The sequence below is a fragment of the Sorangium sp. So ce375 genome (assembly GCF_051473855.1).
Classification (GTDB): Bacteria; Myxococcota_A; Polyangia; order Polyangiales; family Polyangiaceae; genus Sorangium.
Genome location: NZ_CP150335.1, coordinates 3,460,699 through 3,518,369, shown reverse-complemented (window position 1 = coordinate 3,518,369; position 57,671 = coordinate 3,460,699). Strand labels below are relative to the sequence as shown.

Below are 57,671 nucleotides of genomic sequence, written 5' to 3'. Positions count from 1 at the left end.
CACCACCGACATGTAGAGGTTCTCGCCGGGCGGAGAGTGCCATGAGCGCCCGCCGCGCCCTCGACCCTGGGTCTGCGCGTCGGCCAGGAACGCAGCCCCGTGCGGCGCGCCGGCGGCGGCCGCGCTCCGCGCGTCGTCGTTCGTCGACGCGGTCTCGGCCACCACCGTGAGCGGCCTCCCGAACGACGCGCCGAGCCGCGAGAGCTCCCGCTCGATCGCCTCGGCGTCGAGCCGCCTCACAGCGAGAGATCCAGCGCGATGTCGGCCGCGCGCGCCGAGTGCGTCAGCGCCCCGACGCTGATGACGTCGATGCCCGCCGCGACGAGCTCGGGGATGCGCTCCAGGGTGATGCCGCCGGAGACCTCGAGGAGAGGCCGGCCGGGCGCCGACCGCGCCCGCGCGGACGCGACCTTGACGTCGGCCAGCGTGAAGTTGTCGAGCATGATGATGTCGGCGCCGGCGGCCAGCGCCTGATCGAGCTCGTCCAGCGAGGCGACCTCGACCTCGATCTTTGTCGTGTGGGGGGCGCGCGCACGCGCGCGAGCGATGGCCGTCGCGATGCCGCCCGCCGCGACGATGTGGTTGTCCTTGATGAGCACCGCGCTCCCTAGGCTGTCGCGGTGGTTGTGCGCGCCGCCCACGCGCACCGCGTAGCGCTCCAGAGAGCGGAGACCAGGCGTCGTCTTGCGGGTATCGGTGATGCGCACGCCCGACCCGGCCGGGATCGCCTCGGCGTAGCGGCGCGCCTCGGAGGCGACGCCGCTCATGCGCTGCGTGAGGTTGAGCGCCGTTCGCTCCGCACTGAGGAGCGAGCGCGCAGGGCCACGCACCGTCCACAGCACAGCGCCGACGCCGACGGCGGTGCCGTCCGCGACGAGCACCTCGCCCTCGACCTCCCGATCCAGGCGCTGAAAGACGCGCAGGAACACGGCGCCCCCACACGCGACGAGCGGCTTGCGCGCGACCGCGTTCGCGGTCGCGCGCGCGGAAGCCTCGACACAGGCCTCGGTGGTGAGATCGCCTCCCGCGAGATCTTCCTCCAGAGAGCGATCGATCAGGGCATCGAGCAACGGCGCAGCCAGCACAGGCATCTCCTCGGCGCCGCTCCAGGCGGCGCTCCCAGGTATACTCGGTCCCGCACGCGCGCAATCAGCGCCGTCGCCGACACATCGAGCACGACAACGCATCGCGTCATGGCGCTTCTTGCGGTGGCTGGCGCATGGTAGAGCGTGCGACCTCGACCGCGTGGGTGCCGTGGACGGGAGGCGGGCGAGAATGGCTGGGGCTGGCTGCGCCGAAAAGCGGGGCGGATCGCGATCCTCGCGACGCTGTGTCGCACAAATGGGGCTGACGTTCGTCTACTAGCCTGTGAGACTCTCCGAGCAACTCCAGCGCCCTCAACGGAGCGAGCAACTCCAGCGCCCTCAACGGAGATCGATGCGTCCGCAGGCAGGCCAGGTCATCAACAACAAGTACCGACTCGTGCGCCTCATCGGCGATGGCGGCATGGGGAGCGTCTACGAAGCCCGCCACGAGGTGCTGGGGACGACGGTCGCCCTCAAGTTTCTCCACCCCGAGCTGTCCCGCCGCTCCGGCCTGGTGCAGCGCTTCCTGCAGGAGGCGCGCGTCTCCGCGCAGATCCAGAGCGCGCACGTGGTCCGCGTGAGCGACGTCGACCAGACGGCATCCGGCCTGGCCTTCATCGTGATGGAGTACCTGGAGGGGAAGACGCTCCAGACCCTCTACGAGGAGCTCTACCGGGCAGGCGTCCGCCTCGGGTACCCCGACGCGCTCGAGTACGCGATGCAGATGCTCGAGGGCGTCGAGGCCGCCCATCGCGCGGGCGTCGTCCACCGGGACCTCAAGCCAGACAACGTGATCATCACGAAGACGGCCAAGGGAGAGCCGCTCATCAAGCTGCTCGACTTCGGCATCGCCAAGCTGAAGGTCACGGGCGAGCTCGATCGCGGGCTGACGCGCCCCGGCGTGATCATGGGCACGCCGGAGTACATGGCCCCCGAGCAGGCCTACTCCGCGGACTCCGTCGACGCGCGCGCCGACATCTTCTCGCTGGGCGTCATCATCTTCGAGATGCTCGCCGGCCGCCGGCCGGTAGGGGGCGATGAGCCCCAGCAGATCGCGGGCGCCTACCTGTCGGGCCAGATCTCGCGGCTCTCGGACCTGGCGCCGGAGCTCGCGCCCGGACTCTGCGCCGCCGTCCACCGCGCCATGGCGGCCTCGCCGCCGGATCGCTTCGCGACCACCGCCGAGTTCCGCAGCGCTCTGGAGCCGTTCGCCCGGGCCGCCCGAGCCCCGTCGGCGCTCACCCCCGCGCCGTCCGAGGTCAGCCTGGCACGATCGTCCGGGGCCGCCCTGCCGGCAGCCCTCGCGGCGCCCGCGATGCTCGCGCATTCCGCGGCGGCGCCCGGGACCAACGCGATGAGCGACGGTCGCACCAGCTCCGTTCCCAAGACGATTCCACCGGAGGACGGCAGCGCACAGCACGCGTCGAGCGGCCCCCCGGGCGCCCTCGGGCCCTCGACCCCCATGGGCGGCTTTTCGTCCGATGCCCGAGGTCCCTCGGCTTCCGGTCCAGGGTTCACGCCGAGACCAGAGCCCTCCTCGGGCCCGTACTTCGCCCAAGGGGGCTATCCCCAGATCGCGGAGCCGGCGACCGTGAGCGCCGCGCCCTACATGCCCCCACAAGGGGTGCCCGCCACGAGCCACGAGCCAGGGCCGTTCGATCTGTCGCCGCGCCCGGGTGGGACGGCGGTCGGGAGCGCTCCGTTCATGGCCCGAGGCTCGGCGCAGGCCGGCGGATTCAACGGTGGCCCAGCGCCCGGGTATGGCGGCGCCTATGGCGGCGGTGCGCCGGGGTACATCCCTGGGACGGCGCCGATGGATCCGCTGCCGAGGATCTCGCAGAGCACCTCGGCGCACGGCGCGCAGCGGCCCGCGCGAGGCGGGACTTCGCTCTTCGCCATCCTGCTGCTCGCCACGGGGATCACGGGAGCCGTGGTGGGCGGCCTGTACCTCGCCAACGAGCTCAGCCGGAAGGAACAGGCCGACGTGCCGCAAGCCATGCCGACGCTCCAGCCGGCCAACACGGTGCCGTCGGATCCCACCCCGCCCGCGACGACGCCGCCCGTCGTGACGCCACCTCACGTCGAGCAGCCGCCCGTGGTCGCCAAGCCTCCGCCCAGGCCGACCTCGACGGCGAAGCCCTCGCCGACACCGAGCACGACGGGGACGCCGCCGACCACGACGGCACCGACGACGTCCCCCAGCGCGCCGACGATCATCCCCCAGCTTCCCTGGGTCATCCCGTCGACGATCCCGTTCCCTTTCCCTCCGCCGACCAGCGCACAGCCGCCAACCAGCCCCCAGCCCAGCACCACGACGAGCCCGCCGACGACGAACCCGACGACGAGCCCACCCACCACGCCGTCGGAGAGGCCTCGACGACGCGTGATCATCGTACCCAACAACTGACGCGCGCGGCGCGCACGGTAGGATGCGATCTCGATGAGCAACCAGAATAGCGGTCCGCCGCCGGGATGGCCTGCGCCCCCGAGCGGCATGTACGGCCCAGGCAAGACCGTGCCCGGCGAGCCTCCGCTCGCAGGGCTCAACTCGCCGCAGGGCGCCTTTCCCGTGCCGCCCGGCACCGCGCCGCACGATCCAAACGCCGCTGGCGCAGCCGTCCCGCGGACCCTCGTCGAAGGCGGGACCAACAGCGCGCCCCCCGGCACGCCTGGCCCGTACGGCGCTCCCGCTGGCGCTTATGGCGCGCCGCCGCCAGGCGGCGCCTACGGCGCGGCGCCCCCTGGCACACCCGGCCCCTACGGCCCCGGTGCAACAGCGAATTACGGCGGTCCCCCCGGAGCAGGGGGCGCCTACGGGCAGCCGCCCCAGCCTCCCGCCAGCCCGTACGGCGGCTCGCCGTTCGGGGCCCCAGGTGGACCAGGAGCCGCCGGTGCGCTGTACCCGGCGCCGATCGCCGCGCGGCCTCGCCCGAAGAGCTCCGGCGCGACGCTGGCGCTGATCGGGCTCGGCGCGTTCGTGGTCATCGGAGGCCTGACGACCGCCTTCTTCGTGATGCGCAGCCGAGGCTCATCCGAAGACGCGACGGCGCTGACACCGATCGAGGCTCCCCCGGCGCCAGCGTCGGTCGCCGGCGATCCGGCGCCTCCCCCGCCGACGGCCGCCACCCCCGCGGCCACCGCACCGGAGCCCCCCGCGCCGGAGCCGGCTCCGGTGGCCGCCCCGAAGCCGACGCAAGCACAACCCAAGCCGCCAGCGCCCAGCCCGAGCCCCACCACGCATACGTCGCCGACGATAACGGTACCGACGACCACTGCTCCGGCGACTCAGACGGCTCCCACCGTCGCGACCCCTGCGCCCACGCCAAACCCCACCACGACGACCCCTGCGCCCACCCCTTCCACGTCCTCGACGGGACGGCGAAGGATCATCCTGCCTGGCAGCCACTGAGCCGTTCTGCGCCGCTCGCTGCGCCGCCGAATACCGCGGCGCAGCGGGCTTCGTGGCAAGGCTCCCCGTCGAGCCTGCTTGACAGGGCGGTCACGGTGATCACGTTCCGTTGCCATGAGCAAATCCGGGATCGCCGCTGTGCTTTCTTTCCTTATTCCGGGAGTTGGGCAGCTCTACAACGGCGCATTCCTGCGCGCTATTTTCTGGCTGATCGTCACCCCCGGCCTGTGGATCGGATCGGGCGGCTGGCTCGGCTGGATCTGCCACCTGATCTCGGCCTACACCGCGTACCAGTACGCGAAGCGCGCCGACGCCTGATCTCGCTCTCCGAGGCGGCGCGCCGGTTCGAGGCGGCGCGCCCGCTCAGGTAGCTTTCGCAAAAATCCGCTTCAGCACCTCGCCCGTCGCCGTCGGCTGACGCGCCACCTCGCGCGGGGTGCCCTCCGCCACGATGCGCCCCCCGCCGGCGCCGCCCTCCGGGCCGAGCTCCACGACGTGATCCGCGCACGCGATGACCGCCGGGTGGTGCTCGATGATCACCAGCGTGTCGCCGCGCTCGACGAGGCGATCGAGCACGCGGACCAGGCGCGTCACGTCCGCCAGGTGCAAGCCCGTCGTGGGCTCGTCGAGCACGTACAGCGTGGGCTTCGGCCGGGCGCCGGCCGTCAGCTCCGCCGCGAGCTTGAGCCGCTGGGCTTCGCCGCCCGAGAGCGTGTGTGAACCCTGGCCGATGTGGAGGTAGCCCACGCCGAGATCGCACATCGTCGAGAGCGGAGCGCGGATCCGCGGGTGTGCCGCGAAGACCTCGACCGCCTCCTCGGCGGTGAGGTCCAGGAGCTCGCCGACGGACAGGCCGAGGTAGCGCACGTCGAGCGTCGCCGGCTCGAAGCGGGCGCCGCCGCACGCCTCGCAGGGCGTGGTCACGTCGGGCAAGAACGACATCTCGTGCGCGATGACGCCCTGCCCCTCGCACGCGGGGCACCGCCCGCCGGAGGCCGTGTTGAAGGAGAACCGCGCAGGGCCGTAGCCGCGCACCTGCGCGTCGGGGCAGGCAGCGTAGAGCTTGCGGACCTCGTCCCAGACGCCCAGGAACGTCGCGGGGATCGAGCGCGGCGTCCGCCCGATGGGCGACTGATCGACGGCCACCGCCCGCAGGATGCTCTTCGGCAGCCGCAGCGCCTTGTGCGGGCCCGGCTCGGGCGCCTCCAGCTTCAGCGCGCGGCGCGCAGCAGGGTAGAGCACCTTCTGGATCAGCGTGCTCTTCCCCGAGCCGGACACGCCGGCGACCACCGTCATCCGGCCCGCGGGGATCCGGAGCGTGTCCCCCTGGAGGTTGTGCGCGCGAGCGCCGAGGAGCTCGATGTGCTCGCGCACGGCAGGGCGCGCCGGGCGCGCGCTGAGCAGCGCGTCCTCGCCGGCGAGCGCGCGGGCGGTCGGCGAGTCGGGGTTCGCGAGCACCGCGCGCGACGGCCCCGCCGCGACGATCCGGCCGCCTTTGCGTCCACCCGAGGGGCCGAGGTCGATCAGGTGATCCGCCGCGCGGATCGTGTCGGCGTCGTGCTCCACCATGAGCACGGTGCTCCCCATCCCGGCGAGCCTCCGGAGGTTGCCGAGCAGCCGGTCGGTGTCGCGCGGATGGAGGCCGATGGTCGGCTCGTCGAGGACGTACAGCGCGCCCGTGAGGCCGCTGCCGAGCTGCGCCGCGAGCCGCAGGCGCTGCATCTCGCCGCCCGAGAGGGTGGCCGCGCGCCGATCGAGCGTGAGGTAGCCGAGGCCCACCTCGCAGACGAAGTCGAGCCGGCGGCAGAGCTCCTTGTGCGGCGCCTCGGCGATCAGCGCGCGGTCGCCCGTGAAGCGCAGCCCCCTCGCCCACGCGGCGGCGGCCGCGACCGACCGGCCCGATGCCTGGTGGTAACGCTCGCCGGCGAGCCGGACCGCCCGCGGGATCGGCGCGAGCCGCGAGCCGCCGCAGGCCTCGCACGGGTCCGGCGTGGCGAGCGCGTCGTCGTCGAAATCCGAGGCGCCCGTCCCTTCGCACGACGCACAGCGGCCCTGCTTCGTGTTGAAGGAGAACCAGCGGGGATCGAGCTCCGGGACGCCGACGCCGCAGCGCGGGCAGGTGCGCGTCGTGGAGAGCAGCTGCTCCCCGCCGCGGCCGCCGGCGAGCTTGACCGCGCCACGCCCGAACGCGAGGGCGCGATCGAAGAGGGCGCGATCGAGGCCGTCCATGCGCCCCTCGTACATCACGAGATCGATCGAGTGCTCGCGGCGCTTGTCGAGGCGGGGGGGGCTGTCGGTCGCGCACGGCTCGCCGTCGGCGAGCGCGCGGGTGATGCCGGCCCGGGCGGCGGCGGTGAAGACGTCGAGGTACGTCCCCTTGCGCGCCACGACGGCGGGGGCGAGGAGCGTCCGCGAGCCGCGCGTGGAGATGAGCGAGCGGTAGACCTCGTCCGGCGAGCGCGCCTCGATGGGCACGTCGCAGTCGGGGCAGTGAGCCTCGCCGACCTTGGCGTAGAGCAGCCTCAGGTAGTGCGCGATCTCGGTCACGGTCGCGACGGTCGAGTTGGCGCCCGAGCGCGTGGTCCGCTGCTCGAGCGCGATCGACGGGGGCACGCCGGTGACGCGATCGACGTCTGGCCGCGGCAGCGTGGGGAGGAACTGGCGCGCGTAGGGGGTCAGCGTCTCGAGGAAGCGCCGCTGGCCCTCCGCGAAGACCACGTCGAACGCGAGCGTGCTCTTGCCAGAGCCGCTCGGGCCGGTGACGACGACGATCTCGCCGTGCGGGATCACGGTCGATACCTCGGCGAGGTTGTGCTCGCGGGCGCCCTCGACCTCGATCTGCCCCCGGTCGAGCGACGCGCGCGCGGCGACGCCGCCGCCGCGCTTGCCGGGCTTCGAGGGAGCAAGCGCCGCTGTCGCCCCGCGGCGCGGGCGCCGCGCGCCGCCGTCGCCCCGCTGCGCGAACCACTCGGCCAGCGAGACGCCGGTCCGCGTCGCCGTCCGGGCCACGTCCTCGGGCGTCCCCTCCGCGACGACGCACCCGCCCTCGCTGCCCGCGCCCGGCCCGAGATCGACGACCCAGTCCGCCGCCGCGATGACGTCGAGATCATGATCGACGACGATCACGGAAGCGCCCTCGGCCACGAGCACGGAGAGCGCGGCGTTGAGGTGCGTCACCTCCGCGGGGTGCAGGCCGGCGCTCGGCTCGTCGAGGAGGAAGAGCGCGCCCGCGCAGGGCTCGCCGAGCGCGCGCGCGATCTTCAGCCGCTGCGCTTCACCGCCGGAGAGCGTCGAGAGCGGCTGGCCGAGCGTGAGGTAGCCGAGGCCGAGCTGCTTGAGCGGCGCCAGCGCCCGCCGGACCGCGGGCTGCCCCTCGAAGGCCTCGAACGCCTCGTCGATCGAGAGCTCGAGCACGTCGGCGACCGAGCGGCCGTCGAGCTTCACCTCGAGCACCTCGTCGCGGAACCGCTTGCCCTTGCAGGTGGGGCAGGTCAGCGAAACGTCGGCCAGGAATTGCATCTCGATCGTCTCGCTCCCCTCGCCCGCGCACGCCTCGCAGCGCCCGAGCGCGACGTTGAACGAGAAGTGGCCGGGCCCGAGCTCCCGCGCCGCCGCCTCGGGCTGCTCGGCGAAGAGCGCGCGGATGCGGTTCCATGCGCCCGTGTAGGTCGCGGGGTTGCCCCGCGAGGTGCGCCCCAGCGGCGCCTGGTCGACGAGCGTGACGGTGCGGATCTCGGCGGTGCCCTCGATACGCCTGTACAGCCCGGGCGCCTCGACGTCCTTGTAGCCGCGCGCCCTCGCGACGTGGCGGTAGAGCACGTCGTTCACAAGCGTGCTCTTGCCCGAGCCGCTCGGCCCCGTGATCGCCACGACGACGCCGAGCGGTACGTCGACCGTGACGTCCCGGAGGTTGTTCTCGCGCGCGCCGTGGATCGTGATCTTTCCGCTCGGCGCTCGGCGCTCGGCGCTCGCTGACGCGAGCGGGGCGCGCGCGGCGAGCCCATCGGGCGGGCCGTCGAAGGTGACGCGCCCGCCCTGCCTGCCCGCACCGGGGCCCAGCTCGACGACGCGATCGCTCGCCCGGATGACGAGGGGCTCGTGCTCGATGACGAGCACGGCGTTGCGGCGGTCGGCGAGCTCGCGCATGGCCGCGATGAGCGGCGGGATGTCCGTCGGGTGCAGACCGACCGTCGGCTCGTCGAGCACGAAGAGCGCGCCCGTCAACGACGTCCCGAGCGCCGCGGTGAGCGCGACGCGTTGCGCCTCGCCGCCCGAGAGCGTGCGCGCTTGCCGGGCGAGCGAGAGGTAGCCCAGCCCGACCCGCTCGAGGTAGCCGAGCCGCGCGATGAGCTCGCGACGCGCCATCTCGCCCTGTCCCGTCTGGGGGCGCTCGGCCTCGAGGCGCGCGCGGGCGTCGCGCAGCTCGAGCTCGTGCCACGCGGCGAGATCGAGGCCGCCGACGCGGTAGAGGAGCGACTCGGGGGAGAGCCGCTTGCCGTTGCATGCGCCGCACACGTCGTAGGTGCGGTAGCGCGCGAGCAGCACGCGGACGTGCATCTTGTAGGTGCGCGTCTCGAGCCAGCGGAACCAGGCCTTCACGCCGGGGTACTTCCCCTGGGTCCACGAGCCCTCTCCCTCGAGCACGAGCGCGCGCTGCGCGTCGGAGAGGTCGCGCCACGGCCGGTCGGTGCGGATCCCTTTCCGCTCGCAGAACGCGCGGAGGAGCTTCCGCTCCCACGTCGTCGAGCGGCCGTTCCAGGGCCGGATCGCGCCGCCCGCGATCGACTTCGAGGGGTCGGGGATCACCTTGTCGTAATCGATGCCCAGGGTGCGGCCGAAGCCGCGGCACGAGGGGCACGCGCCGGTCGGGGACTGGTACGAGAACAGCCCGGGGCGCGGCGGATCGAAGGCGCGCGCGCACGAGGGGCACGCGAGCCCGCGCACGAGCCGGAGCCGCGTGGCCCCCGCCCCCTCGCCGCCCTGCTCGTCGGCCTTGCGCTGTAGGTGGAGCGAGGCGTCGCCCCCGCTGCCCTTCCAGGCCTCCTCAATGGCGGCGCCGAGGCGCCGGCGCTCCCGGGGGGCGACCCGGACGCGGTCGACGATGACCTCGACTTTGTCGCCGCCGCTCGTCGCCTCGGACGGCGCCACGCTGTCGATGTCACGCGCCTCCCCGCGGACGAGGAGGCGCCGGTAGCCTGCAGCGAGCAGCGACTCGCGCACGTCGAGGAACCGCTCGGTTCCAGCGACCGCGATCGGGTACGTGACGAGCGCGGTCGCCCCCTCGTGCGCGCTCGCGGCGAGGTCGGCCGCGCGCGCTGGGTCGGTCCGCTCGGCCGGCACCTCGCAGGACGGACAGACAGGCACCGCCTCGCGCGCGAAGAGCGCGCAGAAATACGGCTCGAGGTCCGCCATCGTGGCGACCGTCGACCGCGAGCTCTTGACCGGCGCGCGTCGATCGACGGCGACGCCGGCCGCCACCGGCTCGAGCGCGTCGATCGGCGGCCGCTCCAGCCGCTCGAGGAACTGGCGAGCGTACGGGCTGAAGCTCTCGACGAACCGGCGCTGTCCCTCCGAGTAGAGCGTGTCGAGCGCGAGCGACGATTTGCCGGCACCCGAGACGCCGGCGATGGCCACGAGCTCGCCGGGCCGGAAGTCGAGGTCGATGCCCTGAAGGTTGTGCGTGCGGGCGCCGCGAAGACAGATGGAGTGCATAGGAGACGCGGAAGGGTGAGCCCGCGGGGACGCCGTCCGGGTTGGACAGACCCGCGTGAAACCGCGAGTGTTTAGCCCTCTTTCAGCCCATCGTCGCGGACGATCGTACGTGACGGGCGGGCCGACCCAGCGCGTCGCGGCATTGCGTTCTGCGCCGTGGAATTCTCATGGGCGGTGCGAGAGGGCGCGAGCGCGGGGCGCGCGTGAAGCTAGGGCGCTCCGGTCTGCCGGGCGCGGCCAGCGCGCCCGGCAGGCGCCGCGGCTAGCCGTTGACGAGGAGGATCGAGAGGTAGCCGTAGTCGTTGTTGATCCAGTTCGGGCTGAAGGTCTGGCCGCACATCCCGATGTTGTAGGTGCCCTCAGCGAGGCCCGTGATGACGGCGCTGAGCCCGAAGGGGACGCGCGTGTTCGCAGGGACCTGGCCTCCGTTCATGCCGAGTCCGACAGCCTGCATCGTGTCGAGCACCGGGCCGGAGGGGCCAGAGCGAACGCGCTGATAGCACATGAACAGGTTGAGCGAGGCCGCCGGCGAGTCGGCCGCCCCCAGGTACCGATGCGCGGTCGCGTAGATCCGCTGGTTCGTGGATGAGATTGCCACCGAAGCTGTCGGTCCGAAAAAGTCGACTCTCCCAACCGGCAGCGTGGGGTTCGGACCGACGCCGTGGACCATCAACGCCAGGATCACCCCCTGGGGCCCGGTCGGACCAACGGGGCCGGTAGCTCCACGAGACCCCTGCGGACCGGTGGGGCCTACGGGACCGGTGGGGCCTACGGGACCGGTCGCGCCATCGAGCCCGGGGGGCCCCTCTGGCCCCATGAGGCCGATCGGCCCCTCTGGCCCCATCGGGCCCATCGGGCCCTCTGGCCCTGTGAGACCCATCGGCCCCTGCGGTCCCATCGGGCCCATCGGACCTTCTGGCCCTGTGACACCGATCGGCCCCTCTGGCCCCATCGGACCTTCTGGGCCTGTGAGGCCAATCGGCCCCTGCGGTCCCATCGGACCTTCTGGCCCTGTGACGCCGATCGGACCCTGCGGTCCCATCGGACCTTCCGGCCCTGTGGCACCGATCGGCCCCTGCGGTCCCATCGGACCTTCCGGCCCTGTGGCACCGATCAGCCCCTGCGGCCCCATCGGTCCCATCGGACCTTCCGGCCCTGTGACGCCGATCGGACCCTGCGGTCCCATCGGACCTTCTGGCCCTGTGACGCCGATCGGACCCGGCGGCCCCATCGGACCTTCTGGTCCCGTCGGCCCTGCTGGACCTGGAGGCCCAACTGCGCCATCCGGCCCTCTAGGTCCGACCGCACCTTCCAGCCCCATGGGCCCGGTTGGGCCGGCGGCGCCCGTCGGGCCGATCGGTCCGGCCGGCCCCGTCGGTCCAGCAGCGCCCGCGGGGCCGGTCGCACCGACCGTCCCTTGTGGGCCCGTCGGCCCGGCGGGGCCCGTCGGTCCAGCCGGACCCGCTGGACCGGCCGGTCCAGGCAGCCCCTCCGGGCCCTGAAGCCCCGCCGGCGAGCCGACCCACTCGCCGTTCTCGTCGATCACAAGGACGCCGTTCACGAGGATCCCGCGCTCGTTGAGCAGCAGCGTGTTGCCGTTCGCGGTGTTCACCGTGACCGAGGTCGGCGTGATGTCGCCGTTCACGTTGCCGGCGAGCAGCGCGTACGGCACGCTCCCGACCGTCGCGCGCGGCTTCAGCTCGTCATCGTCGCCGACGGTGATGCCGAGGTACCGCTCGCCACCGTCGAAGATCGCTTCCTGGAACGGCACGATCGAGCCGAGGCGCACCGAGAAGAAGCCGTCCTCGAACGTGATCGAGTGGACCTCGCTCCAGAGGGGCGTCGACGCGTCGCGCTCGTCGTAGAGGGCGAACACGACGTCGAACGTCGCGCTGATGGGCGCGTCGCGCTCGTCGTAGAGCCGGCCTTGATGGGTGATGGTCGTCGGGACCGCGGCTGCAGCGGTCCCAGAGACCACGACCGCGCCCGCCGCCAGGGCGGAGGCCGCCATCCACCGCGCGATCATCGATGTCCTCATCGCCAGCTCCTCGTCATGGCAAGCTCCCGTTGGCTCCGATGAGCCCTCCTCGCATCCGGACCTTGGGCGAGGTCGACGTCCCCTGGTTCTGCGTCGGCTGGCCGAGCGTGAACACCATCCGGTAACGCGAGCTCCTCGCGACCTCGCCAGCGGTCACCGTCTCGGTGGCCCCGGCCCGCCTGGGAGCCTGCGCTCCCCCGCCCTGCCCGGCGCCGCCTCCCCCGTCGCCGCTGCCCGAGCTCGTGGCCGCGCCCTGTCCGCCAGCGCCGCTCCCCTCGTCGCCGCCCGCAGCGGTGGGATCCGCGACGGCCGGATCGGCGCCGCAGCTGCAGCTGCACCCCGGCATCAGCGCAGAGCTCACCACGATCGCCCCGAACCAGGCGGATAAGCGCAGTCCGCGATTCACTGAGTCCTCCAGGCCGACGGCAGGTCGTGCGAAAGAGCCATTGGAGGAGCGGCGGCGATCGGCGTCAAGCGATGGCTCCGCGACCGCGGCACCGACGCCGCGCGCGGCGTCGGTGCCGGTGCCGGCGTGGGCGCCGCCCGGCGAAGCGGTGTGGACAGGCGGCGGCGCGCGCGCTATGCGGCCGCGTGAGCCGCGCTGGCAAAGAGAAGGAACGAGAGGGAGAGAAGCTCATCGTGCGCAACAAGCGCGCGACGTTCGACTACACCCTCGACGATCGGTTCGAGGCAGGGTTGGTGCTGCTCGGCAGCGAGGTGAAGATGCTCCGCGAAGGCGCGGCCGAGCTCACCGACAGCTGGTGCGCCATCGAGCACGGCGAGGTCTTCCTGAAAGGGGTCAACATCCCCGTGATGCCCGGCGCGGCCTTCGGCCACGAGGCGAAGCGCCCGCGCAAGCTGCTGCTGCACGAGAGCGAGATCGAGACGATCCGCAAAGGCGTGGAGCGGGAGGGCATGACCGTGATCGCGACCCGCCTCTACTTCAAGAACGGCCGCGTGAAGGCCGAGATCGCCCTGGCCAAGGGCAAGAAGACCGTCGACAAGCGCGAGAGCCTGAAAGAGAAGGACGCCGCCCGTGAGGCCCGCGCGGCGATCGAGCGGGCTCGCGGCGGCTCCATACGCGGACGCAGCGCCGCGCACGGCGAGGAGCGCCCCCGCCCGCGGAGGCCGGAATGACATCGCACCTCACATGGTCCAGGGGCGGCGAGGCAGAGCTCGTCGAGATCGACGGCGACCGCGTGCGGCTCCTCTCGACCGCGTCCTCGGCGCCCGGCGCGCGCGTGGAGGGATCGCTCCAGCCGACGGGAACGATGATCCGGGTGAAGGTCGCCCGGTGCCGCCTGCGCACACCCACCGAGGCCAACAACGCAGCGCCCGGTGAGCGCACGTACGAGCTCGAAGGCCGGCTCATCGACGCGACGCGAGAGGTCCGCGCCGAGCTGGCGCGGCTCGTCGGCGGCGAGCGCACGGGCTGATCCACGACGATCCGTCCAACAACGAACTCCCTGGCTGCTCTGCAGCGCGGTGCGGCTCGTCCGGCGGCGGGTGTTGCGATGGCTCATCACGACACCTACGCTGGCTTTCTATGAAAATTACGTCGCGCCCTCGTGTAATTCTGCGCCGCTGCTCGACGTATGACGTGGAGAAGATCCGCAGCATCGTCCGCGGCGGTCTCGAAGAGCTCTCGCTTCGCCCGCACGGCCGGACGCTCATCAAGCCCAACGTCGTGGCCTCGGGCGCGCACTTTCCACACGCCTACACGCGACCCGAGTTCATCGAGGGGGTGATCGGCGCGCTCAAGGATCGCGACGACGGGCGCGTGAGAGAGCTCGCCGTCGGCGAGCGGTGCGGCATCACGCTGCCGACCCGCATGACGTACGAGAGCGCCGGCTACTACCCGATGTTCCGCCGGACCGGGGTCAAGCACTACCACTTCGAGGAAGAGCAGCAGGTCGAGATCCCGCTCACGCACGAGGGCCGGCTGCGCGACTACGTGTTCACGCCGGAGCCCGTCGCGAAGGCCGACTTCTTCGTGAACTGCCCCAAGTTCAAGTCGCACCCCTGGACGACCGTGACCTTCTCGATGAAGAACTACATCGGTATCCAGGACGATCGGCACCGGCTCATCGATCACGACCACCGGCTGAACGAGAAGGTCGCCGACCTCCAGTACATCGTGCAGCCGCAGTTCATCGCGATCGACGCCATCACCGCCGGCGAAGGGCGGATGCTCACGCCGTCGCCGTTCGACCTGGGCCTCATCATCATGGGGAACAACCAGGTCGCGTTCGACTCGGTCTGCTGCCAGATCATCGGCGTCGATCCGAGGAGCGTCGAGCACATCCGCCTGGCCTCGGAGCGCGGCTTCGGCCCGATGGACCTCGGCGAGATCGAGATCACGGGGGACGTGACGCTCGAGGAGGCGAAGCACAGGGCCAAGGGGTTCAAGGTCGGCCTCGTCCGCGTCGAGAAGTACTTCGAGGGCACGAACATCACGGCCTACGCGGGCTCGCCGCCCGAGCCCGAGCGCACCGACTACTGCTGGGGCGGCTGTCCGGGCGCCATCGAGGAGGCGATCGAGATCCTGCGCGAGTACGACAAGGAATGCGACGCGAAGATGCCGCGGATGCACGTCGTGTTCGGCGCCTACGAGGGCCCCATCGACGCGAAGCCGGGCGAGAAGGTGGTCTTCATCGGCGACTGCGCGACGTACAAAGGCAAGATCGGCGAGCAGCTGGTCAGCATCGAGAGCCTGTACCGGGAGCGGAGCGCGCGGGACCCCTACACCGCGAAGCACGATGACGTCCTCGCGAAGATGGTGAAGGTAACGACCAAGCTCGCGATGGCCCGGAACGAGACCACCCTCCGGCTCGAGGGCTGCCCCGTGAGCGTGGCCGAGCAGGTGCTCACGCTGGTCACGCTGGGCAAGACGAAGAACCCGTACTTCGCCCCCGATCAGCTGCTCGACTTCAACAAGGCGTACGTCGCCTGGCGCGGGGCTTCGCTCGCGAAGCGGCTCGCCGGCAAGCCCTACCAGGTCCACGGCGCCTGCCCGCGCGGCGAGGCGGCGCCCGAGCTCCCGTCCGAGCCGCCTAGCCCGCCGGACGCAGAGTGAGATCGAAGAGGACGTCGAGCTCGTCCCGCACCTTGAAGGCGCCGAGCGGCCCCTTGACCTCGCGCACGCCGAGCGCAGCCAGCGAGAGCTGACAGGCGCCCCTCACCCCGATCGCGCCTCCGCCGAGATCGCGCGAGGAGAGCCGCGCCGCCAGCGCGGCGCTCCCCGAGGCGACCTGGACGCGCACGTCGGCTCGGTCACGCGTGGCCCCGGAGGCGCGGACCTCCACGATCTCGGTCCCACGGAGCACCTCGCCGTGCATGCGCCGCTCGATGTCGAGCCGATCCGCCGCAGAGAGCGCCTCCGGGTCGAGGCGCTCGCCGCGCAGGACCCCCGCGACGCCGAGCTTGGCCACGCGGACCTCGAGCTCGGCCGTCCATGACTCGCCGTCGAGCCGCGCCCGCCCGCGCAGCTCGGACGCGGTGATCTCGAGGTCGTGCGCCAGGCGCGCGAGCATCCCGACGGCGCGGGTGTGGATCGTCAGGCGGGACGCGGTCGGGTCGAGGTGCAGCTCGCTCATGGGATGAAGCTCCTTTCATCATGCAGGGGCGCCCCATCCTCACGCAGGGCGCCCCGCTCAGCGGCGCTTGGAGCGGCGGGGACCATCGGGCACGAGCACGTAGCGGCTCGACGACGGCTCGGGCTGCCGGAGGAGCTCTGCTCGGAGCAGCGCCTCCGCGAGCCGCGCCTCGATGACCTCGTCCGTGACGCCTGGCTCGAGGGTCACCACCGCAGCCTGGATGTCGCGCGCCAGGGCGTCAAACTCCGCGCTGTCGAAGGCGTAGATGTCGTCGGGGAACAAGAGCGCGAGCGGCTTCCGCTCCACGGCCGTGTTCGTCAGCGCAGCGAGGTCGCTCTCGACGATGAGCATGACGCGAGCCCGCAGGCACATCCCCCTGCAGCGCGCCGCGAGCGCCTCGGACGAGCCGACGAGCAGGACCGATCGAGGCGCGTTGACCGCCTTGGTGGCCTCGTCGTCCCCGTGCTCGTGAGTCATTCCTCGAAGAGTACGTGAACGAGCGGATGAAGCCATCCCTCTTGCGCCGCTCACGCGCCCGCGATGAGCGTCAAGCAGCCGGCCGGGGCAAGGTGAGCCGAGAATCCCACCGCGGCGGCCGCGCTACTCCCTGCAGCGCGCCGCCGCGGCGAGCGCGAGGGCGAGGGCGCTCGCCGCGAGCAGACCGGCGCTCGCCGGCTGCCCGAGCCCGAGCGGCGAAGAGCCGCCGAGGAGGTTGGCGGCGTTTCCCCGGGGCAACAATGCGCCGATCACCCCGGTCGAGCCACCGAGCAGGAGATCGGCGGCGAGCGGCACGAAGCGGCCGCGGCCGCGCCGGAAGAAGGTCGCGCCGAGCGAGAACCAGCCAGCGTAGGCGGCCCCGGTGAGCGCGCCGATCCACCCACTGATGAGCACGTCTCGGACGATGGGTGCGGCACCGGGACCGTGGGCGAACACAACAACGACAACGGCGAGCAGCGCTCCCACGAGGGCGGAAGCGAGCGCCGTGGCCAGGGCGATGCCCAGCGCGACATGGTGGGACGCGGCGCCGAAGCGAGCCGCCGGCCAGGCCGCGTCGCGCAGCGCGGTCCGATCGGCGGCGTCGGCCGCGAGGGAGAAGATCGTGAGCGGCGTGGCGAGGCGGAACGTGGCGAGCAGCGCCCGGTCCACGGCCCCGGACGACCCGAACGCGACCTCGATGACCGCGGCGGCGACCGCGAGCGCGACGCCGAGCCCGAACGCCAGCAGAGGACGCCGCGCGCGGAGGCGGCTCAGGGTCATCTCCATCCCGAGGCGGACGCCCGTCAGCGCGGGTCCGCCCCGCTCGGCGCCCCCCTCCACGGGGAGCGGCGGCTGCGCCGCGGCGCTCCGTGCGCTCTCACCCACCATCGTGGCGTCCTGTCTCCGTCGCGCGCGGCGCGAGCGGCGAACCGTCGGCCCCCGGCGGGTCGGCGCCGAGCCGCCCGCCAGCGGCGGCGTCGCCGGGCGCCGACGGACCGCGCGACGGCGGGCCGAGCGGCGCCGGTGCGTCGAACGCCGCCACGGCGACCGGCCCCTGTGGCGCGCCCGACAGAGGCGCGGCGCCGTCGATCGCAGGCGCGCCGAAGGGCCGGTGCGGGCGAACGGCAGCCAGGTGCAACGCCGTCGCGGCCCGCACGTCGCGCAGCGACGGGGCCGGCGAGGAGATCGCTATCAGCGTGACGTCCTCCCTCGCGGCCGCGTCCAGGATCGCGAGCGCCGCCGCCTCCCTGTCCGCAGCCCGGATCCGCAGCGTCGAGACCGCCTCCGCCGGCCCTCGCTCCCACGCGCCCGCGCGCACGGCGGGGGCGCTCGCGAGCGCCGCGGCCAGCGCGCGGGCGCCCGGCGCGTCGGGCGCCCGCTCGTGGACGAGCACGTGGAGCTCGACCTCGAGCTGCCCCGCGCCCGGCGAGGCCGCGCCCGGGGAGGCGGCGAGGCGCTCGCCGGCGCCGGGCTCGGTTCGCACGATGACGCCGCGATCGAGCACGTGGACGCGGTCGGCGAGGGCGCTCGCGTCGACGGTCGACGACGTGAGCAGCACGACGCAGGCGCCGGCCGCGGCGAGGGCGCGCACGCGCTCTCGGACCGGCTCCGCAGACGGCACGGCGACCTCGGCGAACGGCTCGACGAGGCAGAGCAGGAGCGGCCGCGGCACCGCGAGGGCGAGCGACAGCTCGACCGCCCGGGCCTCGGAGAAGCTCAACGAGGCCCTGCGGCGGGCGAGGAGCGGCGCGACGCCGAGCGGCTCGAGGAGCGCCGCGGCGCCGCTCGCTGGCGCGCCGCGGGCCCGGAGCGCGACCGACATGCAGGACGCCACAGACGCGCCCTCGGGGAGCTCCGGGGTGACGGCAAGGACGCCGATCCGCGCCCGCGTCGCCGCGCTCCGGAGCGGGTCCCGCCCCGCCACGAGGACGCGGCCTGCGAGGGGTGCGGCGCGCCCTGCGAGCACCTCCGCGAGGGCCAGCGTCCCGTCCTCCGGAGCGCCGAGCACCGCGTGCACGCCCGCGCCGAGCGCGACCGACAGGCCCGAGAGGCCCCCGCGAGCGCGCCCCTCCTCGCCGGCGGCGTCGCGCGCGCGCACGCCCTCGAGCACCACGACGGCCTCGCCCGGGCTCATCCGACAGGGCCCCCCGCCGAGCGGGCCGCGAAGGAGAGGAACGCGCCGAGCGCGCCCGGGATCGACCACCTCGAGTCGCCCGCGAGATCGGCGAGGGCCCAGGGGACGAGGGTCAGCGCAAGGAACAGCGCGCGCCCTCGCGCCCCGGCGACCCGGCCGCTCGCCGCGGCGAGGCCGCCGAGCGTCACGCCGGAGACGACGCCGAAGAGGGCGAGCGCGGCGCCATAAGCGAGGTGCTGGGAGGCGAGCAGCAACGAGCCGGAGAGGAGCGCCGCCAGCGCCGAGAGCGCGGCCAGCGGGAGCGCGACGACGCGCGCGATCTCCATCATCGCGGCGAGGCTGCGCGCGCCGTGGAGCGAGGCCCGCGAGATGCCCCGCGCAGCGGCGAGCGCCTCGATGCCGTCGCGGCGGTCGGACGCCGGGCGATCGTGCGCCGCGGCGAGGGCGATGGGGCCAGCGGCCGCCCACGCGAGCCCGCGCGCCGCGGACCCGAGCAGCCCCTCCAGCGAGATCGTCCCGTCGTCGAGCTGGAGCACGAGCGCCATGACGCCGTACCCCAGCGAGATGAGCGCGGCCATGGCGATGCCGAGCCGCCCGCCTCGCGCTGCGCGGAGCCGCGCACAGCCGAGCGAGACGGCCGCGCGCAGCGAGCGCCGCGCGGCCGCCCGCCGCCGCACGGGATCGTCCGGGCGCTTGCTCGGCGCATCGCGCGGTTCGGGGTCGTGCGGGCGGATCATCGGAGGGAGCGTGCGGACGGCGCGGCGGCGACGCGCTGCTAGCGCTGCCCTTCCAGGCGCGCGGGCGCAAGGCCAATGTGCCACGGTCCGGAGCGCGTCGCCGGAATGTGGCGCCGCCGCGCGCCAGCGCCACCCCGCTGCGACGCGCGGGCGGCCGTGGCTTTGTTGTCCTCGGGGCTCGGCGCCCACCCCCAGCGTCCGCTCCGCGGAGCTAGTCGTAGGAGAGCCCGCGACGGCCCGCGTGCTTGCGCTTGCGCTCCTTGTCCGCGACGCCGATCTTCCCCCACTCGTAGGTGATCCGACGGCGAAAGGCGCCCAGCGCGTCCCCTCCGTAGAGCAGGAGCTCGCGCGGCGAGTCCGTCTCGCCGATCGTGGGCTCCCAGAGATCCGACGGGACGAACGCGAGCAGCGCCGGCGCGCTCATGCGCATCCGGCCGATGAGGAGCCCGCACGTCGTCCCGTCGCCGGGGCGCGCCCGCTTCGCGCGCTTGGCGCGACCGCGCCGCTCCCCGTTCACCCTGTCCGGCCGCGCGCAGCCTCCGCCGAGCACGAGCTCTTCGTTGCCCCGGGGGTGCCAGGTCCACATGCGCTCCACGCTGAACGCCCCCGCGGTCGACCCGTCCCTGGACGCGGCGCGCGCCTCCTCCGGCGCGAGCTGCGCGAGCTGCGCCGCCGCGCGCGGGTCGACGAGCGGCTCCAGCCGGAGCGGGCGATCTCGGGTCACGTCGAGCACCACCTCGAAGCTGTTCACCTCGCCGGCGCAGCAGCGCACGCCGACCTCGGGGCGGCGCGTGTCCGGCTTGGCGCCGCGCCCGTGGGCGCATCGCCCCACGAGCTCGCCCGCCGGCCCGTTGCCTCCGCGCAGCGTGACGAGCCCTGGCTTGCCGCTGTCCCGCTGCCACTGGCTCGAGGTCCAGGTCCAGATGCCGCCATGAAGATCGTGCACCCCGAACGCGCTCACGCACCCCGCGTTCACCCCGTTCGGCGTCAGGACCCGGCTCTGCCCCGTCGCGCAGACCGCCGCCTTGTACGTGTCGCCGTACTCGTAGGTGGTGTTCTCCGGCCCCTTGCACGCCCGCTCGATCTCGAGCTCCGTGCAGAGCCGCTTGCCCTGCGCCTCGCACAGCGCGCGCGCCTCGTCCTGCGCGATGTTCGTGGTCGGGATCGCGCCGACCTCGTTGGGATACGAGAAGACGTCGATGTAGAAGCCGTGCATCACGACCTGCGCGCCCGCCATCTCCTCGTCGGCGATGCGCGGCAGCCGGTCCGGCGGCGTGCCCGCGATGAGCACGCCCTTCGGGATCCACGCCATGCCGGGGCGCGGCTCCGGCTCGGCCTGGCTCACGTCCCAGGGCGGCGCGGCGTCGAGATCGGCGTCCGCGCCCGGCGGGGCGCCGCCGCGATCGCAGCCGGGAGAGGCCGCGAGGAGGCCGGCGACCGACACGGCGGCGGCGAGGGCCTTCCCCCCCGGCGCACGGACGGAGCGCTGCTCGCCGACGCCCACGGGCTCACTCGGCGTCGCGCTCGCGGAGGTTCAGCTCCTTCATCTTGAGCTGGAGCCCCTTGCGCGAGATCTTGAGGAGCCGCGCGGCGTGGGTGACATTGCCGTGCGTCTGCTTGAGGGCGCGCTCGATGAGGTCGCGCTCGAGCTTGCTCATCGCCGCCTTGACCTGCTCCTTGAGGCCGTCGGGCGTCGAGGGCGCGGCGGAGGTGTCCGCGGCCGCGGCCACGAGCGGCAGCGACGCGCCGGGCGTCGACGCGGCGCCGCTGCGGATCTCCTCCGGCAGGTCGTCGAGGCGGATGCGCGCGCCGTCGGCGAAGAGCAGCGCGCGCTCGACGACGTTCTCGAGCTCGCGGATGTTCCCCGGCCAGGCGTGCGAGGCCAGGCGCTCGAGCGCCTCGGGCTCGATGCCCTCGATGCTCTTCTTGAGGCGCGCGTTGAACTTCGCGACGAAGTGGGCGCAGAGGTGGGGGATGTCGCTCCTCCGGTCGCGCAGCGCGGGGAGCGCGATCGGGACGACGTTGAGCCGGTAGAAGAGGTCTTCGCGGAACGTGCCCGCCGCGATCTCCCGCTTGAGGTCCCGGTTGGTGGCGGCGACGAGCCGGACGTCGACGTGGATGGTCTTGATGCCGCCGACCCGCTCGAACTCGCTCTCCTGCAGGACGCGCAGGAGCTTCACCTGCATCTCGTTCGGGATCTCGCCGATCTCGTCGAGGAAGAGCGTCCCGCCGGAGGCGAGCTCGAAGCGCCCCGGCTTCGAGGCGACCGCGCCTGTGAAGGCCCCGCGCTCGTAGCCGAAGAGCTCCGACTCCATGAGATCCTTCGGGATGGCCGCGCAGTTGACCTTGATGAACGGCCTGTCGCGCCGGCTCGAGTTCTCGTGCAGCGCCCGCGCGACGAGCTCTTTCCCCGTACCGCTCTCGCCGCTGATGAGCACCGTGGTCGGCGTGTCGGCGACCCGCTCGAGGATCGCGTAGAGCTCCTGGATGGGCGGGCTCTCACCGATGATGCCGAACCGGTCCGACCCCCCCCGAGGCGGCGCCGCGGAGACGTCCCGCGTGGCGTCCGCGCTCGCGAGATCGCGGGTGCGGAGGGCCTTCTTCACGACGACGCGCACCTCGTTCTGATCGAACGGCTTCGTGATGTAGTCGAACGCGCCCGTCTTGAGCGCCTCGACGGCGTTGTCGACGGTCCCGTGCGCCGTGAGGAGCACCACGGGCCGCGACGGGTCGTCGCGGAGCGCGGCGCGGAGCAGGTCCATGCCGTCGACCTTGGGCATCCGGAGATCGGTGATGACCAGATCGATGTGGTGCTCCTTCAGGAACGCGAGCCCCTCCTCGCCGTCTTCAGCGGTGTGGACCTCGTAGCCATCCCGGCCGAGCTGGGCGCTGAGGACCCGCCGGAGGTTCGCCTCGTCATCCACGACGAGGATCTGCTTCTTTTCGGGGAGCATCACCGGGCGAGACTAGCAGAACCGGAAACCAAGCAAGTGCCGGGACCGTCCCCACGAGGCTCCGGTCGGCCGCCCGCAGGCCGCGCAGCGGGCGCGCGGGGACGCCGACGGCGCGGCGCTGCCATCCCGTTCCCGTTGCCATGCCCGTCGCTGGCCGTCGCTTCGCTCCACGCTCGGCCGTTCGCCCTGCCGGTCGAGCAGGCCGAACGCATTGCCTCGAGGTCCGCCGGTATATCCTTTTTCTCGCTGCCGGCGAGGCGGATCAGTATGCTGCGGCCACTTCTCGTGGAGGGCGGCTCGGATGCGTGTGCTTCGGACTTGGCTGGTCGGTCTCGGCGCGGGGATATTCCTCGCTGCGGGGTTGGCCCTAGCAGGAGATCCGGCCATCGAGTACCCCGAGTGCAACCGTACGGCGACGGCCGCCGACCTGGAAGGCGCCAAGGGCGCGCACAAGGCGGCCACCCAGTTCTACGAGCGCGCTGACTACGATCGCGCCATCCAGTACTGGAAGGACGCCTACCAGCTCGACTGCTCGGCGCACGGCGTGCTCATCAACATCGCCAACGCGTACGAAAAGAAGGGCGAGCGCGCCGAGGCGGTCACGGCGCTGGAGACGTACCTGGCCCGCACGCCCGACGCGAGCGACGCGCAGACGATCCAGGACAAGATCCAGAACCTCAAGAACGCCCTCCGGCCGGCGCCCAGCGCCAGCGCGTCCGCGTCCGCATCGGCGCCCTCGGCGCTCCCGACGGCCCCCACCGCCTCGGCGATCCCGAACCGCCCCAAGGAGGTGCCTCCTCCGCAGCCTCCCTATGGCTATTATCCGTGGGCCGCGACGGGCGTCGGCGTCGTCACGGTGGCGGTCGGCGGGATGCTGACCTTGAGCGGCTTCTCGGACATCGGCGCCGCCGAGGACAGCTGCCCGTCGCGCAAGAACTGTGAGCAGAAGGTGGCCGAGCGGGGCAATCAAGGCCGCACGCACGCGACCGTCGGCGGCGTGCTCCTCGGGCTCGGCGCCGCCGGCATTGCCGGTGGCCTCATCTGGGAGCTCGGGTTCAATCAGCCCTGGCCCAGCAAGATCCGGCTGACCCCTGTCGCTGGACCAGGCACGGCCGGGATCGGCATGGGCGGCCGCTTCTGAGAGCCGGCTTCCAGGAGAGCCGCGCGGCGGCTTCCAGGAAAGTCTCTCGCTCCTTTCTGTGGGCGCGACGGCGACGTAGCCCGTGTCAAGGGTGCGCGGGGGCAATGCGAGGGGCGCCAGCGGGCGAGCGGGCGCTGCCTTCTGGGCGAGCGCTGTCGAGCGAGCGGGCGCTGCCTTCCGGCCGAGCGCTGTCGGGCGAGCGAGCGCTCACCGGCGCATCGTCTACTCTCCTACCGTGCCTCTCCGCTCCCACGCCCGCTCGCTCGTGGTACCGCGCCGTCTGAACAGGATCGCGCTCCCCTGCACGCTGCTCGCCGCGCTCGCCGGCACGATGGCAGCGGTGCTCGCCGGTGGCGACGCCCCCGCGCCCGCGATCTCGCGGGTCGGTCGCCTCCTCGTGCCCACCGCCGTCGCGGCGCCCGCTGCGCCCTCTGCGCCGACGGTCGCGATCCTCGCGACGCCTCCGGGGGCGGCCCGGACCACGCTCCACCTCGTGTCGGTCGGCGGCGCCAAGGCCGGTCCCTCGCTCGCCACGCTCCAGCACCTGAGCGACGCGGTGGTCCGGGCCCGCGTCGTCCCGCGGACGCGGCTCGTCGTCGCGACCGCCGACACGAGCCCGTCCCGCGACCGCTCGTTCAACGCGAGCCTCTTCCGGATCCGGCCCGGCGCGGAGCCCGTCGCGCTCTGCGACGGCGTGGTCCACGCGAGCAGCCCGCTCGTCACGTCCGAAGGGCGCGTCTTCGTCTCGCGCGGCGTCGCCGGCCAGGATCCGTCGCCCGACGACAACCTCGCGCGGCTCCGGGTCGACGCGCTCACCATCGACGAGGTCGACCTCGCCACCGGCGCGATCCGCACCGTGCACAGGTACACGGGCCACCTCGCCTTCCTCGCCGGCGCGTGGAACGGCGAGCTCGTCCTCTACCGCGTGTCCCCCGGGTCGGCCGACATCACCCTCGTGGACCCCGACTCCGGCGCGACGCGGGTGATCGCCCCGTCGATCCCGCCGTTCGCGCGCGATTTCTCGATCGACGCCGCGGCGGGCGGGCTCGTGTTCCAGGAGCGGCACGAGACCGATCCCGGCACGTGGGTCATCGATCGGATCGATCTCGCCCGAGGCAAGCGCACCCGGCTCGAGGCGAGCTCGAGCCACGGGCTCGCCCCGTACGCCTGGCCGGGCGGCGGGCTCGCCTACACGCCCGAGCGCGCCACCGGGCTCTCCGTGATCGGCGCCCGCGCCACGGTCCGCGGCCCGCTCGGCCCCGGCATCGACACCATCCAGGCCGTCTCCCAGGACGCGGCGTGGGTCGCCGCGCTGCACACGAACCCGTCCGCGTTCGCCGTCCCCTTCGCGATCCGCGTCGAGAGCGGCGAGGTCGCCGCGATCCCGGCGCCGCCCGGAGCGCGCATCGCGGTCGCCGGCTTCACCACCGCGAAGGAGGAGCCGTGACGGGCCGCGCTCTCCTGATCCCGGCGGCAATCGCCGCGGCCGCGCTGGTCGCGCCGGCCGCGCGCGCCGCCTACTGCCCCTGCTTCACGGCGTCGAGCGCCTACAACGATCGCGGCTGCGCGATCGAGGCCGCGCCGGGGGTCAACCCCTCCATCGCGGAGTGGGACGCCATCTTCGACCGCGTCTCGCGGGGCCCCGCGGCCTGGGGCGACGCCGGCCCGGCGGCCTTCAACCTCGGTCGGGGCTGCGATCAGCCCGAGGCGCGCCGTGACGTTCCCGCCACGTTCCCCTGCGAGCTGCTCAAGGCGATCGCCATGCAGGAGTCGGGATGGCGGCAGTTCTGCGAGCCGGACCGGCCCATGGACCAGGCGGGGGGGAGCTCGCGGACGATCATCTCCTTCGACTGCGGCTACGGCGCCTCGCAGATCACGAGCGGCATGCGGAGCGGCGACCGCCCGGATTTCGATCCGCGCCGCGTGGCCGCTGAGCCGACCTACAACGCGGCCACCGGCGCCCAGATCCTGGCCATGAAGTGGAAGGCCACGCGCTGCGTCGGCGACCGGCAGCCCGGGTTCATCGAGCACTGGTACAGCGCCGTGTGGGCCTACAACGGGCTCTCGTACGTCAACAACCCCAACAACCCCAACTACGACGCGGGCCGCGGCGTCTACGATCCGGCGATCGGCGGCGCCGTTCCGTACCAGGAGCGGGTGTTCGGCTGGATGGAGCACACCGGGGGGCGCTGGGCAAAGACCGAGGCCGCCTACCCGGACCTCGGCGAGATCGGCGGCAACGGCGCGCCGCCCGCGCTCTCCGATCCGCGCTGCGCATCGCCGACGGACTGCACGCGTAGGCGCCCCCTCCATGTCACGCGCTGCGCAGACGACGGCGGCGAGGCGGGCGGAGGCGGCGAAGGCGGCCATGGCGGCAGCGGCGGCGCGGGCGGCGCGAGCGACAGCGGCGGCGCAGACGGCGGCGAAGGTGGCCGCGGCGGCGCAGGCGAGAGCGGCGGGCCGGACGGAGACACCGAGGGCGCGACCGTCACCGCGGGCAACGGAGGCGCTGGCGCCCCCCTGGACGACGACCACGACGACGACCACGACGAGGCGACCTCGACGACGATGGGCATCTACGGCCGATGCTCCTGCGACGCGCCCGGGGACGGCGCGGCCGCTGGCGCGGCGTCCTGGCTCGCGGTCGGCGCCGGCGCGCTCGCCGCGGCGTGGCGCCGGAGGCTTCCGAGACGCCGCCGCGCGGACTAACCTCGCCGTCCATGCCGCCTCCGCTCGGATCCGAGCACATCGCAGCCTGGGCTGCCCGGCGCGGCCTCGCCTTCACGTCGCGCCCTGACGAGGCGTGGTTCCGCCGCTGGGAGCCCTACGACACGATCGCGCCCCCCTCCGCCTACCTCTCCGCGTGCACATGGATGGCGAGCCCCGGGCACGCCGTGATCGCCGAGCCCTGGTACGCCGAAGGCGAAAGCGAGCCCCTCGAGCGGACGCTGCTCGGCTTCGCGGCGCACCCGGCGCTGGAGCGCCGCGCCGCGATGCGCGTCGGCGAGCACTTCCTGACCCGCGTCGCCTTCATCGAGAGCGCGCCCCCGCCCCGGGTCACCCTCGGCGACGCGCTCTGGGACGCCCACGTGACGACCTTCGCCGCCTCCCAGCGCGACGCCGCAGCCGCGTTCCATCCGCGGCTGCGCAAGCTCCTCGCCCGCCGCGGCTTCCAGGGGCACCTCGAGCTCCGGCCTGGCGGGCTCGTGGTCCACTGCGCGGGCCTGCGGCCCACCCCGGAGCACTACGAGCGGCTGCTCGGCGTCGTGCGCGAGCTCGTCAACGCGGCGATCCCGCACGCCTGAGCGCTCGCGAGCGCGCTGCGTGCGCCCGCGAGCGCCCGCAGGGAGGGGCCTGCGCCGGCCCGCCGGCCAGCCCTGTCGACGCGTCCGCCGCGCCGTTCTAGGCTCTCCGCCCATGGCCAAGGTCCTGGTCGTCGAGGATGAGCCGGCCATCGCCGAGTCGATCGCCTACTTCCTGCGCCGCGACGGGTTCGCGGCCACCGTCGCCACCACGCTCGCGGCCGCCGAGCGGGAGATCGACAACGCGGATCTGATCATCCTCGATCTCATGCTCCCCGACGGCAGCGGGTTCGACCTGATCGGCCAGGCGCGGCGGAGCGCGGCGCGCGCCGCGATCATCGTCCTGTCGAGCCGCGACAGCGAGGCCGACCGCGTCGCCGCGCTCGAGACCGGCGCCGACGACTACGTGACAAAGCCGTTCTCCCCCCGGGAGATCGTGGCGCGGGTGCGGGCCGTCCTGCGCCGCGCCGCGCGGCCGTCGCCGTCCGCCGCCGCGCCCGCGCCGCTGCCGCTCGTGGTCGACGAGGCCACGCGGCGCGCGCACGTGAACGGCCAGAAGGTCGATCTCACCCGCGTCGAGTTCGATCTGCTCGCCTGCATGCTCGCCGCGCCGGGCAGGGTCTTCACGCGCGCGCAGCTCATCGACCGCGTCTGGGGCGACGGGTTCGCGATCACCGACCGGACCATCGACTCGCACGTGAAGGGGCTCCGGAAGAAGGTCGTCGAGGCCGGCGGCGACGCAGACCTCATCGAGACGGTGCGCGGCGTCGGCTACCGCGTCGCGGACAAGCCGGGCCCCGCCGAAGGCGGCGGTTGAGGCATGGTGCGCCTCGTCGTCACCGCGGCGGCGGCGGTCTCGCTCATCCTGCTCGTCGCGCTGTTCGCCTCCCGCCTCGTCCGCGCCCGGACGGCGGGGATGAGCATCCGGATGCAGATCTTCATCGCGCTCGGCGGCATCGTCGGCGCGTTCGCGTTCGGGCTCGGGCTGCTCGTCATCGATCGCATCGAGGCGCGCGCGACGCTGCTCGCCGAGGGCAGCGCGCGCGACGAGGCCGCCGCGTTCGCCGCCGTGGCCGCGATGGAGATGGAGGTGCGCGGCGTCGACCTCGCGGCCGTGCGCGCGCTCGACGGCGAGGCCGAGGGCCCGACCGTCCAGAGCATCGCGCTGCTCGATCCCGAGGGCCGCGTGCTCCGGGCGCGCGGCGCCTCGCCGGGCGAGCCCGGGACGGTCTTCGTGACCGCGCCCATCCAGGTCCGCGGCCAGCGCGTCGGCAGCGTGCAGGTCGTGAAGCCGACGATCGTCGTGCAGCGGATGGTCGCCGACTTCGCCCCGCCGATCCTCGTCCTCAGCACGGTGCTCGGCGCCGCGGCGGCGATCTCGTCGTTCCTGATCGGCCGCACCATCGCGACGCCGATCGAGGCGCTCACCGAGTTCGCGGTGCGCGTGAGCGAGGGCGAGGTGCGCGCGGCGACGCCGCCGGCCCAGGGCCGCGAGGTCCAGCGGCTGACGCGCGCCATCGACTCGATGCGGCGCCAGATCGAGGGCCGGCCCTTCGTCGAGACGTTCGCCGCGGATCTCTCGCACGAGCTCAAGAACCCCGTCGCCGCGATCCGCGCGAGCGCCGAGGTGCTCTCCGAGGGCGCGCTCGAGGACGCAGAGGAGGCCGCCCGCTTCGTCGCGCGCATCCGCGAGGCGACGACGCGGATCGAGGCCCTCCTCGGGGAGCTCCTGTCGCTCGCGCGCCTCGAGGCGCGCGGCGTGGAGCAGGCCGCGGTCGTCGATCTGGTCGCGATCGCGGAGGCCGCCGCGGCGCGGGCGCGAGAGCGCGGCAGCCGCGTCGAGCTCGACGCGCCGAGCTCGGCGGCGGTGCGCGGCGACGAGCAGTGGCTGTCGCGCGCCCTCGACAACCTGCTCGACAACGCGCGCACGCACGGCGACGCCGCGGCCCCCGTTCAGATCGCCGTGTCTCGCATGGGCGGACAGGTCGCGATCTCGATCCGCAACCACGGCGAGATCGGGCGGCACGTCGCGGGCCGCCTCTTCCGCCGCTTCGTGACGACCCGCGCCGACCGGGGCGGCACTGGCCTGGGCCTCGCGATCGTCAAGGCGATCGCCGAGGCCCACAGCGGCTCGGCGGAGTGCACCCACCGCGGCCCGCCCGTTGTCGAGTTCAAGCTCTCGCTGCCAGGGGCCTGATCCTGTGGAACGATGAGCGCTGTCGCGCTGCTACACCTCCCTGGCGGTGATTTTGGTTTCCGGGAGGTTTCCTCGGTTTGACAGCGCGCCGGATCGGTGGTGCGAAAGCGGCGATGACGGTCGGGCGAGCGAACCGAAGAGCTCGAGCATCCGTCGGCGGGGAGATCTCCTTGAGCTCTCCCGCGCCATCCTCCACAGAACCTCCACAATCGCATCATCGTCGGCCCCCCTGCCGCGCCCATGCTCGGCGCAGAGTCCGTCGTCGTCCCCACCCAGGAAAGCCCATGACGTCCAGCAATCTCCCCAAGCACGTCGCGATCATCCTTGATGGCAATGGCCGCTGGGCGGCGGCTCGGGGCCTCCCCCGCATGCAGGGGCACCAGCACGGGGCGCAGGCCGTGCGCCTCTCGGTGCGCGCCTGCCGCGATCGCGGCATCCCGTACCTGACGCTCTACGCGTTCAGCGTGGCGAACTGGTCGAGGCCCAAGGACGAGATCGACGCGCTCATGCGCATCTGCCAGGAGTTCGCCGAGGGGGAGCACGACGAGCTGATCCGTCGAGGCATCGCGGTGCAGGTGGTCGGCGATCTCGAGGACATCCCGACGCCGACCCGGCGCGCGATGGAGAAGCTCGTGGAGGACACCGCCGGGGGCACCGAGATGACCCTGGCGCTCGCGCTGAGCTACGGCGGTCGCCGCGACATGGCGAACGCCATGCGCGCGCTCGCGGTCCGCGCGCGCGCCGGGCTAGTCATCCCGGAGGAGATCAACGAGAAGTCGCTCCGGAACTTCCTGACGACGAGCTCGATGCCGGATCCCGATCTCATCATCCGCACCGGCGGCGAGAAGCGCCTCAGCGACTTCCTGCTCTTCGAGGCCGCGTACGCGGAGCTGTTCTTCACCGACACGCTCTGGCCCGATTTCACCGAGGCGACGTTCGACGAGGCGGTCGCGACCTACAACCGGCGACAGCGGCGCTACGGCCGGACCGGCGAGCAGGTCCGGCGCCTTGCCGCGTCGAGCTGAGCGGACGCCGCCGGGGCACGGAGGCGCGGTGCCGGCGCGCGCCCACGGCGCCGGCGACGCTCGTGACGCCGGCCGGTGAAGGTCACGACGCTCGTGGCGGGCGTGACGCTCGCGACGCTCGTGACGCTCGTGACGCTCGATTCCGCGCCCGCGATGCAGTACGACAGATGCGCTTGTCGTCCAAGCGCCCGTAGCTCAGCTGGATAGAGCAGCGGCCTTCTAAGCCGCGGGTCGCAGGTTCGAATCCTGCCGGGCGTGCCGAACGTCCTCGGTGCGTCGCTTGACGCTCCCGCCCGCCGCGGACCACCATGTCCCTGACACCATGGACAAGAGGGTCGCGCTCGTGCTGGGCGGTCTGGTGCTGGGCGCGGCGGTCGCGCTCGCGACGGGGCGCGTGCGCGCCCAGGGGCTCGCGCCGAGCGTCGGGCTCGCGCCGAGCATCCCCGCGCCGCGATGGGAGCAGGACTGCGAGCAGGCGCACGGCGTGGACGAGGCCCGCGCCATCGCCAAGGCGCGGGGCGAGGGCGGGTGGGAGCTCGTGGCGCTCGACGCCGGCGTGATGTGCTTCAAGCGGCCGGTCCCGGCGCCTCCGAGGCCGACAGATCCCTGGCCGGGCTACTGACACCCCGCCGCGCAGCTGCCCGCCGTTCGAGGCGGAGCGGCCCCTCCGGCGGCGCGGCCGCGACCCTTCTCGGCCCGCGCGCTGCGTGTCAGCGTTCGGCATGATCGAACTCTGCGATCGGCGCTACGCGCTGCCCGCGCGCAAGACGGTGGTGTTCTGCGTCGACGGCTGCGGGCCGGAGTACCTCGACAAGGCGCTCGCGGACGGGCTGATGCCGCGGCTCGCGGGCGCGCTCGCCGCCGGCGGCCTGTACGTGCGCGGCCGGGGTCAGGTCCCGAGCTTCACGAACCCGAACAACGTGTCCATCGTGACCGGCCAGCCGACGCGCGTGCACGGCATCTCGGGCAACACCTACCTCGACGCCGCCACGGGGGAGGAAGTGCCGATGAACGATCCGCGGTTCCTGCGCGTCCCGACGCTCTTCGAGAAGATGGAGCAGGCGGGCGTCAGGACCCTCTGCATCACGGCCAAGGACAAGCTCCGCGCCCTCCTCGGCGCCTGCCGCGAGGAGGGCCCTCGCCCGATCTCGCTGTCGGCGGAGAAGGCGCACGAGCAGGCGATCCCGGAGCGCGGGATCGGCTCGATCACCGCCGCGGTCGGCCGCAAGAACCCGTCGATCTACGACTGGGACATCTCGCACTACGCGATGGAGATGGGCCTCGCGCTGCACGAGCGGCTCTCGGCCACGCTCCTCTACGTGTCGCTGACCGACTACGTGCAGCACAAGGAGCCGCCGCGCGGGCCGATGTCCGATCGGTTCTACGCCCGCTTCGACGCCCTCTTCGGCGAGTACCTCGACGCCGGCTTCGTCTGCGGCATCACCGCGGATCACGGCATGAACGACAAGACCGCGGACGACGGCTCGCCGAACGTGCGCTACCTGGACGACGCGCTGCGCGAGGCCGGGCTCTCGGGCCTCCGCGTGCTCCTGCCGATCACCGACCCGTACGTCGTGCACCACGGCGCGCTCGGGTCCTACGCGACCGTGTACCTCGGCGCGCCGACGCGGGACGGCGCGCAGGACGACGGAGCGCTCGAGCGCGCCGCCGAGGTCCTCGCGCGCCTCCCGGGCGTGGAGCTCGTCCTGCCCCGCGAGGAGGCGGCGCGGCGCTTCGCGCTGCCGCCGGATCGGATCGGCGACCTCGTCGTCCTCGGCGATCGGCGCACGGTGCTCGGCAAGAGCGCGGACTACCACGACCTCTCCGCCGTGCAGCGCGGGCTCCGGTCGCACGGCGGCCTGCACGAGGCGGAGGTGCCGATCCTCGCGAGCCACCCGCTCCGGCCCGGAGAGCGCGGCTGGCTCCTCGGCGCGGAGGCAGACGACGCGGACGCGGCGCGGGGCCAGAGGAGCGCGCTGTCGAACGCGGACGTCTTCGATCTGGTGCTCAACCGACTCTCGACCGCCATGGCCTAGCGCCGACGATCGAGCGCCTGAAGGGGGGACAGGGATGGGCTCGATGCTCTCAATCGAACGACCGGAGTTCCATTTTCCGTGCCTGATCGGCGGACGACCGGTCAGCCGGGACGAGCGCATCCTCGTGCGCTACCCGTTCACGGGCGAGGTGATCGGCAGCGTGCCGAGGCTCGACGAGGAGGCGGTGCTGGAGGCGCTCACGAGCGCGTCGTCCGGCCCGCCGCGGCTCTCTCGCCACGAGCGCAGCGAGATCCTCCTCCGCGCCGCGGCGAACATCGAAGCGCAGGCGGCGGCGGTGGCGCGGCTCATCACGTGGGAGAGCGGCCTCTGCCTCAAGGACACCGCCTACGAGGTGCGGCGCGCGCTCGACGTGCTCCGCTTCGCCGCGTACGAGGCGCTCCGCGACGACGGCCAGTGCCTCGCGTTCGACATCTCGGCGAACGGCAAGCCCCGGCGGGGCTACACGCTGCGCGAGCCGCTCCGCCTGGTGACGGCGATCACCCCGTTCAACCACCCGCTGAACCAGGTCGCCCACAAGGTCGCGCCGAGCGTCGCGAGCGGCAGCTCCATGGTGCTCAAGCCGTCGGAGAAGACGCCCCTCTCCGCGATCTACCTCGCGGCCGTGCTGCACGAGTCGGGGCTACCGCCCGGCATGCTCAGCGTCGTGACCGGCGATCCGTCCGAGATCGGGGGGGCGCTCGTGACCCACCCGGCGGTGGAGCTCGTGACGTTCACCGGCGGGGTCGAGATCGGCAAGCGCATCGCCGGCTTGCTCGGCTACCGGCGCGCGGTGCTCGAGCTCGGCGGCAACGACCCGCTCATCGTGCTCGACGACGCCGATCTCGACGAGGCCGTGCGGCTCGCGGCGTACGGCTGTTACAAGAACTCGGGGCAGCGCTGCACGGCCGTGAAGCGGCTCATCGTGAGCGAGCGCGTCGCCGACGAGCTCGCCGCCCGCCTCGCCGCCGCGTCGGCGCAGATCAAGGTGGGCGATCCGCACGATCCGGCGACCGACATGGGGACGGTGATCTCCGAGGCCGCGGCGCGGCAGCTCCAGGCGGCGGCCGAGGACACGCTCGCGCGGGGCGCCCGGCTGCTGTTCGGGAACGAGCGCCGCGGAGCCCTCTATGGCCCCACCGTGATGGATCACGTTCCGCGGGACGCCCCCTCCGTGCAGCGCGAGACCTTCGGCCCGCACGCGCCGATCCTGCGGGTGAGGGACATCGACGAGGCGATCGCTGTCGCGAACGGGACGAGCTACGGCCTCTCCGCCGGCGTCTGCACGAACGACCTGCGGCGCGTCCACCGGCTCGTGCGGGAGCTCCGCTGCGGCACGGTGAACGTGCGCGAGGTGCCGGGGTACCGGTCCGAGCTGTCGCCGTTCGGAGGGATCAAGGACAGCGGCATCGGCATCAAGGAGGGCGTCGTCGAGGCGATGAAGGCGATGACCAACGTGAAGCTCTACACGGTCCCCTGGGAGTGAGCGGGCGCCGACGCTTCCCCGTACCGCCTCGACGCCCGCCGTTGTAAGCGGATCGGCATGAGCGGAGAGCCCCTATCGGAGCGAGAGTTCGACGCCGTGGCCGATCGGTCGCTGCGCGCGCTGGATCGAGGGATCAACGAGATCCCCGACGGCGTCGAGGCCGACCTGCAGAGCGGCATCCTCACCCTGGAGTTCGAGGACGGCATCAAGTACGTCGTCAACAGCCACCGCGCCGCGCGCCAGATCTGGATGGCCGCCGAGCGGGCCGCGTGGCACTTCGACTACCGGCCGTCCGAGGACCGCTGGGTGGCCCAGAAGACGGGCGAGGAGCTCTGGAGCACGCTCGACGCCGTGCTGTCCCGCAAGCTCGGCCGCGCCGTGAAGCTCGCGCGCTGACCCGCTCGGTCCGCGGGGCGAGCCGCGTCACAGGGCGAAGCGGATGCCGAGCCCTCCGAGCAGGCCCGTCACGGAGGCGCCGACCCGGAGGTCGAACGCGACGCGGTCCCAGGGGCGAAGCGCGAGCCCGATCTCGGGCAGGACGAGCCACGGATAGACGAGCGGCCGCAGGCCTTGAGGCCGCCCCTTGGGGCGGGTGAACCAGCTCGGCTCGACGTAGCCGGGGTAGTGATCCGCGTCGTAGTCGAGCTGGTTGCAGTACCGGAAGCTCCCGAGCGGGTTGTTGGGCCCGCGGCATTTCACGTAGCGGTACGGGTCCCCCGGCACGAAGGAGCCCGGGTCGCCGGGGACCGCGTCCGCGGGGTACGCCTGGGTCCGGTAGAGGTCGCCCATGAACGTCCAGCCCGCGCCGAGGCCGGCTCCGAGGCGGAAGGCGAACAGCTCGTCTCGATCGAGCGGGATGTTCCAGACAAAGCGGACGCTCGCCTGGAGCGCCTGGAGATCGCTCTCGACGATCTCGTAGTCGGTGTCGGGGTGCCCCTTCGGCTTGAACGGCGTCTCGTGCATCCGGAAGTTCGCGTAGGCGACCGAGAACACGAGATCGAACCGCCGCCCGATGCGCGTGGACAGCGAGATGTCTCCGCCGGGGACGAGGACGTCCCGCCCCCCTTCCCCGAGGAGCTCGAACAGGAGCTGAGGGATGAAGAAGCCCTGGAAGCCTGCGCCGAGCCACACGTCGCGCTGCCTGCGCGGGCTGGGCGGCGTGGGCTCGGGCATCTCTACGGCAGGCTTCGCCTTGTCGTCGGGGCGCGTCGCGACGCGCGCCTCCTCCTCGACCGGCTTCTCCGGCGGCTTCTTCACGACGGGCTTCTCCGCCGGCTTCTTCTCCGGTGGCTTCTTCGCGACGGGCTTCTCCGCCGGCTTCTTCTCCGGCGGCTTCTTCGCGACCGGCTTCTTCGCGACCGGCTTCTCCGGCGGCTTCTTCGCGACCGGCTTCTCCGATGGCGTCGTCGCGACCGGCTTCTCCGCCGGCTTCTCCGGCGGCTTCTTCGCGACCGGCTTCTCCGGCGGCTTCTTCGCGCCGGGCTTCGGCTTGAGGCGCAGCTTGATCTCGCGCTGCTGCTTCTCCTTCAGGGTGATCTTCTGCGACGTCTCCTGGAAGCCCTCGGCCCTGGCGACGATCACCAGCACCTTGCCCGGATCGAACGGGTGCGGCGCCGACGGCTCGCTGATCACCTCCCCGTCGATCTCGACGACGAGCCCCTCGTAGGGCTCCGCCGGCGTGACCACGAGCGTCGGAATGCGCGCGTCGAGCTGAGCTGCCTTCTTCTTTGCCGATGTGATGGCCGCGACATCCCGCGCGCTGTAACCGCGCTCCTTCTTCTCGCTCGCGACCTTGTGGTAGATCTCGCTGGCCTTCAGCAGCTCGCCTTGCTTGACGTAGCAGTCCGCGAGCGGAACCGCCGAGCTCGGGCGATGCCGCTGGCCCTCGGCGGCCTCGAGGAGCGGGATCGCCCGCTTGCAGAAGCCGCCTCTGGCCGCGTTGATGCCCTGGTTCGCTTCCTTGTCGCCTGGTCCGGCGAACACCGGATGGGCGAACAGCACGGCCAGGAGGCCGACGAGACAAGCGATCGAAAGACGCAAGAGGCGCTCAGTCTACCACCGTGCCCACGAGGCGCGCGGGACGGACGGGATGCTGCCACCACGGATGTCGCGAACGGCGGGCCCGACGTAAGGGACTGCGTTAGGTGCTGCCCACATTGGCGCCTGCATCGCCTGGCGGCCGGCTCGGCGGAGCGAGCGGGACCTGGACCGCCCACCGTCCGGGCAGCTACCGCAGACGACATCGAAGGCGCCGGATCTCGTCGGGATCCCCGCGCGCCCGCCAGCGCGAAGAGCGCCGCAGACGAAAAGCTCGACGGATTCCTCTTTCCACCTTCGACGCTGACCGAGAGCCCCTGTAAGCTCCCCCGGAATGGCTTCCGGCGCAGGTATCGAAGGACCGCACGGGCTGGGCGAGAGCACCAGCGCAGAGGGATCGGGCGGCGGTGTTTTGTCCGGGCCCGTGCGGCGCACATTGAAGGCAGGCGAGATCCCGAACACGCTGATCGAGTGCACGCACTCGGTCGAGTGCGCGGGCTGTCCGCTCATCGCAGGCGACTACGCGGAGCAGCTCGGCACCAAGCGTGCGCGGGTCGTGTCCGCAGCCGCGCACTACCCATCGCTCGGGCTGCTCCAGACGAGCTCGGTCATCCCGGCCGATCCGATCACCGGCTATCGCGGTAGAGCGAAGCTCATCGTCGCCCCCTCCGGCGCGATCGGGCTGTACGGCCGCACGGGGCACCACGAGGTCGTCGACATCCCGGGCTGCCGGGTCCTCACCCCGGCCCTCGCCGCGGTCACCTCGCGGCTCCGCGAGCTGATCGCGTCGCCGCCGCCGGAGGTCCGGCCGCTGCTCCTCCCGTACGATCCGGCGAGGGGCGGCGTGCTCCGCGCCCTCGATCTGCGCGAGGTCCACCTCGCGCCCGGGACGCCGCTCTTCGCGGAGGTGGGCGCGACCGAGGACAACCCGGCGTTCGTGCTTGTCACGTTCGTCCTGCAGCGCGAGCGCGCCTGCACGCGCGACGAGCTGCGGGAGGCCGGCCGCGCCCTCCGCCCGATGCTCCCGCGCGTCATCGGCGTCGCGGCGAACTTCCACGACGCGGAGGCGCCGCAGATCCTCGGGCCCGAGACGATCGTGCTCGACGGCGCGTCGCACGCGGAGGACCGGATCGGGCAGACGTACCACATCGCCGCGTTCGGCTCGTTCGTGCAGGCGCACCGCACGCAGGCCGCGCGCGTGCACGCCCTCCTGCTCCGCGAGATCGCGTCGCTCGAGAACGACGGGCCCGTCATCGAGGGCGAGGCCGCGCTCGGCCCCGCCTCCCGGCGCAAGGAGCCGCCGCGCATCCTCGATCTGTACGGGGGCTCTGGCGCGATCTCGCTCGCCCTCGCCCAGGGCGGCAACCGGGTCCTGATGGTGGAGTCCTTCGCGCCCGCGGCGGCGAACGCCCGCGCCGCGGCGGAGGCCCAGGGCCTCAGCCAGCGCGTGGAGGTGCGCACGGGCGACGTCTCGGAGATCGTCAGCTCCCTCGTCAACAGCTCGGAGAAGTTCGACGGCATCGTCGTGAACCCGCCGCGCCGCGGCGTCTCCCCGACGGCGCGCGAGGCGATCGCGCGCCTCGGCGCGCCGCTGCTCGTCTACGTCTCGTGCGATCCCGACACGCTCGCGCGCGACCTCGATCACTTCTGCCGCCTCGGGTACTCGTCGACGGAGCTCACGCCGCTCGACATGATCCCGCTCACGGAGGAGATCGAGACGATCGCCGCCCTCCGCCGGACGCCCCCGCCCGCGCCGAAGGTCATCTACGACGACGACGGCATCCTGGTCGTCGAGAAGGGCCCGCACGAGCCGGTGGCCATGCAGCCGGAGTACCTCGGCTCGCTGCTCGCCCGGTGCGCCCGCATCCCGGGCAGCACGACGACGCCCATCATCGTGCACCCGCTGGATCCGGGCACGAGCGGCCTCGTCATGCTCGCGCGGAACGAGGAGGCGGCCGCGCGCTGGGGCGAGGCGCTCACGAAGACGGGGCGCCTCATCTACCTCGCCGCGGCCAAGGGCGTCACCCCGGGCAAGGGCGCGATCACCCGCGATCTCCGCGAAGGGACGCGCACGTACACCGCGCGCACGCGCTACCGCCGCCTCGCGGTCGCCTCGGGTCACTCGATCCTCCGCGTCATCCCGGACGGCGGCCGCACGCACCAGATCCGGCGGCACCTCGCCGCGATCGGGCACCCGATCCTCGGCGACGAGCGCTACGGGCACGTGCCCACGAACCGTTACTTCGAGGAGAAGCACGGGCTCGATCGCTCGTTCGTGCACCTCGTGCGCATCGAGATCGAGCACCCCCGCACCGGGGTGAAGATGATCATCGAGTCCACGCTGCCCGGCGATCTTCGCTCCGCGCTCGAGCGCTCGACCGGCCCCTCGGTCCTCCGCTTCCTCGAGCAGAAGCACGCGCTCGGCGAGCAGCGGGCCGTGGCCGTGCTGACGACCGCCAGCGACGAGCCCGCGCCGAGCAGCAGGATGATCCCGCTCCGCCCCGAGGACGCAGAGTCCGCGCCGCCGCCCTCCATCCGCAGCCCAGGGCCCATCTCGATCCGCGTCCCGGATCTGGACGAGTCGCCCCGGACCATCCGGCACCCCATCATCTCGACCGGCGACGAGGACTGAGCGGCTCGCGGCGCCCCCTGCGGGCGCCGCGAACGCTCGACAGACGTCGACAGACGGCCGGCCGCCGCGGGCTGCACGTGCGGCGGCGCAAGCGCGCTCACCGCGGCGCGCCGCGGCGTCCCCTGCACCGCACCACCTGGGGCGCACCGGGGGCGCGCTGCGCCTCTCGCGAGGCGCGCGGCGCGAGGCGCAGGTCCGCTCGTGTACCCGACCCGCCCACCTTGGTGCGATGCGCTGCGAGCGGATCTGGTAGTCTTGCCGGCGGCATGTCCACGTTTCCAGAAGACCGCCCTCGCATCCTCGTCGTGGACGACGAGAAGGTGATCCGCGACATGCTGGCCGACTTCCTCGGCATGGAGGGCTACTACGTCCGCACGGCGGAGGACGGCACCAGCGCGCTGAGCGAGCTCACGAAGGGTCACTACGACCTCGTGATCAGCGACCTCAAGATGCCTCGGATGGGCGGTATCGCGCTGCTGGACGAGATCGGCAAGACGGCGCCGAACGCGCTCACGGTCATCATGACGGGCTTCGGCACCGTGGAGACCGCGATCGACGCGATGAAGCGCGGCGCCTACGACTACGTGCTCAAGCCGTTCAAGCTGGACGAGGTGGTGCACGTCGTCCAGCGCGGGATCGAGAAGCAACGGATGGCCGCCGAGAACATCCGGCTGCGCGAGGCGGTGTCGCTCTACAAGGTGAGCGAGGCCATCGCGGCGAGCCTCTCGCTCGACCAGGTGCTGGAGACCGTCGCCGACAGCTGCCTCCACGAGGTGTGCGGCGATCTCATCTCGACCTGGCTCGACGACGGCGAGGGGGGCTTCTTCGAGCGACAGCACCTCCGCGGCCCGGCCGTCCCGCCGGGCGCCGACCTCGGGCGGCTCGACCCGACGCTCGTGCTCGATCACTTCCGCCCCGACGCGCAGCTCCTCGAGCAAGGCATGAAGGGGCTCAGGTTCTTCGCGGCGGAGCCGGCGCTGCCGCTCCAGTCGCTCGTCGCCGTGCCCCTCCGCATCCAGAAGCGGCTCATGGGCTTCCTCGCCGTCGCGTCGTTCACGCGGACGAAGCGCTTCGACGAGGGGCAGCGCAAGCTGCTCAGCATCATCGGGTCGCGCGCCGCCGCGGCGATCGAGAACGCGCGCCTCTACCAGGACCTCCAGGCGACGTTCCAGCAGACGATCGAGGGCCTCGCCAAGGCGATCGACAAGATGGACCGCTACACCGCGGGCCACTCGGATCGGGTCGCCGTCTACGCCGTGATGCTGGCGCAGCGGCTCGGCCTCGGCCCGATCGAGATAGAGATCGTCCGGCAGAGCGCGCTCATGCACGACATCGGCAAGATCGGGTGCGTGCTCAACCTGAACAAGCCGGGCAAGCTCACGAACGACGAGTACGAGGTGTTCAAGCGGCACCCGGCGTACGGGCGCGACATCCTCGACCCGATCAAGTTCTTGCACCCGCTCATCCCCGGCGTACACCTGCACCACGAGCGCTGGGACGGGCGCGGCTACCCGCTCCGGATGCGGGGCAACGAGATCCCCATCATCGCGCGCATCATCTCGGTGGCCGACACGTACGACGCCATGACGAGCGATCGCTCGTACCGACGAGCGCTCCCCCACGAGGTCGCGGTGACCGAGATCGAGCGGTGCTCGGGCTCGCAGTTCGACCCCGAGGTCGCGGCCAACTTCACGACGCACATCGAGGCGTACCGCGAGGAGCGGCGGGCGCGCGGAGAGAAGATCCCCGAGTAGCCATGGTCCGCGACCTCCTCCAGCCAGCGAACGGACAGGAACCCCCCGCCGACGCGCCCCGACCGAGGCGAGCGCGCGCCGTGTGGATCGGCCGGCGCCGGTATGCCCCGATCCACGATCTGCAGAAGCAGCTCGTCGAGGCGCGCGCGCAGGGCCGGATCGGCGACACGATCCTGCTCCTGGAGCACGATCCCGTGATCACGCTCGGCCCGCGGGCGAACCCGGAGAACGTGCTCCTCGACGCCCGCGCGCTGAACGAGCGCGACATCGATCTCGTCGCCACGGGGCGCGGGGGCGACGTCACCTACCACGGCCCTGGCCAGCTCGTGTGCTACCCGCTGCTCGATCTCAGGCCGGACCGATGCGACGTGCGCAGGTACGTGCGCTCGCTCGCGGAGGTGATGATCCTGCTCGCGCGCGAGCGCCACGTCGAGGGCGGCGTTGTCGAAGGGATGATCGGCGTCTGGGTCGATCGCGCGGCCCCGGAGGCCTGGGGCGGCGCCGAGTGGGCGCGCGAGATCGCGAAGCTCGGCGCGATCGGCGTGCGCCTGTCGCGCTGGCTCACGATGCACGGCTTCGCCTTCAACGTCTCGGTGGACCTCAAGTCGTTCGAGCTGATCGTGCCCTGCGGCATCCGCGAGCACGGCGTGACGTCGCTCCAGCAGCTCACCGGACGGCAGCTCACCGTCGCCGAGGTCGCCCTCGCCAGCGCGCCGCAGCTCGCCCGCGGGCTCGATATCGAGGTCGCCCGCGTCGAGGATCTGTCGGCGGTCACGGATCTCGCGGGCGCGCTCCTCGCCCCGGAAGCCGGCGCCGATGAGGGCCGGAGCGCTCCCTAGGCCAGTGTCGCTCGGCCGTGCCGTGGGCTAAAAGCCGTCCCGTGCGCGCGCAGCCCACGACACGGCCCCGTGAACGCGACGGGGGCTCCCCTCTCCACAGCGGCGCCTCGACCGAGCGGCCGCCCTGGCGCCGCCCGCTCGCCCTGGCGCTCGCCGCGGCGGCCGTGGCGCTGCCCGCGCTCGCGCTCCTGGGCCCGGTCGCCGCGATCCTCGTGGGCACGCGCACCGCCGCCGCGTGCCTCGCCTCGATCGAGGCGCCGCGCGGCCCAGCGCTGCCCGACTGCAGGCCGGAGATCCGCTGGTTCGCGCTGCCGTCGCGGCTGCCATGGACCTACAAGGCGGCGAGCGCGCTGGCCGAGGAGCTCGGCGCGCGCGCCGCGGTCGCCGACTACACCGACGCCGCGATCGGCCGGCCGGATCGCGCGGCGCTCGCCGGCGCGACCGAGGCGGTGGCGACGGCCCAGGCGACGGTCGCCGCCGGGACCGGGCGCATCACGTTCGATGAGCTCGGACCCGCCTGCGGCGCGCCGAGCCTCGCGCGCGAGGCGGCGCGGCTCGGCGATCGCCGCACGCTCCTCTCGCAGCCGGACCGCTGGCCCGACTGGCACGTGCGCGTCCACACCCTCCGCGCGGCGCTCACCGAGGGCGACCTGCAGCGCGCGCTCGCGATCGCCGGCAGCTACGCGGCGATGGAGCCCCGCGACGAGGATCTGCGCACGACCGCCGGCGCGATCCTCTGCCTCGGCGCGAGCGCAGAGGCGAAGCGCGGCATGGAGCTCCTCACGCTCAACCAGGACGACCGGGCGTCGAGGCGCTACGCCGGCATGGCGCGCAACTGGGGCGAGGTCCGCGCCGTCCTCGTCGCCTGCGCCGCCCGGGCCGGCGTGGAGCCTCCGGCGATGCCGCAGGCCCCCGAGGCCGGCGTGGCCGACGCCGTCGAGGTGCGGCTCGCGCAGCGCGCCCGCCTCGCCGCCGACCGGAAGGACGCCGCCGACCGGAAGGACGCCGCCGACCGGAAGGACGCCGCCGCCCGGAAGGACGCCGCCGACCGGAAGGACGCCGCCGACCGGAAGGACGCCGCCGACCGGAAGGACGCCGCCGAGGCGAAGCAGCGCGCGACGCGTGCGATCCGCGACATGCTCGGCTCCGCCACCGCGCTCGCTCCCGAGACCCGCGGCGATCTGCTCGCCGTCGTGCTGGCGGAGGACGAGACGCTCGACGCTGCCGAAGCCGCCGCGCTCGCGCGGCCGGAGGGCGACGGGGACGAACCCGCGGCCGGAGAGGCAGGCGCCGAGGGCGCCCCGGCGCGCGCCGAGCCCCGCGCGCCGCCGGCGTTGCCCGCGAGCTCGCTGCGCGCGCTCGACTGGCTCCCGGAGCGGGGGCTCGCGAGGCCCGTGCTCGCCGGATCTTTGCGCGCGCGCGCCGCCGCGCGCGCCGCCGAGCTGGCCGCCGCCCCCCAGATCTCGCCGTCCGAGGCCGACACCCTGCGCGCCGCCGCGGGAGCGCTCGCGCTCCGGGCCGCCCGCGAGCTCGCGCTCGAGGGCGACGCGCCCGGGGCGATCGACGCGCTCGATCGGCTCGGCGCGCTCGCCCCGGAGCTCGCGCCGGACGCGGCCCGCGCGCTCGCGCGCTCGAGCGCGTGGGCCCTCGTCGGCGACCGCGATCGCGCGCTCGATCTCGTCGAGCGCGCCGACCTCGCCGCCGCGCCGCCGGCGCTCCGCGCGGCCGTGCTCCTGCAGCGCGCCGAGCTCCTCGCCTCGCGCGGGCAGAAGCGCGACGCCGCGCGCGCGGCCGTGCTCGCCGACGAGGAGGCCGCCGCCGCGCGCGCGGCCGTGCTCGCCGGCGAGGCGCCGCCTTCGCGCGGCGAGCTCGCCCTGCTGGACGCCCGATCGCGGTGGACCCGGCTCGCCCTGGCTCGCGGCGCCTCGCCGCTCCGGCAGGGCAGCCCGCCCGCCCAGCTGCCCGCGGACCGCTCCGCCACCTGGCCGTGGGTCGGCTTCGCGAGCCTCGACGCGCCCTGGGCGCGCGGCGACCAGCCGGCGTTCTCGCGCGCGCTCGCCGCCTGGAGCGCCGCGCGCGACGCGTCGCCGCCCGCGCGCCGCGCGCTCCGCTACGCCGCCCTCCGCCAGCGCGGTGATGCGCCGCCCGCGCTCGCCCCGTACGCCGCGCTGTCGGCCGAGCTGCTCGGCGACGGCGAGGGCGATCCCGAGGTGTGGCTCGACGCCTTCCTCGCGCTCGACGCCCTGCGCTTCTCTCTCCGGCACTACGCCTTCGCCCGCGCCGAGGCGGCGCGATGGCGCGGAGACGAGGGCAGCGCGGCCGCATGGCAACGCCGGTACGACGCCCTGCGCGCCGTGGCCTCCGACCCGTCCCGCGCCGAGATCGCGCGTTACCTCGGCATCTGAGCTCCACCCGCGCCGCGCGCACCGCGCCGACCCCGCGCCGCGCGCATCCCACCGGGCGCGGGCCGTCCGTGCCGCGCGGTGGGCGGACTCGCTCCCCGCGCGAGGCGCCGTGACATGCGCGTGAAAAACCTGGAGATCACCTCGTCGCACACCTGGCGGCGAAGGACCATGATTCCTACGCTACAGCCTGGCTCGCGGAGAATTTCTCGCGGGGAGAGTCCTCATGTGTCCTCATTGCGGAAAGAACGCGCCCGTCATTCACCGCGGGCTCGCCGCGTACTGCACCGCGTGCGGCCGGGAGCGCCTGCCGTTCGCGGGCAAGTCGGTCAGCTTGGCGGGGAAGCCGTCCAGCGTGGGCGGCGCCGTCGCCGGTGTGCTCGGCTGGCTGGTCCTCATCGGCGGCATCGCGCTGGCGCTCCTCCTCGGGCTGGGCGCCGCTGCGCTGTTCCCGGGCTCGATCGCCGGCCTCGCGATCGGCCTGCCGATCGGGTTCGCCGCCCTCGCCCTCGGCCTGCTCCTCCTGCTGGGCGGGCGGAAGCTCGCTCGCTCCGGGGCGAAGGCCTCGCGCGACGCCCAGGTGCAGGCGATCTTCTCGCTCGCGTCGCACCGCCGCCGCCCGCTCACGGCGCAGGAGGTCGGCGTCACGCTCGACCTGCCGGCCCAGGAGGCGGACACCCTGCTCACCGAGCTCGCCAAGGAGCGCCCCGGCGACGTGGGCGTCGAGATCGGCGAGCGTGGCGAGATCCTCTACACCTTCCCCGGGATCTCGGGGGCGGCCGGCGTCCGCTTTCCCCAGCCGCCGCTCCGCATCGATCCGAGCGAGGGCGCGCCCGACCCGGCGGCGCGCATCTACGCCGACGAGTTCGAAGAGGAGGACGCGGCGGCGGCGCGGGCCCCCCGCCGCCGCGAGCAGCTCCGCTGAAGATGTCCTGCGGCGCGCGTGCTAGCCTCGCGCCGCGCGCGCCCATCGAGCGCCCGGCGCGCGCCGCCGTCGCCGTCGATCCGTGGTTCGTCGCGGGGCGCTCCGGGCCGCTCTCCGCAACCGACCATGAGATGCTCCCCTGCCGCCCTGCTGACCTCCGCCGCGCTCGCGATCGTCGCGCTCCTCGCCCCCTCGCGGGCCGACGCCTTTGAACGGCAGTGGCACGCCGGCGCCAGCGTCGGGTACGCGCTCCTCGCGGACGGCGGGACGTACCCGGGGATCGGCGGCAGCTTGCACCTCGCCTACGGGCTGACGGACGCCTTCAACGCGGTCGCCGAGGTCAACACCGCGTCCCACCCGGGGGGCGATCTCATGCTCCTCGGCGCGTCGGCCGGCGCCTCGTACGTCATCGATATCTTGCAGTGGGTTCCCTACATCGGCCTCATGACCGGCGCGTACGACAGAGTGCGCCTCGCGCCCTGCGGCTCCTACGGCCAGCCGAGCTGCCACCGGGGGCAGTTCGGGGTCTCCGTCCCGTTCGGCATCGACTACGCTTTCAACCGCCAGTTCGCCGCCGGCTTCGCCGGCAAGTACACGCTGCTCCTCCCTGGCGCGGGCGACGGTCCGGGGAGCTATTTCACGGCGTTCGCCCGCGCGGAGTTCCTCTGGGGTTACTAGAGCGAGGCGCAGCGTCGTGGGACACGGGCTCAGCCGCCAGGCAGGTGATGAGGCGTAGAAGCTACGCCTCAGCGAGCCGAGCGGCGCGGGTGAGCCCGTAGCGCACGAAGATGCGCCCCCGCTCTAGGCCGTGTGCGCCTGGAGAGAGGAGGAGCGGACCGTGGAACAGCTCTGGCAGCGCATTTCCGAGGGCCGGCACACGGCCTTGCTGAACATCGTCCCCGGGGATCCGCCGCCGCGGCTCGGGCTGCGGATCCTGCGCGTGCGCTGCGACGTCCCCGAGGTGACGCTGGGGCCGCTGCGCGACGCGCGGAGCCAGATCGAGCGCCTCGCCGGCGGGGCGCAGCCGCCGATCGATGAGGCGCGCCGCCGCGCCGTCTCGGGGCTCAGGCGCCGGCTCCTCGGCGACGTGCACGAGCGGATGGCGGACGCCGAGTTCATCGAGACCGCGAACCGCCTCGCGCAGCAGGCGGTCCGCGCGTGGGCCATCGTCTTCGACGCGGTCGAGCACGCCGATCATGCCACGCTCGACGTGCTGCGGCGGGTGGTGTCCCGCCCCGACGCGCTCCGCGTCGCGCTCGTCCTCTCCTTCCGTCAGCACGCGCCGATCGGCCCCGCCGGCGATCTTGTCGACGCCGTGCGCGCCGCGTGCGGAGCCGACGCGATCCTCCGGCCGGCCGACGGCGCGACCACGCTGACGAGCGCGACCGCGCCCCCCCCGCCACCGCCGCAGGTCACGCTGCGCGAGCTGCCCGGCGAGGTGCTCCGGGTGCTCAGGGCCGGCGCGATCGTCGGCTCGGGGTTCGAGAGCGAGCTCGTCGCCTCGCTCCTCCGCGTCGACACGCTCGACGTGCTCGAGGCGCTGCAGCGCGCCGCGGACGCCGGTGTCCCCGTCGAAGACCGCGGCGAGGGGCGCTTCCATCTCCCGCAGGAGGCCGTCGAGGCGCTCCGCGGCTCGATCCTCCCGTCGCTCGCGCGCGTGTGGCACCGGCGGCTCGCGACGCTGCTCAGCGAGGAGCGCGTCGAGCCGGACGCCACGGCGGCGCGTGAGCCGCGCGCCGCGTCGGGCATCGTCGCGGCCGATCACCAGGCGACCCATGCCGCCGCGGCGGCCCATACCGGGGCATCGTCCCATGCCGCCGCGGCAACCGCCCATTTCTCGGCGGCGGGCCACGCCGCGGCAGCGCCGGCCTATGGCGCGGGGCCGCCCACCCAGAGCGCGGCCGTCCTCACGTCGGCGGTCGAGCGGCACGTCATCGGCGGAGCGAGCGTGGGCGTGCCTCGCGGCGACGACCCGACCACGAGGGCCGCCGCTGCGCTGGCGAGGACCGGGGCGCCGCCGCTCTCGACCGCACCACCGTCCACGTCGCTGCCCGCCATAGCGACGCCCCGCGCGACCGCCACCGTGCCCCCGCCGGCGGCTCCACCGCCCGCGGCCGCGTGGCCCGGCGCGCACGCCAGCGCCGGCGGGCCGAGCCACGAGACCGGCGGCGCGGCCGCCGACGACTGGGAAAAGACCCTCGACCCCACGCTCTCGATAACGCGCGGCGGGGTGCCGCGCGCGGCCGAGACGCTGAGACCGCCGCCAAGCGCGGGCGGAGCGCCCACGGGCAGCGCGCGCCGCGCGCCGCCGCGCGTCACCGAGGACTGGCCCACGGCCCCCGCCGGCTCCGGCAACCCCGTCGGGCCCGGCAATCCCGCCGGGCCCGGCAATCCCGCCGGGCCCTACGCCGATCTGTTCCACCGCAGCCCGGAGAGCCGCCGCCACTCGGAGCCGCCCGAGTCCGTCATGTACGACAGCCCGCCCGACTCGCTCGACGCGCCCATCCCCGGGCCGATGCGGGTGCCCCGCGATCTCGCGTCCGGCGGCGCCTCCGCGGACGAGCCGATCCGCTCGGTCCGCGGGGCCTCGCTGCGCGTCCCTGCCGCGCTGTCCGAGCGGTCGCCTTCCCGCCACCCCTTCTCCTGGCCAGCGCCGGCCGACGCCGCGGCGCGCGCCGCCGACCCGGCGCGCACGGCGGTCGAATCGCTGCGCGCCGCCGCGCCGCTCGGCGTGTCCATGTACCCGGCCCCGGCGGAGCCGAACCGCGCCGAGGCAGCGGGCGACGCGCGCGCGGCGGCGCACGGCGCGGGGCGCCACCTCCACGACGCGCGCGCGGCGGCGCACCTGGCCGAGGCGGGCGAGCACGAGGAAGCGGCGCAGCGCTACCGCGCGGCCGCTGTCGACGCGGCGGCCATGGGAGCGTATGCCCAGGCGCTGAGCTACGGGCAGAAGGCGCTCTCGCTGCTCGACGGCCTGCCCGCCACCCCCGCGCGGCGGCGGCTCCGCGTCGGCGCGCTCGCGGGCATCGCCCGGGTGCAATGGCAGTCGTCCGGCCCGGACCCGGCCCTCACGCTCGCGGGCGCGCTCCAGGTGCTCGACGCCGCGCGCGCGCTCCTCGCGCAGGGCGACCCGCCGGAGCTGCACGCCGAGGTCGCCACGCTCATCGCGAGCGTCTGTTACGACATGGGCGACGCGCGCTCGCTGGAGCGCGCGCTGGGGGAGCTCGCGACCGCGAGCCGCCTGCTGCTCGACGTCGGGGACGCGCGCGGCGCGGCCCGGCTGCTCAACGATCAGGCGGCGGTCCACGTGCGCATGGGCGACCCCGTCCGCGCGACGCACCTCATGTTCGAGTCGCGCCGCGCCTTCGAGGAGCAGGCCCGGGTCGATCCGTCGGCGCGCGTCGAGCTCGCCGAGACCGACCACCTCCTCGCGCGGATCCCGCTGCACATCCCCGCCCGCCCCGGGCGCGAGTCCGACGCGCTGTCGATGGGGCTCGACCACGCGCTCGCCGCGGAGCGCGCCTACAGGCAGCTCGGCGACACCCGGGAGCTCGCCCGGGTGTGGGAGACGATCGGCCGGCTGGAGCTCCGCAACGGCCGCCTCGACCGCGCGACGCAGCGCCTGACCGCGGCGATCGAGGCCGAGGAGGCGCTCGGCGACCTCCTCGGCCTGGCCCGCGCGACGGCCGCGCTCGCGGAGGTGCTCTCGGCGAAGGGGTTGCACCGGGAGGCGCTGGCGGTGCTGGCCGAGTCCATCGCGATGAACATCGAGAAGGGCTCGCCGCTCGGGCTCGCGTACAACCGCCGCGCCCTGAACGCCCTCGTCCCGAACATCTCGCTCCAGGGGGAGGAGGCCGAGGAGCTGCGGAAGCTCGCGGCGCAGCTCGCGGCCGCGGAGGCGGCCCTCGGCCGCGCGACGCTCCCCGGCGAGCCCGACTGAGGCGGGCCCGACGGAAGCGGGCCCGCGCCGCGCGGCCTTTGACCTTGCCGGGGTGCGGCCGCTCCGGCGAAATGCGCCGCATGTCGTCCTCCTCGACGGGGCGCGGTCGCCACGACGGCGCGCGGCGCTCCTTGCTCGCCTTGCTCGGCCCCCTCGCCTCCCTGGCCCTCTCGGCCGCGTGCGCGCCCGCCCCGCCGGCGCCTGCTGCGGCCGCGCCCCGGCCCGCCGCGTCCGCCCCGCCGGCGCCCTCGCCCGCTGCAGCGCCGCGGCCTGCGCCCGCGCCGGAGCGGCCGGGGTACGCGGGGCACGGCGCGGCGAGCGTCTCTCCGGAGATCCTGGCTCGCTACGCGCCGCCTCCGCTCCCGGACGACGTCTCGCGCCGGATCCAGGCGATGCTCGACGTGCGCGCGCCTTCCGGGGGCGTCCTCGGGCCGGACGGCAAGGCGCTCTACTTCACCTGGACGATCACCGGGACGAGGCAGATCTTCCGGCTCGACGGGCCGCAGCGCTTCCCGATGCAGCTGACGGGCGGCGAGGATCCGACCGTGCTCGAGGGCGTCACGCCGGACGGCGCGCACCTCGTGCTCTCGCGCGACCGCAAGGGCGAGGAGAACCCGGGGCTCTATCTACAGGACGTGAAGGGCGGCCCGCTCGTGGCCATCCAGCACGTGCCCGGCGTGCAGACGCAGCTCCAGCTCGTCTCCGACGACGGCCGGCACGTCTACTACCGGGCCAACGACGTCAAGAAGGACGCGTATGTCATCTACCGGTACGACATCGCGTCGAAGCAGCGAGAGGTCGTGTTCGATCGCGAGGGCATCTGGCGCGCCGTGGACGCCGCGGCCGACGGCCGCCTGCTGCTCGCGAAGGACGTGGGCTCCAACATGAGCGAGCTCTTCGAGTGGGCGCCGGGCGCGAAGGCCGCTCCGGGCGCCGACGGGCTGACCCCGCTCTTCGGGCAGGGCGAGCGCGAGGACTACGACGCCCTGTACGGCGCGGCGCCGGGCGAGGTCCTCGTCCTCACGCCGCGGCTCGGTGAGCACCGCCGGCTCTACAGCTGGAAGGCGGGGAAGCTCACGCCGATCTCGCCGGAGATCCCGTTCGACGTCAGCGCCTTCTCCATCGATCGGGCGAAGAAGAGGATCCTCTACACGGTGAACGAGCGGGGCTACACGCGGCTCCGCGCGCTCGACGCGAGGTCGCACCGCGAGCTCAAGCTGCCCGCGCTCCCGGCGGCGGATCACGTGACCCCGGTCTCGACGACGCGGGACGGCCGATTCACGACGCTGCTCCTGGAGACCGCGGCGTCGCCGGCGACGGCCCATGTCCTCGACTGGACGACGGGCAAGCTGACGCAGTGGCACGCCCCGAGCATGCCCGAGCTGGCGCCGGGCGCGTTCTCGGCGGCGACGCTGGAGTCCTATCCGGCGCGCGACGGGGCGCAGATCCCGATGTTCGTGCGCCGCCCTGCGCGGTGCGAGCGGCCGTGTCCCGTGATCGTCCATCTCCACGGCGGCCCGGAGAGCCAGACCAGGGCGGGGTTCAGCGCGCGGGCGCAGATCTTCGTGGACGCCGGCTTCGTGTTCGTCGAGCCGAACGTCCGCGGGAGCGACGGTTACGGCAAGACGTGGCTGCACGCCGACGACGGCGCGAAGCGGCTCGACGTCATCACGGACATCGAGGACGCCGCGAGGTTCGTCAAGGCGAGCTTCGGCCACGAGGGCCGGCCGCCGAAGGTCGGCGTCTTCGGCGGCAGCTACGGCGGCTATTCCGCGCTGATCGGCATGACGATGTTCGCCGGCGCCTACGACGCTGGCGCCGCCGTCGTCGGCATGAGCAACCTCGTGACGTTCCTCCAGAACACGGCGCCTTACCGGCGCATCCTCCGGATCTCCGAGTACGGAGATCCCGAGAAGGATCGGGACGCGTTGCTCAAGCTCTCGCCGATCACGTACCTCGACCGGGTGAAGGCGCCCCTGCTGATCGTGCAGGGCGTGTCGGATCCGCGGGTCCCTGCGGGCGAGTCGGTGCAGATCCAGCAGGCGCTGGAGGCACGGAAGATCCCGTCCGAGCTCATCCTGTTCGCCGACGAGGGGCACGGCGCGCAGAAGAGGGACAACCAGGTGCTCCAGTACGGGCACCTCGTGCGGTTCTTCCGGGCCCACCTCGGGGCGGGAGGCGGGAGCGGGGGGTAGGAGGAGAGGATTCTTCGGGCCTACAGCTTATTTTATTTCATTTACCCCTCGGACATCGGCCCTCCCTGCGCAGCGCGACAAGCACCTTCTCCCCGAGCTAACGGAGCTGGGGACGAGACGCCGTGTCGGCGCGTCAGGCTGCGGAGCTTCCGAGGAGGAGCGAAATCGTCACGCGAGGGCGGGCGCGCTGGCCGGTGGGCGGCGCGCTGCGCTGGGCGCCGCGGCGATGCGGGGTGCGCGCGGGAGATCGCCGAAGATCTCCGGCATCAACGACGTCTTGCCGTGGAGCCGGAGCACGCACTCCACGAGGAGCTTCGCCGCGCCGTAGGTGGTGATCCACTCGTCGCGCGCGGCCTTCACCTCGGGGGTCATGGTGCGGCGGGCGAGCCGGGTCTTGCGCACACTTTTGATGAGCGGCTCAAGGGCGTCCCGGGAGCGCTCCAGGTCGGCCGCCCACGCCTCGTGCTCGGGCAGCTGCCCCTCGTGCTGCTCCACCACCTCGATCGCGTGCGTCAGCGCCGCGGCGAGCGCCGCTGGGCGGCGGCGCAGCACGGTGGCGAGCGTCTGGCCCTGGAGGAGGTCACGGGCCAGCGCGACCCCGTTGGGCCGCGACGCGGCCTGCTCCACGAGGCGGCGCAGCAGACCGCGGCCCACCTCGACCGGATTCGCCCGACCGCTCCTCGATCCGCGGGACGCGCCCGCGGGCACGGGCGCGGCCGTCGCGTTCAGCCTCGCCTTGCGCAGGGCCTCGGTCGCGGCGTCGAGGCGCGCCGTGACCGTGCGGAGCGCCTTCCCGAAGCCAGCGTCGACAGGCAGGACGAGCCTCTGGATCTGCGACGCGGTGAAGCGGCCGTACGTCTCGATGTCACGCTGGTAGATGTAGGTATCGGTCATGAAAGCGACTCCGCTGCGCGCGTGCGCGGTCAGGGCGAGCGCCATGATACCCATCGCCGCCGCGGGCGAAAGGAGGGGTCCGGCGCTGCCATTCGAGGCGGATGACCCTCGTCCCTCACCCGCCGCGAAGGTCTCGATCTGGCCGGCCCGTCGTCTCCCACCCGCCGCCAAGGTCTCGATCTGGCCAGCCCTTCGTCTCCCCACCCGCGGGCAACATCCCGACCTGGCCGACCCCTCGTCCCTCCCCTGCCGCCAAGGTCTCGATCTGGCCGGCCCTTCGTCTCCCCACCCGCCGGCAACGTCGCGACCTCGCCGAGCCCTCCTCTCGCACCCTCACCGGAGGTCGCGACCTTCCCGGGCCGTGTGCCGCGACGCACCCCCCAGGTCTGGATCTGGGCGCTCCTCCAAAATTCAGCCGAGCCCCAGATCGCGACCCCTCACGCCCACCGTGACCTGCGCGCGCGCTCCCGCTATCCCGCCCAGGAGATCGACGCCGTGGTGCTACGGCGCGGCGAGCAGAAAATCCCAAATCGATGGCGGCCCGAGCTCAGCGCGCTGGCTCGGCTCCGTCGAGCCGAGGCGCTCAGTCGCAGCCCCGGTTCGCGCAAGGGTCGCACTCGACGTGCGTGCAGTAGCCGCTGACCTCGACCAACCTCGCGCAGAGCGCGTCCAGCACGCCGCCGAAGGAGCCTTCACCAGGGTTCCCCGTGAGCGAGACCCGCGCGCAGCGGATGAAGTCGACGTCGTTCAGCGGAGACGCGTCCTCGATCAGGTTGTCCGACAGATCCAGCATGTAGACGCGCTGCGCGCCCGCGAGAGGCGTGAGGTCGGTGATGGAGTTGGCGCGCGCCTCGAGCGACGCGAGACCCGGGAGCCCCGTGACCCAGCTCAGATCCGCGCCGCCCGCCCCGACCTCGCTGATCGTCACCCCCGCCAGCTGCGGGTGGCTGGCGAGCGCGGACGTGTCCGTCAGCGGATTGCGAGCCAGCCCCAGGTGCCTCAGGTTGGGCACGGTCGCGGGGTCGAGCCCCGCGAGCGACGCGATGTGATTGCCGTTGAGGTGCAGGTTCTCGAGGGCGGGAAGGACGGCTCCGAGGCTCACGTCCTCGACCTCGGCGTCATCCAGGATCAGCGTCGTCAGGGAGTGAAGGTCCGGCAGCGTCGCGAGGCTCGTCACCTGGGTGTCGGTAAAGTTCGCGTTGTTCAGGACCGGAAACCTGGAGAGGCTCGAGAGCTCTGCGACGTGGGTGCGGTCGACCGAGAGGTGGAACAGGGCGTGTGTACCGTCCAGCCCTTCGAGGGCCTCGAGCGGATTGCCCGACAAGCTCAGGTTCTGAAGCTCCGAAAGGTCGTTCAGGTCCCTCGTCGACGACACGAGGTTGTCGTCCGCTTTCAGCGTCCTGAGCCCCGGGTGCCCGGAGAGCGCGCCCAGCGACACGATCCGATTCGCGTTCAGGTGCAGGTTGTAGAGCCGCGGCAGGCGAGCGAGGACCGAGACGTCCTCGATCCGATTGCCCTGGAGGAACAGCTGCTCGATCGACGTGGCGCACTCGAGGCCGCTCAGGTTCTCGATGCCAAGGCCGCCGAGGTGGAGCGAATCAAGCGCGGCGACCGCCGCCCCCGGAATCGGCTCGCCGGCGCCGAGGCCCAGCTGCTCCCGCAAGCCCGCGGCGAGCGCCTGATCCGGCACTTCCAGGGTGCCGTTGCAGCCCTCCGGCGCCGGCTTGGGGTCGATGCTCGGGTCGCCCGGAGCGCCGCCCGAATCGCCCGACGGGTCCCCCGTGCCCTCCGCGCCGCCCGGAGGACCGCTCGACGCGCTCTCCTCCTCGACGACCCTGGCACAGCCGAAGAGCGAAAGGCACATGGCCAAGACGAGGAAGCCCCGCGTTCTGGTGAGCATGAGGCGGCTTCCAGCAAACCCGGTGCCGCCACGGAACACAGCCAACGCTCGCGGATCTCGTTCATCGCCCTGCCCGATGAGCCAGCCTGCGCCACCCCCTGTGCCGCGTCGCAGCCTGCTGGCTCGACGGGCGCGTTCCTCGGCGGCGCGCCGCCTTCTGGCGCGCGGACCACGGCGATCGCCCCGATCTATCGGCTCATCTAGGATTTTATCCCATGGGATAGACATCACACGGGCGGGAGACGCGAGCTGTCCTCGCCTCGCCCGTTAACCCTGCGATTTCTGCGGTCGGCACCGGCGGAGACCGCCTTGGCATCCGCCCTGCAATACCCCTCAGCGTCCACGCCAGGGTAGCTCAGCGGTAGAGCGCGAAAACAACTCCGGACGGTGTTCTCCGGCGCGATGAGCGCCGGCAGTGAGATCCGGGGTTACTTCCCTTCTAAGGACGAGGTCGCGGGTTCGAGTCCCGTCTCTGGCACAGGGCGCAGCGCGGCAGTGAGCGTCACGGTTCCTTCGTTTCGATACGACAAACCCCGTGACCACCATCCTCCGCGCTGCGCCCGCTTTCTACCCCTCGCCGCGCGTGCGTCGAGGCTGGAGGTGTCATCATGGCGTTCTTTCAGCATCTCAAGCGTCAGGACAAGCGCAGCGCCGACTCGCACCTGAACTGGATGGGCGGCCGCTCCTACGACATCACCGATCCGCTGAAGCGCCTCCGCCTCGCGGCCTCGTCGTGCTTCTTCGGCGAGCCCATGTACTACCACCTCGAGCCTGCGGATCCGCGCCCGGCGAAGGCCGTGAACGCGGCGAAGGCGAAGGTGGCGGCGAAGGCGGAGAGGAAGGCGGCCGCCCGCGCGCGCCTCTCGGACGCGGAGGTGCGGCGCCTGCGCGAGACGCTCGGCGCCGTGGATCCGGCCGAGTGGCGCAAGCTGTCGCCGGCGGCGCTGATCGAGAAGGCCATCGACGAGGCGCTCGCGGCCGACCCGGAGGCGACGCTCGCCGAGGCGGTGCGGCTGCGCGAGGAGGAGCACATGCGCACGACGCCCCAGGTCATCCTGGTGCGCGCGGCGAACACCGCGTCCGTGCGCGGGACGGGCCTCGTGCGCAGCTACGCGCCGCGCATCCTGAAGCGCGCGGACGAGCCGGCGGTCGCCCTCGCGTACCAGCTCTACCGCTTCGGCAAGCCGGTGCCGAACGCGCTGAAGCGCGCGCTGCGCGACGCGCTCGAGCGCTTCGATGATCACGCCCTCGCGAAGTACCGGCTCGAGGGCAAGGGGAGCAAGACCGTGGACGTCATGAACCTCGTGCACCCGAAGAGCCCCAGCGTGGACCGCCTCGCGAAGGGCGCGCTCCGCGCGACCGGCCGCACCTGGGAGGCGATCGTCTCGGCGCGCGGCTCGAACCGGTGCGCGTGGCGCAAGGCGCTGCCGGTCATGGGCCACATGGCCCTGCTGCGCAACCTGCGCAACCTGATCGAGGCGGGCGTGCCGTTCGATCAGTTCCTGCCGAAGCTCGTCGAGACGGCCGCGGAGGGCAAGCAGCTGCCGTTCCGGTACTACAGCGCCTACCGCGCCGTGAAGGGCTGCGCGCCGGGCGCCGTGCTCGACGCGGTGGAGAAGTGCCTGAACCGGTCGCTCGGCCAGGTGCCGTACTTCCCCGGCCGCGTGATGGTGCTCTGCGACAACAGCGGCTCCGCGCAGGGCACGACCACGAGCAGCGTCGGGACGATGAAGATCTCCACGATCGCGAACCTCACGGGGCTCGTGGCCGGGATGCGCGCGGACGACGGGCACCTCGGCGTGTTCGGCGACCGGCTGGAGAGCTTCGCGGTGCGCAAGCAGGAGAGCGTGTTCTCGCAGCTCGACAAGGCGGAGCACCTCGCCCGCACGATCGGCACGGCGACCGAGAACGGCGTGTGGCTCTTCTGGGATCGCGCGATCCGCGAGCGGCAGCGCTGGGACTCGGTGTTCGTGCTGAGCGACATGCAGGCCGGCCACGGCGGCCTGTACGGTACGCGCCCGAAGGACTACGCGGACTTCGCCTGGAACGGGCACTACATCGACGTGGCGAAGCTCGTCGCGGCGTACCGCGCGCGCGTGAACCGCGACGTGCGCGTGTTCCTGGTCCAGGTCGCCGGGTACCAGGACACGCTCGTGCCCGAGTTCTACGACCGCACGTACATCCTCGGCGGCTGGGGCGAGGGGCTGCTGCGCTTCGCCGCGGCGATGGCGCAGGGCTAGAGCGACAGACGGGTTGAAGCCGCCAGAAGAGAGCCGAGCTTCGAACCGCCATGACGTCGAGAACGCCAAGGAGAGAAAAGCATCCTGGCGTCCTCGATGTCGTGGCGGTTCGCGCCTCGAAGGCGCTGATGCTGGCGCCGTGAGGGGGGCCGGCACCGCGCGCGCAGGGGCGGTATCAAAGACAGCTCAGATTGCCCGCGGCGCAGTCCTCGCTCGGCGGATCGATGTCCGCGCACTTGTTCGCCGGCTGCAGGCTCCAGACGCAGAAGTTGTTGTAGACGAAGCCATCCACCCGCGTGAACACGACATCCACGCTCGAGTAGCTCGGCTCCTTGTGGCAGGCGCTCTCGGCTCCGCCGATGCAATAGAGCTTGTTCCCCACCTGCGCAGGGCTGTCCTTGCGGCTGAGCCCGTATCCTCCGAATCCGCCGCCCGCTCGATGCGACGCCGCGCGCTCCTGACGGAGCGATCGCGGCGCCATAATGCAACACGCCGCGAGCAGCCTCACCGACAAGGTCGGGGACCGCTCACGGCGAGCGCGCTACGACGGTGGCACAGGCTACGTCACGCTTTGCCGCCAAGCCCGAAGCCGTCGTGCAGCGCACGGACGGCGAGCTCGGCATACTTCGTCGAGACGAGGCACGAGATCTTGATCTCGCTCGTGGAGATCGCCTGGATGTTGATCCCGTCCGCCGCGAGCAGCTGGAACATCCGCGCCGCGACGCCCGCGTGCGTCCGCATCCCGAGGCCGACGATAGACACCTTCACGATGTCCTCCTCGTAACGGATGCTCATCGCGCCCACGCCGCTCGAGACCTTCTCCATCACGAGCTTCGCCCGCGGGAGATCCGCCTTGCCGACGGTGAACGTGACGTCGGCCTTCACCTCGCCGGACGTGCCGCGCGCCTCCAGGCCGTAGCTCGGCGCGTTCTGGATGATCATGTCGACGCTGATGTTCTCCTCGGCCAGCGCGCCGAAGATCTGCGCCACCACGCCCGGCTTGTCGTCGACGCCGACCAGCATCACCCGCGCCTCGTTCCGGTCGAGGGCCACGCCCGTCACCGTCACGCTCTCGAGAGACTGCTCCTCGCCGACGACCCACGTGCCCGGCACGTCCGAGAACGACGACCGCACGTGCACCGGGACACCATACTTCATCGCAACCTCCACGCTCCGTATCTGAAGGACCTTCGCGCCCAGCGAGGCGAGCTCCAGCATCTCTTCGTAGCTGATCCGCTCGATCTTCCGCGCCGTCTTGCAGATGTTCGGGTCCGTTGTGTAAACGCCGTCGACGTCCGTGTAGATCTCGCACTCGGCGCCCACCGCCGCCGCGATCGCCACGGCGCTCGTGTCGCTGCCGCCTCGGCCGAGCGTCGTGATGTTGCCCGCGTCGTCCACGCCCTGGAAGCCGGCGACCACCGCGATCTTCCCCCCGGACAGCGCCTCGTGCAGCCGCTGGGCGTCGATCGCCTTGATCCGCGCCTTCGTATAGGCGCTGTCGGTCAGGATCTTCAGCTGGTGGCCAAGGAAGCTCCGCGCCTTACCGCCCTGCGCCTGGATCGCGATCGCCATCAGCGCCGCCGAGACCTGCTCTCCGGTCGCCGCCAGCGCGTCCATCTCCCGCGCGTCCGGCACGGGCGCGATGTCCGACGCCAGCTTGAGCAGCCGGTTCGTCTCGCCGGCCATCGCGCTCACGATGACCACGACGTCATGACCGGCCTGCTGTGTGGCGAGCGCCCGCGCGGCCGCCCGCTGGATGCGCTCGATGGACCCGACGGACGTGCCGCCGAACTTCTGGACGATGAGGCTCACGCGAGGTGTGGCCAACTAGTCCAACCCAGACGCCCAGGTCAAGGGGAAATTCGACAGCAGCGCAGAGCGGACGAGCCCTTCCCACGCCCCCCGCGCCCCCCGCGCGTCACGCGCCCATGCGCCCAACGCACGCTTCGCCGCAGAGGAGCCGCTGCCGCCCGACAAACCGGGGATAGCCCGGACAACCACGCCCGGTGCAGGCCCGATCGCCGGGAATAAACCCCGCGCGCAGCCGCTTCGGGTCGGCGCTGTTGACAGAGATCCACCCGCCGCTACGATGGCGCCGCCATTCGCCTGGGTAATGAGTGATCCAGGGTGCCCTGACGGCGTGCCCGCCGGCCAGGGCGGGGGGATCGCCAGGGGCGAACGACGGAGCAGGACGCTCCGCTTCTCAAGAAACCATCTAAGGAGGTCATTTTGGCTAGCGATGTGATGATCGAGGCGAGCTCGCTGACCAAGCGCTATGGGTCGCTGCGCGCGCTCGACAAGGTGAGCTTCGAGGTCCATCGCGGCGAGGTCGTCGGCTTCCTCGGACCGAACGGGGCCGGCAAGTCGACGACGATGCGCATCCTCACCTGCTTCCTCTCGGCGTCGGCCGGGACGGCGCGGGTCCACGGCTACGACGTCTTCGACGACCCGCTCGATGTCCGGCGCAAGCTCGGGTACCTGCCGCAGCGCGCGCCGCTCTACGGCGAGATGAACGTCTGGGAATACCTCTCGTTCGTCGCCGACATGCGCGGCCTCGATCACTCGCTCTTCAAGAAGCGGATGAAGG

Annotated in this window: 44 protein-coding genes and 2 tRNA genes (2 of these 46 only partly in view); 29 read left to right on the top strand and 17 right to left on the bottom strand. The window is 73.1% G+C overall.

Features of this window, described 5'->3' with window-relative positions:
* Both WME90_RS13330 and nadC read right to left on the bottom strand, forming a co-directional pair.
* A protein-coding gene (locus tag WME90_RS13330) for a biotin--[acetyl-CoA-carboxylase] ligase (RefSeq protein ID WP_437281485.1) crosses the window boundary here: on the bottom strand, positions 1–240 show its start. 582 nt of this gene lie to the left of the window's left edge; 240 of the gene's 822 nt are visible here — the first part of the coding sequence; it begins with the start codon at positions 238–240; its stop codon lies beyond the left edge, outside the window.
* Positions 237–1,085: a carboxylating nicotinate-nucleotide diphosphorylase gene (nadC, locus tag WME90_RS13325; RefSeq protein ID WP_437283606.1), complete on the bottom strand. Its 849-nt coding sequence runs from the start codon at positions 1,083–1,085 to the stop codon at positions 237–239. The genes WME90_RS13330 and nadC overlap by 4 nt, the downstream gene beginning before the upstream one ends.
* Before the next feature lie 352 nt (positions 1,086–1,437).
* On the opposite strand from nadC, the gene WME90_RS13320 reads away from it, so the two are divergent.
* From WME90_RS13320 to WME90_RS13310, 3 genes are all read left to right on the top strand, one after another.
* Positions 1,438–3,492 carry a protein kinase domain-containing protein gene (locus WME90_RS13320; RefSeq protein ID WP_437281484.1) on the top strand — a complete coding sequence of 685 codons (2,055 nt, stop codon included), beginning with the start codon at positions 1,438–1,440 and terminating at the stop codon, positions 3,490–3,492.
* Between the two features lie 33 nt (positions 3,493–3,525).
* The gene (locus WME90_RS13315) at positions 3,526–4,494 is read left to right on the top strand and encodes a hypothetical protein (RefSeq protein ID WP_437281483.1); all 969 of its coding nucleotides are present in this window, start codon (positions 3,526–3,528) and stop codon (positions 4,492–4,494) included.
* A 114-nt stretch (positions 4,495–4,608) separates the two neighbouring features.
* Entirely contained in the window at positions 4,609–4,812 is a 204-nt protein-coding gene (locus tag WME90_RS13310) for a hypothetical protein (RefSeq protein WP_437281482.1), read from the top strand.
* A 45-nt stretch (positions 4,813–4,857) separates the two neighbouring features.
* Here WME90_RS13310 and uvrA read toward each other — a convergent pair whose 3' ends face one another.
* From uvrA to WME90_RS13295, 3 genes are all read right to left on the bottom strand, one after another.
* A complete protein-coding gene (gene uvrA, locus WME90_RS13305; RefSeq protein ID WP_437281481.1) occupies positions 4,858–10,206 on the bottom strand; it encodes an excinuclease ABC subunit UvrA in 5,349 nt (1,782 codons plus the stop codon).
* Positions 10,207–10,468: 262 nt separating this feature from the next.
* Positions 10,469–12,244 carry a collagen-like protein gene (locus WME90_RS13300; RefSeq protein ID WP_437281480.1) on the bottom strand — a complete coding sequence of 592 codons (1,776 nt, stop codon included), beginning with the start codon at positions 12,242–12,244 and terminating at the stop codon, positions 10,469–10,471.
* Positions 12,245–12,257: 13 nt separating this feature from the next.
* Complete coding sequence (locus tag WME90_RS13295) at positions 12,258–12,605, bottom strand: hypothetical protein (protein ID WP_437281479.1); 348 nt, start codon at positions 12,603–12,605, stop codon at positions 12,258–12,260.
* A gap of 230 nt (positions 12,606–12,835) precedes the next feature.
* On the opposite strand from WME90_RS13295, the gene smpB reads away from it, so the two are divergent.
* The 3 genes from smpB to WME90_RS13280 all read left to right on the top strand — a co-directional run bounded on the left by smpB (position 12,836) and on the right by WME90_RS13280 (position 15,320).
* Positions 12,836–13,381, top strand: coding sequence for an SsrA-binding protein SmpB (smpB, locus tag WME90_RS13290; protein WP_437281478.1), 546 nt, complete (start codon positions 12,836–12,838; stop codon positions 13,379–13,381).
* Positions 13,378–13,680 (top strand): hypothetical protein, encoded by a 303-nt coding sequence (locus WME90_RS13285; RefSeq protein ID WP_437281477.1) that lies wholly within the window; start codon positions 13,378–13,380, stop codon positions 13,678–13,680. The genes smpB and WME90_RS13285 overlap by 4 nt, the downstream gene beginning before the upstream one ends.
* A 164-nt stretch (positions 13,681–13,844) precedes the next feature.
* The gene (locus WME90_RS13280; RefSeq protein ID WP_437281476.1) at positions 13,845–15,320 is read left to right on the top strand and encodes a DUF362 domain-containing protein; all 1,476 of its coding nucleotides are present in this window, start codon (positions 13,845–13,847) and stop codon (positions 15,318–15,320) included.
* On the opposite strand, the gene WME90_RS13275 is transcribed toward WME90_RS13280, so the two are convergent.
* The 7 genes from WME90_RS13275 to WME90_RS13245 form a co-directional block, all read right to left on the bottom strand.
* Positions 15,298–15,840, bottom strand: a complete 543-nt coding sequence (locus WME90_RS13275; RefSeq protein ID WP_437281475.1) for a hypothetical protein — start codon at positions 15,838–15,840, stop codon at positions 15,298–15,300. The genes WME90_RS13280 and WME90_RS13275 overlap by 23 nt on opposite strands.
* A gap of 57 nt (positions 15,841–15,897) precedes the next feature.
* A complete protein-coding gene (locus WME90_RS13270) occupies positions 15,898–16,317 on the bottom strand; it encodes a hypothetical protein (protein WP_437281474.1) in 420 nt (139 codons plus the stop codon).
* A 123-nt stretch (positions 16,318–16,440) separates the two neighbouring features.
* On the bottom strand, positions 16,441–17,205 hold the full coding sequence (locus tag WME90_RS13265) for a hypothetical protein (protein WP_437281473.1): 765 nt from the start codon (positions 17,203–17,205) through the stop codon (positions 16,441–16,443).
* Entirely contained in the window at positions 17,195–18,451 is a 1,257-nt protein-coding gene (locus tag WME90_RS13260) for an ABC transporter ATP-binding protein (RefSeq protein WP_437281472.1), read from the bottom strand. The genes WME90_RS13265 and WME90_RS13260 overlap by 11 nt, the downstream gene beginning before the upstream one ends.
* Positions 18,448–19,188: a hypothetical protein gene (locus WME90_RS13255; protein ID WP_437281471.1), complete on the bottom strand. Its 741-nt coding sequence runs from the start codon at positions 19,186–19,188 to the stop codon at positions 18,448–18,450. Before WME90_RS13255 ends, WME90_RS13260 begins: the two co-directional genes overlap by 4 nt.
* A gap of 211 nt (positions 19,189–19,399) precedes the next feature.
* On the bottom strand, positions 19,400–20,692 hold the full coding sequence (locus WME90_RS13250) for a formylglycine-generating enzyme family protein (protein ID WP_437281470.1): 1,293 nt from the start codon (positions 20,690–20,692) through the stop codon (positions 19,400–19,402).
* A gap of 4 nt (positions 20,693–20,696) precedes the next feature.
* Positions 20,697–22,142, bottom strand: a complete 1,446-nt coding sequence (locus tag WME90_RS13245) for a sigma-54-dependent transcriptional regulator (protein WP_437283605.1) — start codon at positions 22,140–22,142, stop codon at positions 20,697–20,699.
* A 361-nt stretch (positions 22,143–22,503) separates the two neighbouring features.
* Between WME90_RS13245 and WME90_RS13240 the strand changes: the two genes are divergently transcribed.
* The 12 genes from WME90_RS13240 (at position 22,504) to cyaY (ending at position 33,722) form a co-directional block, all read left to right on the top strand.
* Positions 22,504–23,283 (top strand): tetratricopeptide repeat protein, encoded by a 780-nt coding sequence (locus tag WME90_RS13240; RefSeq protein ID WP_437281469.1) that lies wholly within the window; start codon positions 22,504–22,506, stop codon positions 23,281–23,283.
* A gap of 235 nt (positions 23,284–23,518) precedes the next feature.
* Positions 23,519–24,730: a hypothetical protein gene (locus WME90_RS13235; RefSeq protein ID WP_437281468.1), complete on the top strand. Its 1,212-nt coding sequence runs from the start codon at positions 23,519–23,521 to the stop codon at positions 24,728–24,730.
* Positions 24,727–25,992, top strand: coding sequence for a hypothetical protein (locus WME90_RS13230; RefSeq protein ID WP_437281467.1), 1,266 nt, complete (start codon positions 24,727–24,729; stop codon positions 25,990–25,992). The genes WME90_RS13235 and WME90_RS13230 overlap by 4 nt, the downstream gene beginning before the upstream one ends.
* Before the next feature lie 11 nt (positions 25,993–26,003).
* Positions 26,004–26,588: a hypothetical protein gene (locus WME90_RS13225; protein WP_437281466.1), complete on the top strand. Its 585-nt coding sequence runs from the start codon at positions 26,004–26,006 to the stop codon at positions 26,586–26,588.
* Positions 26,589–26,700: 112 nt separating this feature from the next.
* Positions 26,701–27,402: a winged helix-turn-helix domain-containing protein gene (locus WME90_RS13220; protein ID WP_437281465.1), complete on the top strand. Its 702-nt coding sequence runs from the start codon at positions 26,701–26,703 to the stop codon at positions 27,400–27,402.
* Positions 27,403–27,405: 3 nt separating this feature from the next.
* On the top strand, positions 27,406–28,782 hold the full coding sequence (locus WME90_RS13215; RefSeq protein ID WP_437281464.1) for a histidine kinase dimerization/phospho-acceptor domain-containing protein: 1,377 nt from the start codon (positions 27,406–27,408) through the stop codon (positions 28,780–28,782).
* Positions 28,783–29,066: 284 nt separating this feature from the next.
* Entirely contained in the window at positions 29,067–29,807 is a 741-nt protein-coding gene (gene uppS, locus WME90_RS13210) for a polyprenyl diphosphate synthase (protein ID WP_437281463.1), read from the top strand.
* 184 nt (positions 29,808–29,991) lie between these two features.
* Positions 29,992–30,065: transfer RNA gene (locus tag WME90_RS13205), tRNA-Arg, on the top strand.
* A gap of 64 nt (positions 30,066–30,129) precedes the next feature.
* Positions 30,130–30,429 carry a hypothetical protein gene (locus WME90_RS13200; protein ID WP_437281462.1) on the top strand — a complete coding sequence of 100 codons (300 nt, stop codon included), beginning with the start codon at positions 30,130–30,132 and terminating at the stop codon, positions 30,427–30,429.
* Positions 30,430–30,529: 100 nt separating this feature from the next.
* Positions 30,530–31,843 (top strand): phosphonoacetate hydrolase, encoded by a 1,314-nt coding sequence (phnA, locus tag WME90_RS13195; RefSeq protein ID WP_437281461.1) that lies wholly within the window; start codon positions 30,530–30,532, stop codon positions 31,841–31,843.
* Positions 31,844–31,886: 43 nt separating this feature from the next.
* Entirely contained in the window at positions 31,887–33,326 is a 1,440-nt protein-coding gene (phnY, locus tag WME90_RS13190; RefSeq protein ID WP_437281460.1) for a phosphonoacetaldehyde dehydrogenase, read from the top strand.
* 57 nt (positions 33,327–33,383) lie between these two features.
* Positions 33,384–33,722, top strand: coding sequence for an iron donor protein CyaY (gene cyaY, locus WME90_RS13185; RefSeq protein WP_437281459.1), 339 nt, complete (start codon positions 33,384–33,386; stop codon positions 33,720–33,722).
* 27 nt (positions 33,723–33,749) lie between these two features.
* Here cyaY and WME90_RS13180 read toward each other — a convergent pair whose 3' ends face one another.
* Positions 33,750–35,366 carry a hypothetical protein gene (locus tag WME90_RS13180; RefSeq protein ID WP_437281458.1) on the bottom strand — a complete coding sequence of 539 codons (1,617 nt, stop codon included), beginning with the start codon at positions 35,364–35,366 and terminating at the stop codon, positions 33,750–33,752.
* A 421-nt stretch (positions 35,367–35,787) separates the two neighbouring features.
* Here WME90_RS13180 and WME90_RS13175 point away from each other — a divergent pair, with 421 nt between their 5' ends.
* From WME90_RS13175 to WME90_RS13140, 8 genes are all read left to right on the top strand, one after another.
* Positions 35,788–37,995: a pseudouridine synthase gene (locus WME90_RS13175; protein ID WP_437281457.1), complete on the top strand. Its 2,208-nt coding sequence runs from the start codon at positions 35,788–35,790 to the stop codon at positions 37,993–37,995.
* A 266-nt stretch (positions 37,996–38,261) separates the two neighbouring features.
* Positions 38,262–39,749, top strand: a complete 1,488-nt coding sequence (locus WME90_RS13170; RefSeq protein WP_437281456.1) for an HD domain-containing phosphohydrolase — start codon at positions 38,262–38,264, stop codon at positions 39,747–39,749.
* A gap of 2 nt (positions 39,750–39,751) precedes the next feature.
* Positions 39,752–40,588 carry a lipoyl(octanoyl) transferase LipB gene (gene lipB, locus WME90_RS13165; protein WP_437281455.1) on the top strand — a complete coding sequence of 279 codons (837 nt, stop codon included), beginning with the start codon at positions 39,752–39,754 and terminating at the stop codon, positions 40,586–40,588.
* A gap of 41 nt (positions 40,589–40,629) precedes the next feature.
* Positions 40,630–42,993 carry a hypothetical protein gene (locus WME90_RS13160; RefSeq protein ID WP_437281454.1) on the top strand — a complete coding sequence of 788 codons (2,364 nt, stop codon included), beginning with the start codon at positions 40,630–40,632 and terminating at the stop codon, positions 42,991–42,993.
* 223 nt (positions 42,994–43,216) lie between these two features.
* The gene (locus WME90_RS13155; RefSeq protein ID WP_437281453.1) at positions 43,217–43,915 is read left to right on the top strand and encodes a hypothetical protein; all 699 of its coding nucleotides are present in this window, start codon (positions 43,217–43,219) and stop codon (positions 43,913–43,915) included.
* A 126-nt stretch (positions 43,916–44,041) separates the two neighbouring features.
* Positions 44,042–44,593 (top strand): hypothetical protein, encoded by a 552-nt coding sequence (locus WME90_RS13150; RefSeq protein WP_437281452.1) that lies wholly within the window; start codon positions 44,042–44,044, stop codon positions 44,591–44,593.
* A 160-nt stretch (positions 44,594–44,753) separates the two neighbouring features.
* Complete coding sequence (locus WME90_RS13145; RefSeq protein WP_437281451.1) at positions 44,754–47,855, top strand: hypothetical protein; 3,102 nt, start codon at positions 44,754–44,756, stop codon at positions 47,853–47,855.
* Positions 47,856–47,935: 80 nt separating this feature from the next.
* Positions 47,936–50,050, top strand: coding sequence for a S9 family peptidase (locus WME90_RS13140; RefSeq protein ID WP_437281450.1), 2,115 nt, complete (start codon positions 47,936–47,938; stop codon positions 50,048–50,050).
* A gap of 168 nt (positions 50,051–50,218) precedes the next feature.
* Here WME90_RS13140 and WME90_RS13135 read toward each other — a convergent pair whose 3' ends face one another.
* Positions 50,219–50,944, bottom strand: a complete 726-nt coding sequence (locus WME90_RS13135; protein ID WP_437281449.1) for a hypothetical protein — start codon at positions 50,942–50,944, stop codon at positions 50,219–50,221.
* 583 nt (positions 50,945–51,527) lie between these two features.
* On the bottom strand, positions 51,528–52,844 hold the full coding sequence (locus tag WME90_RS13130) for a leucine-rich repeat domain-containing protein (protein WP_437281448.1): 1,317 nt from the start codon (positions 52,842–52,844) through the stop codon (positions 51,528–51,530).
* A 344-nt stretch (positions 52,845–53,188) separates the two neighbouring features.
* Between WME90_RS13130 and WME90_RS13125 the strand changes: the two genes are divergently transcribed.
* Positions 53,189–53,322 (top strand) — tRNA-Arg (locus tag WME90_RS13125).
* Between the two features lie 130 nt (positions 53,323–53,452).
* Positions 53,453–55,084 carry a TROVE domain-containing protein gene (locus WME90_RS13120; protein ID WP_437281447.1) on the top strand — a complete coding sequence of 544 codons (1,632 nt, stop codon included), beginning with the start codon at positions 53,453–53,455 and terminating at the stop codon, positions 55,082–55,084.
* 175 nt (positions 55,085–55,259) lie between these two features.
* Here WME90_RS13120 and WME90_RS13115 read toward each other — a convergent pair whose 3' ends face one another.
* Together WME90_RS13115 and WME90_RS13110 are read right to left on the bottom strand one after the other, a co-directional pair.
* Positions 55,260–55,466: a hypothetical protein gene (locus tag WME90_RS13115; RefSeq protein ID WP_437281446.1), complete on the bottom strand. Its 207-nt coding sequence runs from the start codon at positions 55,464–55,466 to the stop codon at positions 55,260–55,262.
* A 182-nt stretch (positions 55,467–55,648) separates the two neighbouring features.
* Positions 55,649–56,896 carry an aspartate kinase gene (locus WME90_RS13110; protein ID WP_437283604.1) on the bottom strand — a complete coding sequence of 416 codons (1,248 nt, stop codon included), beginning with the start codon at positions 56,894–56,896 and terminating at the stop codon, positions 55,649–55,651.
* Between the two features lie 417 nt (positions 56,897–57,313).
* Between WME90_RS13110 and WME90_RS13105 the strand changes: the two genes are divergently transcribed.
* A protein-coding gene (locus WME90_RS13105; protein ID WP_437281445.1) for an ATP-binding cassette domain-containing protein crosses the window boundary here: on the top strand, positions 57,314–57,671 show its start. Its footprint extends 833 nt past the window's final position; the window shows 358 of its 1,191 coding nt (coding positions 1–358); its start codon is at positions 57,314–57,316; the stop codon falls past the right edge of the window.

Excerpts from the sequence above, each read along its gene's own strand:
- WME90_RS13170 (WP_437281456.1), top strand. The coding sequence starts at position 38,262 with ATGTCCACGTTTCCAGAAGACCGCCCTCGCATCCTCGTCGTGGACGAC.
- WME90_RS13275 (WP_437281475.1), bottom strand. The coding sequence starts at position 15,840 with ATGAGCGAGCTGCACCTCGACCCGACCGCGTCCCGCCTGACGATCCAC.
- WME90_RS13270 (WP_437281474.1), bottom strand. The coding sequence starts at position 16,317 with ATGACTCACGAGCACGGGGACGACGAGGCCACCAAGGCGGTCAACGCG.
- WME90_RS13130 (WP_437281448.1), bottom strand. The coding sequence starts at position 52,844 with ATGCTCACCAGAACGCGGGGCTTCCTCGTCTTGGCCATGTGCCTTTCG.
- WME90_RS13225 (WP_437281466.1), top strand. The coding sequence starts at position 26,004 with ATGCCGCCTCCGCTCGGATCCGAGCACATCGCAGCCTGGGCTGCCCGG.
- WME90_RS13140 (WP_437281450.1), top strand. The coding sequence starts at position 47,936 with ATGTCGTCCTCCTCGACGGGGCGCGGTCGCCACGACGGCGCGCGGCGC.
- WME90_RS13245 (WP_437283605.1), bottom strand. The coding sequence starts at position 22,142 with ATGCTCCCCGAAAAGAAGCAGATCCTCGTCGTGGATGACGAGGCGAAC.
- phnA (WP_437281461.1), top strand. The coding sequence starts at position 30,530 with ATGATCGAACTCTGCGATCGGCGCTACGCGCTGCCCGCGCGCAAGACG.
- WME90_RS13120 (WP_437281447.1), top strand. The coding sequence starts at position 53,453 with ATGGCGTTCTTTCAGCATCTCAAGCGTCAGGACAAGCGCAGCGCCGAC.
- WME90_RS13310 (WP_437281482.1), top strand. The coding sequence starts at position 4,609 with ATGAGCAAATCCGGGATCGCCGCTGTGCTTTCTTTCCTTATTCCGGGA.
- WME90_RS13215 (WP_437281464.1), top strand. The coding sequence starts at position 27,406 with ATGGTGCGCCTCGTCGTCACCGCGGCGGCGGCGGTCTCGCTCATCCTG.
- WME90_RS13200 (WP_437281462.1), top strand. The coding sequence starts at position 30,130 with ATGGACAAGAGGGTCGCGCTCGTGCTGGGCGGTCTGGTGCTGGGCGCG.
- WME90_RS13285 (WP_437281477.1), top strand. The coding sequence starts at position 13,378 with ATGACATCGCACCTCACATGGTCCAGGGGCGGCGAGGCAGAGCTCGTC.
- WME90_RS13315 (WP_437281483.1), top strand. The coding sequence starts at position 3,526 with ATGAGCAACCAGAATAGCGGTCCGCCGCCGGGATGGCCTGCGCCCCCG.
- phnY (WP_437281460.1), top strand. The coding sequence starts at position 31,887 with ATGCTCTCAATCGAACGACCGGAGTTCCATTTTCCGTGCCTGATCGGC.
- WME90_RS13220 (WP_437281465.1), top strand. The coding sequence starts at position 26,701 with ATGGCCAAGGTCCTGGTCGTCGAGGATGAGCCGGCCATCGCCGAGTCG.
- lipB (WP_437281455.1), top strand. The coding sequence starts at position 39,752 with ATGGTCCGCGACCTCCTCCAGCCAGCGAACGGACAGGAACCCCCCGCC.
- WME90_RS13155 (WP_437281453.1), top strand. The coding sequence starts at position 43,217 with ATGTGTCCTCATTGCGGAAAGAACGCGCCCGTCATTCACCGCGGGCTC.
- WME90_RS13150 (WP_437281452.1), top strand. The coding sequence starts at position 44,042 with ATGAGATGCTCCCCTGCCGCCCTGCTGACCTCCGCCGCGCTCGCGATC.
- cyaY (WP_437281459.1), top strand. The coding sequence starts at position 33,384 with ATGAGCGGAGAGCCCCTATCGGAGCGAGAGTTCGACGCCGTGGCCGAT.
- uvrA (WP_437281481.1), bottom strand. The coding sequence starts at position 10,206 with ATGCACTCCATCTGTCTTCGCGGCGCCCGCACGCACAACCTTCAGGGC.
- WME90_RS13260 (WP_437281472.1), bottom strand. The coding sequence starts at position 18,451 with ATGAGCCCGGGCGAGGCCGTCGTGGTGCTCGAGGGCGTGCGCGCGCGC.
- WME90_RS13320 (WP_437281484.1), top strand. The coding sequence starts at position 1,438 with ATGCGTCCGCAGGCAGGCCAGGTCATCAACAACAAGTACCGACTCGTG.
- WME90_RS13300 (WP_437281480.1), bottom strand. The coding sequence starts at position 12,244 with ATGAGGACATCGATGATCGCGCGGTGGATGGCGGCCTCCGCCCTGGCG.
- WME90_RS13265 (WP_437281473.1), bottom strand. The coding sequence starts at position 17,205 with ATGGTGGGTGAGAGCGCACGGAGCGCCGCGGCGCAGCCGCCGCTCCCC.
- WME90_RS13255 (WP_437281471.1), bottom strand. The coding sequence starts at position 19,188 with ATGATCCGCCCGCACGACCCCGAACCGCGCGATGCGCCGAGCAAGCGC.
- uppS (WP_437281463.1), top strand. The coding sequence starts at position 29,067 with ATGACGTCCAGCAATCTCCCCAAGCACGTCGCGATCATCCTTGATGGC.
- WME90_RS13135 (WP_437281449.1), bottom strand. The coding sequence starts at position 50,944 with ATGACCGATACCTACATCTACCAGCGTGACATCGAGACGTACGGCCGC.